General features: G+C 40.3%; 72 protein-coding genes and 2 other annotated features (1 of these 74 running past the window's edge). Of the genes, 3 read left to right on the forward strand and 69 right to left on the reverse strand.

The features are described from left to right. Positions 1-316: 316 nt before the first annotated feature. Positions 317-553 (reverse strand): hypothetical protein, encoded by a 237-nt coding sequence (locus tag K9B36_RS15095; protein ID WP_223703173.1) that lies wholly within the window; start codon positions 551-553, stop codon positions 317-319. 141 nt (positions 554-694) lie between these two features. Here K9B36_RS15095 and pdaB point away from each other — a divergent pair, with 141 nt between their 5' ends. After that, positions 695-1,459, forward strand: a complete 765-nt coding sequence (gene pdaB, locus K9B36_RS15100) for a polysaccharide deacetylase family sporulation protein PdaB (protein ID WP_223703175.1) — start codon at positions 695-697, stop codon at positions 1,457-1,459. A 263-nt stretch (positions 1,460-1,722) separates the two neighbouring features. Here the strand turns inward: pdaB and K9B36_RS15105 are convergent, their stop codons facing one another. After that, positions 1,723-2,334, reverse strand: a complete 612-nt coding sequence (locus K9B36_RS15105) for a KinB-signaling pathway activation protein (protein WP_223703177.1) — start codon at positions 2,332-2,334, stop codon at positions 1,723-1,725. 158 nt (positions 2,335-2,492) lie between these two features. Here K9B36_RS15105 and gerD point away from each other — a divergent pair, with 158 nt between their 5' ends. Beyond that, positions 2,493-3,131, forward strand: coding sequence for a spore germination lipoprotein GerD (gerD, locus tag K9B36_RS15110; protein ID WP_223703179.1), 639 nt, complete (start codon positions 2,493-2,495; stop codon positions 3,129-3,131). 95 nt (positions 3,132-3,226) lie between these two features. Here gerD and K9B36_RS15115 read toward each other — a convergent pair whose 3' ends face one another. The 5 genes from K9B36_RS15115 to K9B36_RS15135 all read right to left on the reverse strand — a co-directional run bounded on the left by K9B36_RS15115 (position 3,227) and on the right by K9B36_RS15135 (position 7,724). Then, a complete protein-coding gene (locus K9B36_RS15115) occupies positions 3,227-4,276 on the reverse strand; it encodes an Mrp/NBP35 family ATP-binding protein (RefSeq protein ID WP_223703181.1) in 1,050 nt (349 codons plus the stop codon). A 105-nt stretch (positions 4,277-4,381) separates the two neighbouring features. Then, complete coding sequence (cwlD, locus tag K9B36_RS15120) at positions 4,382-5,095, reverse strand: N-acetylmuramoyl-L-alanine amidase CwlD (RefSeq protein ID WP_223703182.1); 714 nt, start codon at positions 5,093-5,095, stop codon at positions 4,382-4,384. A gap of 61 nt (positions 5,096-5,156) precedes the next feature. After that, positions 5,157-5,600: a YbaK family protein gene (locus K9B36_RS15125; protein WP_223703185.1), complete on the reverse strand. Its 444-nt coding sequence runs from the start codon at positions 5,598-5,600 to the stop codon at positions 5,157-5,159. 269 nt (positions 5,601-5,869) lie between these two features. Then, entirely contained in the window at positions 5,870-6,490 is a 621-nt protein-coding gene (locus tag K9B36_RS15130; RefSeq protein ID WP_223703187.1) for a TetR/AcrR family transcriptional regulator, read from the reverse strand. Beyond that, positions 6,450-7,724, reverse strand: a complete 1,275-nt coding sequence (locus K9B36_RS15135; protein ID WP_223703189.1) for an MFS transporter — start codon at positions 7,722-7,724, stop codon at positions 6,450-6,452. The genes K9B36_RS15130 and K9B36_RS15135 overlap by 41 nt, the downstream gene beginning before the upstream one ends. 310 nt (positions 7,725-8,034) lie before the next feature. On the opposite strand from K9B36_RS15135, the gene K9B36_RS15140 reads away from it, so the two are divergent. Next, positions 8,035-8,355: a hypothetical protein gene (locus K9B36_RS15140; protein WP_223703191.1), complete on the forward strand. Its 321-nt coding sequence runs from the start codon at positions 8,035-8,037 to the stop codon at positions 8,353-8,355. A gap of 419 nt (positions 8,356-8,774) precedes the next feature. On the opposite strand, the gene rpsI is transcribed toward K9B36_RS15140, so the two are convergent. The 62 genes from rpsI to K9B36_RS15450 form a co-directional block, all read right to left on the reverse strand. After that, the gene (gene rpsI / locus K9B36_RS15145) at positions 8,775-9,167 is read right to left on the reverse strand and encodes a 30S ribosomal protein S9 (RefSeq protein WP_223703193.1); all 393 of its coding nucleotides are present in this window, start codon (positions 9,165-9,167) and stop codon (positions 8,775-8,777) included. 20 nt (positions 9,168-9,187) lie between these two features. Continuing rightward, a complete protein-coding gene (rplM, locus tag K9B36_RS15150) occupies positions 9,188-9,625 on the reverse strand; it encodes a 50S ribosomal protein L13 (RefSeq protein WP_223703196.1) in 438 nt (145 codons plus the stop codon). Positions 9,626-9,784: 159 nt separating this feature from the next. Further along, positions 9,785-10,531, reverse strand: coding sequence for a tRNA pseudouridine(38-40) synthase TruA (truA, locus tag K9B36_RS15155; RefSeq protein WP_223703198.1), 747 nt, complete (start codon positions 10,529-10,531; stop codon positions 9,785-9,787). Positions 10,532-10,546: 15 nt separating this feature from the next. Further along, on the reverse strand, positions 10,547-11,341 hold the full coding sequence (locus K9B36_RS15160; protein ID WP_223703199.1) for an energy-coupling factor transporter transmembrane component T family protein: 795 nt from the start codon (positions 11,339-11,341) through the stop codon (positions 10,547-10,549). Further along, a complete protein-coding gene (locus tag K9B36_RS15165) occupies positions 11,334-12,209 on the reverse strand; it encodes an energy-coupling factor ABC transporter ATP-binding protein (protein WP_223703201.1) in 876 nt (291 codons plus the stop codon). Before K9B36_RS15165 ends, K9B36_RS15160 begins: the two co-directional genes overlap by 8 nt. Continuing rightward, on the reverse strand, positions 12,185-13,024 hold the full coding sequence (locus K9B36_RS15170; RefSeq protein WP_223703202.1) for an energy-coupling factor ABC transporter ATP-binding protein: 840 nt from the start codon (positions 13,022-13,024) through the stop codon (positions 12,185-12,187). The genes K9B36_RS15165 and K9B36_RS15170 overlap by 25 nt, the downstream gene beginning before the upstream one ends. Before the next feature lie 141 nt (positions 13,025-13,165). Further along, positions 13,166-13,528, reverse strand: a complete 363-nt coding sequence (rplQ, locus tag K9B36_RS15175; RefSeq protein WP_223703203.1) for a 50S ribosomal protein L17 — start codon at positions 13,526-13,528, stop codon at positions 13,166-13,168. 75 nt (positions 13,529-13,603) lie between these two features. Further along, positions 13,604-14,548, reverse strand: a complete 945-nt coding sequence (locus K9B36_RS15180) for a DNA-directed RNA polymerase subunit alpha (RefSeq protein WP_223703204.1) — start codon at positions 14,546-14,548, stop codon at positions 13,604-13,606. Positions 14,549-14,719: 171 nt separating this feature from the next. Then, complete coding sequence (gene rpsK / locus K9B36_RS15185; RefSeq protein WP_078382536.1) at positions 14,720-15,109, reverse strand: 30S ribosomal protein S11; 390 nt, start codon at positions 15,107-15,109, stop codon at positions 14,720-14,722. A gap of 29 nt (positions 15,110-15,138) precedes the next feature. Then, entirely contained in the window at positions 15,139-15,504 is a 366-nt protein-coding gene (gene rpsM / locus K9B36_RS15190; protein WP_223703205.1) for a 30S ribosomal protein S13, read from the reverse strand. A 21-nt stretch (positions 15,505-15,525) separates the two neighbouring features. Next, positions 15,526-15,639 carry a 50S ribosomal protein L36 gene (rpmJ, locus tag K9B36_RS15195; RefSeq protein ID WP_003156543.1) on the reverse strand — a complete coding sequence of 38 codons (114 nt, stop codon included), beginning with the start codon at positions 15,637-15,639 and terminating at the stop codon, positions 15,526-15,528. A 41-nt stretch (positions 15,640-15,680) separates the two neighbouring features. Continuing rightward, positions 15,681-15,899, reverse strand: coding sequence for a translation initiation factor IF-1 (gene infA, locus K9B36_RS15200; protein ID WP_028390440.1), 219 nt, complete (start codon positions 15,897-15,899; stop codon positions 15,681-15,683). Next, positions 15,899-16,213, reverse strand: coding sequence for a KOW domain-containing RNA-binding protein (locus K9B36_RS15205; protein ID WP_317889884.1), 315 nt, complete (start codon positions 16,211-16,213; stop codon positions 15,899-15,901). The genes infA and K9B36_RS15205 overlap by 1 nt, the downstream gene beginning before the upstream one ends. A gap of 13 nt (positions 16,214-16,226) precedes the next feature. Beyond that, positions 16,227-16,973, reverse strand: a complete 747-nt coding sequence (gene map / locus K9B36_RS15210; protein WP_223703206.1) for a type I methionyl aminopeptidase — start codon at positions 16,971-16,973, stop codon at positions 16,227-16,229. Further along, a complete protein-coding gene (locus K9B36_RS15215) occupies positions 16,973-17,623 on the reverse strand; it encodes an adenylate kinase (RefSeq protein WP_223703208.1) in 651 nt (216 codons plus the stop codon). The genes map and K9B36_RS15215 overlap by 1 nt, the downstream gene beginning before the upstream one ends. A 61-nt stretch (positions 17,624-17,684) precedes the next feature. Further along, positions 17,685-18,977, reverse strand: a complete 1,293-nt coding sequence (gene secY / locus K9B36_RS15220) for a preprotein translocase subunit SecY (RefSeq protein WP_223703210.1) — start codon at positions 18,975-18,977, stop codon at positions 17,685-17,687. Further along, on the reverse strand, positions 18,977-19,417 hold the full coding sequence (rplO, locus tag K9B36_RS15225; protein ID WP_223703211.1) for a 50S ribosomal protein L15: 441 nt from the start codon (positions 19,415-19,417) through the stop codon (positions 18,977-18,979). The genes secY and rplO overlap by 1 nt, the downstream gene beginning before the upstream one ends. Positions 19,418-19,454: 37 nt before the next feature. Beyond that, complete coding sequence (gene rpmD / locus K9B36_RS15230) at positions 19,455-19,637, reverse strand: 50S ribosomal protein L30 (protein WP_078382542.1); 183 nt, start codon at positions 19,635-19,637, stop codon at positions 19,455-19,457. A gap of 13 nt (positions 19,638-19,650) precedes the next feature. Further along, a complete protein-coding gene (rpsE, locus tag K9B36_RS15235; RefSeq protein WP_223703213.1) occupies positions 19,651-20,151 on the reverse strand; it encodes a 30S ribosomal protein S5 in 501 nt (166 codons plus the stop codon). A gap of 17 nt (positions 20,152-20,168) precedes the next feature. Then, entirely contained in the window at positions 20,169-20,531 is a 363-nt protein-coding gene (rplR, locus tag K9B36_RS15240; RefSeq protein WP_223703215.1) for a 50S ribosomal protein L18, read from the reverse strand. A gap of 34 nt (positions 20,532-20,565) precedes the next feature. Continuing rightward, positions 20,566-21,102 (reverse strand): 50S ribosomal protein L6, encoded by a 537-nt coding sequence (gene rplF / locus K9B36_RS15245; protein ID WP_223703217.1) that lies wholly within the window; start codon positions 21,100-21,102, stop codon positions 20,566-20,568. A 31-nt stretch (positions 21,103-21,133) separates the two neighbouring features. After that, positions 21,134-21,532, reverse strand: a complete 399-nt coding sequence (rpsH, locus tag K9B36_RS15250; protein ID WP_010191507.1) for a 30S ribosomal protein S8 — start codon at positions 21,530-21,532, stop codon at positions 21,134-21,136. 31 nt (positions 21,533-21,563) lie between these two features. Then, positions 21,564-21,749 (reverse strand): type Z 30S ribosomal protein S14, encoded by a 186-nt coding sequence (locus tag K9B36_RS15255; RefSeq protein WP_016429895.1) that lies wholly within the window; start codon positions 21,747-21,749, stop codon positions 21,564-21,566. Positions 21,750-21,781: 32 nt separating this feature from the next. After that, positions 21,782-22,321, reverse strand: coding sequence for a 50S ribosomal protein L5 (gene rplE, locus K9B36_RS15260; RefSeq protein ID WP_223703219.1), 540 nt, complete (start codon positions 22,319-22,321; stop codon positions 21,782-21,784). 26 nt (positions 22,322-22,347) lie between these two features. Next, positions 22,348-22,659: a 50S ribosomal protein L24 gene (rplX, locus tag K9B36_RS15265; RefSeq protein WP_223703221.1), complete on the reverse strand. Its 312-nt coding sequence runs from the start codon at positions 22,657-22,659 to the stop codon at positions 22,348-22,350. A 34-nt stretch (positions 22,660-22,693) separates the two neighbouring features. Then, positions 22,694-23,062: a 50S ribosomal protein L14 gene (gene rplN, locus K9B36_RS15270; RefSeq protein WP_223703222.1), complete on the reverse strand. Its 369-nt coding sequence runs from the start codon at positions 23,060-23,062 to the stop codon at positions 22,694-22,696. 42 nt (positions 23,063-23,104) lie between these two features. Beyond that, complete coding sequence (rpsQ, locus tag K9B36_RS15275) at positions 23,105-23,368, reverse strand: 30S ribosomal protein S17 (protein ID WP_223703223.1); 264 nt, start codon at positions 23,366-23,368, stop codon at positions 23,105-23,107. A 19-nt stretch (positions 23,369-23,387) separates the two neighbouring features. Continuing rightward, positions 23,388-23,588: a 50S ribosomal protein L29 gene (gene rpmC, locus K9B36_RS15280; protein ID WP_010191499.1), complete on the reverse strand. Its 201-nt coding sequence runs from the start codon at positions 23,586-23,588 to the stop codon at positions 23,388-23,390. After that, a complete protein-coding gene (rplP, locus tag K9B36_RS15285; protein ID WP_223703224.1) occupies positions 23,578-24,012 on the reverse strand; it encodes a 50S ribosomal protein L16 in 435 nt (144 codons plus the stop codon). Before rplP ends, rpmC begins: the two co-directional genes overlap by 11 nt. A gap of 1 nt (position 24,013) precedes the next feature. Next, positions 24,014-24,670 (reverse strand): 30S ribosomal protein S3, encoded by a 657-nt coding sequence (gene rpsC / locus K9B36_RS15290; protein ID WP_223703225.1) that lies wholly within the window; start codon positions 24,668-24,670, stop codon positions 24,014-24,016. A 3-nt stretch (positions 24,671-24,673) separates the two neighbouring features. Next, positions 24,674-25,015, reverse strand: coding sequence for a 50S ribosomal protein L22 (gene rplV, locus K9B36_RS15295; RefSeq protein WP_223703226.1), 342 nt, complete (start codon positions 25,013-25,015; stop codon positions 24,674-24,676). Positions 25,016-25,034: 19 nt separating this feature from the next. After that, positions 25,035-25,313, reverse strand: coding sequence for a 30S ribosomal protein S19 (gene rpsS, locus K9B36_RS15300; protein WP_223703227.1), 279 nt, complete (start codon positions 25,311-25,313; stop codon positions 25,035-25,037). A gap of 57 nt (positions 25,314-25,370) precedes the next feature. Beyond that, positions 25,371-26,201, reverse strand: coding sequence for a 50S ribosomal protein L2 (rplB, locus tag K9B36_RS15305; protein WP_223703228.1), 831 nt, complete (start codon positions 26,199-26,201; stop codon positions 25,371-25,373). 35 nt (positions 26,202-26,236) lie between these two features. Further along, the gene (gene rplW / locus K9B36_RS15310) at positions 26,237-26,524 is read right to left on the reverse strand and encodes a 50S ribosomal protein L23 (RefSeq protein WP_223703230.1); all 288 of its coding nucleotides are present in this window, start codon (positions 26,522-26,524) and stop codon (positions 26,237-26,239) included. Beyond that, the gene (gene rplD, locus K9B36_RS15315) at positions 26,524-27,147 is read right to left on the reverse strand and encodes a 50S ribosomal protein L4 (RefSeq protein ID WP_223703232.1); all 624 of its coding nucleotides are present in this window, start codon (positions 27,145-27,147) and stop codon (positions 26,524-26,526) included. The genes rplW and rplD overlap by 1 nt, the downstream gene beginning before the upstream one ends. Positions 27,148-27,172: 25 nt before the next feature. Beyond that, positions 27,173-27,802, reverse strand: coding sequence for a 50S ribosomal protein L3 (gene rplC, locus K9B36_RS15320; RefSeq protein WP_223703234.1), 630 nt, complete (start codon positions 27,800-27,802; stop codon positions 27,173-27,175). A gap of 35 nt (positions 27,803-27,837) precedes the next feature. Further along, entirely contained in the window at positions 27,838-28,146 is a 309-nt protein-coding gene (gene rpsJ / locus K9B36_RS15325) for a 30S ribosomal protein S10 (protein WP_010191483.1), read from the reverse strand. Between the two features lie 1,550 nt (positions 28,147-29,696). Further along, positions 29,697-30,887: an elongation factor Tu gene (gene tuf, locus K9B36_RS15330; RefSeq protein WP_223703235.1), complete on the reverse strand. Its 1,191-nt coding sequence runs from the start codon at positions 30,885-30,887 to the stop codon at positions 29,697-29,699. A 118-nt stretch (positions 30,888-31,005) separates the two neighbouring features. Continuing rightward, positions 31,006-33,084, reverse strand: a complete 2,079-nt coding sequence (gene fusA / locus K9B36_RS15335; RefSeq protein ID WP_223703236.1) for an elongation factor G — start codon at positions 33,082-33,084, stop codon at positions 31,006-31,008. A gap of 92 nt (positions 33,085-33,176) precedes the next feature. Continuing rightward, the gene (gene rpsG, locus K9B36_RS15340) at positions 33,177-33,647 is read right to left on the reverse strand and encodes a 30S ribosomal protein S7 (protein ID WP_223703237.1); all 471 of its coding nucleotides are present in this window, start codon (positions 33,645-33,647) and stop codon (positions 33,177-33,179) included. Positions 33,648-33,696: 49 nt separating this feature from the next. Beyond that, a complete protein-coding gene (rpsL, locus tag K9B36_RS15345; RefSeq protein WP_223703238.1) occupies positions 33,697-34,119 on the reverse strand; it encodes a 30S ribosomal protein S12 in 423 nt (140 codons plus the stop codon). A gap of 102 nt (positions 34,120-34,221) precedes the next feature. Continuing rightward, entirely contained in the window at positions 34,222-34,470 is a 249-nt protein-coding gene (locus K9B36_RS15350) for a 50S ribosomal protein L7ae-like protein (RefSeq protein WP_223703239.1), read from the reverse strand. Positions 34,471-34,596: 126 nt separating this feature from the next. Further along, on the reverse strand, positions 34,597-38,193 hold the full coding sequence (rpoC, locus tag K9B36_RS15355) for a DNA-directed RNA polymerase subunit beta' (protein WP_223703240.1): 3,597 nt from the start codon (positions 38,191-38,193) through the stop codon (positions 34,597-34,599). A gap of 66 nt (positions 38,194-38,259) precedes the next feature. Then, positions 38,260-41,814 (reverse strand): DNA-directed RNA polymerase subunit beta, encoded by a 3,555-nt coding sequence (rpoB, locus tag K9B36_RS15360; protein ID WP_223703241.1) that lies wholly within the window; start codon positions 41,812-41,814, stop codon positions 38,260-38,262. Between the two features lie 243 nt (positions 41,815-42,057). Beyond that, on the reverse strand, positions 42,058-42,660 hold the full coding sequence (locus tag K9B36_RS15365; RefSeq protein ID WP_223703243.1) for a class I SAM-dependent methyltransferase: 603 nt from the start codon (positions 42,658-42,660) through the stop codon (positions 42,058-42,060). A gap of 195 nt (positions 42,661-42,855) precedes the next feature. After that, on the reverse strand, positions 42,856-43,215 hold the full coding sequence (gene rplL, locus K9B36_RS15370) for a 50S ribosomal protein L7/L12 (RefSeq protein WP_223703244.1): 360 nt from the start codon (positions 43,213-43,215) through the stop codon (positions 42,856-42,858). A 64-nt stretch (positions 43,216-43,279) separates the two neighbouring features. Further along, entirely contained in the window at positions 43,280-43,780 is a 501-nt protein-coding gene (gene rplJ, locus K9B36_RS15375; protein WP_223703245.1) for a 50S ribosomal protein L10, read from the reverse strand. A 42-nt stretch (positions 43,781-43,822) separates the two neighbouring features. Continuing rightward, positions 43,823-43,972: a sequence feature (ribosomal protein L10 leader region), on the reverse strand. Positions 43,973-44,021: 49 nt separating this feature from the next. After that, positions 44,022-44,726, reverse strand: coding sequence for a 50S ribosomal protein L1 (rplA, locus tag K9B36_RS15380; protein WP_223703246.1), 705 nt, complete (start codon positions 44,724-44,726; stop codon positions 44,022-44,024). Positions 44,727-44,842: 116 nt separating this feature from the next. Next, a complete protein-coding gene (gene rplK / locus K9B36_RS15385) occupies positions 44,843-45,268 on the reverse strand; it encodes a 50S ribosomal protein L11 (RefSeq protein WP_156515538.1) in 426 nt (141 codons plus the stop codon). 171 nt (positions 45,269-45,439) lie between these two features. Further along, positions 45,440-45,973, reverse strand: coding sequence for a transcription termination/antitermination protein NusG (gene nusG, locus K9B36_RS15390; RefSeq protein ID WP_223703247.1), 534 nt, complete (start codon positions 45,971-45,973; stop codon positions 45,440-45,442). Positions 45,974-46,234: 261 nt separating this feature from the next. Further along, positions 46,235-46,417, reverse strand: a complete 183-nt coding sequence (gene secE / locus K9B36_RS15395; protein ID WP_223703248.1) for a preprotein translocase subunit SecE — start codon at positions 46,415-46,417, stop codon at positions 46,235-46,237. 31 nt (positions 46,418-46,448) lie between these two features. Beyond that, positions 46,449-46,598, reverse strand: coding sequence for a 50S ribosomal protein L33 (gene rpmG, locus K9B36_RS15400; RefSeq protein ID WP_223703249.1), 150 nt, complete (start codon positions 46,596-46,598; stop codon positions 46,449-46,451). 119 nt (positions 46,599-46,717) lie between these two features. Beyond that, on the reverse strand, positions 46,718-47,323 hold the full coding sequence (gene sigH, locus K9B36_RS15405; RefSeq protein ID WP_263399398.1) for an RNA polymerase sporulation sigma factor SigH: 606 nt from the start codon (positions 47,321-47,323) through the stop codon (positions 46,718-46,720). A gap of 113 nt (positions 47,324-47,436) precedes the next feature. Next, on the reverse strand, positions 47,437-47,946 hold the full coding sequence (locus K9B36_RS15410; protein WP_223703253.1) for an NYN domain-containing protein: 510 nt from the start codon (positions 47,944-47,946) through the stop codon (positions 47,437-47,439). 6 nt (positions 47,947-47,952) lie between these two features. Further along, complete coding sequence (rlmB, locus tag K9B36_RS15415) at positions 47,953-48,696, reverse strand: 23S rRNA (guanosine(2251)-2'-O)-methyltransferase RlmB (protein ID WP_223703254.1); 744 nt, start codon at positions 48,694-48,696, stop codon at positions 47,953-47,955. Between the two features lie 2 nt (positions 48,697-48,698). Then, complete coding sequence (locus tag K9B36_RS15420) at positions 48,699-49,109, reverse strand: Mini-ribonuclease 3 (protein WP_223703255.1); 411 nt, start codon at positions 49,107-49,109, stop codon at positions 48,699-48,701. 10 nt (positions 49,110-49,119) lie between these two features. After that, positions 49,120-50,523 (reverse strand): cysteine--tRNA ligase, encoded by a 1,404-nt coding sequence (gene cysS, locus K9B36_RS15425; protein WP_223703256.1) that lies wholly within the window; start codon positions 50,521-50,523, stop codon positions 49,120-49,122. Next, on the reverse strand, positions 50,504-51,166 hold the full coding sequence (gene cysE / locus K9B36_RS15430; protein WP_223703257.1) for a serine O-acetyltransferase: 663 nt from the start codon (positions 51,164-51,166) through the stop codon (positions 50,504-50,506). The genes cysS and cysE overlap by 20 nt, the downstream gene beginning before the upstream one ends. Before the next feature lie 170 nt (positions 51,167-51,336). Then, positions 51,337-51,571 (reverse strand) — a binding site (T-box leader). Positions 51,572-51,646: 75 nt separating this feature from the next. Further along, positions 51,647-53,098 (reverse strand): glutamate--tRNA ligase, encoded by a 1,452-nt coding sequence (gene gltX / locus K9B36_RS15435; RefSeq protein ID WP_223703258.1) that lies wholly within the window; start codon positions 53,096-53,098, stop codon positions 51,647-51,649. 183 nt (positions 53,099-53,281) lie between these two features. Then, on the reverse strand, positions 53,282-53,761 hold the full coding sequence (gene ispF, locus K9B36_RS15440; RefSeq protein WP_223703259.1) for a 2-C-methyl-D-erythritol 2,4-cyclodiphosphate synthase: 480 nt from the start codon (positions 53,759-53,761) through the stop codon (positions 53,282-53,284). 20 nt (positions 53,762-53,781) lie between these two features. After that, entirely contained in the window at positions 53,782-54,456 is a 675-nt protein-coding gene (gene ispD, locus K9B36_RS15445) for a 2-C-methyl-D-erythritol 4-phosphate cytidylyltransferase (protein ID WP_223703260.1), read from the reverse strand. Positions 54,457-54,572: 116 nt separating this feature from the next. Further along, positions 54,573-55,541, reverse strand: partial view of a PIN/TRAM domain-containing protein gene (locus K9B36_RS15450; protein ID WP_223703261.1) — the 3' portion only. The gene runs 123 nt beyond the window's last position; only the last 969 of its 1,092 coding nucleotides appear in the window; its start codon lies off the right edge, out of view — the gene reads right to left on this strand; its stop codon occupies positions 54,573-54,575.

The raw sequence follows: 55,541 nt of genomic DNA on the forward strand, positions 1-55,541 counted from the left end.
TAGACGCTGTTGTTTTGTTTAGTTTTCAAAGATCATTTTCATCAGTTATTCGCTCTGAAGCAACTTTACTAATATAACACATTGGAATTGTTTAAGTCAATATGTTTTTTGTTTTTTTATCGTGCGAACAATTTTGTCTGCCGCAGCGACGAATAATAATATACCACGAATCTCAAGAAAACGTCAACTGTTTTTACAAATAAACTTTACCTTCGCTTAAAGTGAGACAGATTAGTGTTTAGACGCCATCCACCATTAAAGAATATAAGCGTTAAAAAACTCCCACATACTGTCTATATGCAGGAGCCGCTCTTAGTTATAGTGTTCCTCTTTCCCTATAAAGTGCTTTTGATCGAATGTATGGCATGTACTCTGTTTGAGGCGCTACTCTTTTTAACATTTTAAAAAGGATTTGGTAGCGTTCTTCCATAGCGTGTTTTACCACGTAATCTATTCGATTATCTTCAAAATCATGAAGCATTTCTTCTAACTCTCTTTTTAATAGGTATTCCATTTCTTTTACTTCTTTATTATTGAACAACATCCCTAACATTTTTTCACCTCTAAAAAGTATTTATATTGTATTTTTTTCCACAAATCCTGTTTTTATTAAACATTTTTCTAATTTTTTATATCATAAGTTCTGTCCAACTGAATATTTATGAAGTAGATACTTTGGACAAGGGGGAAAGCTATGAATTTTTTCTATGTAATTAACGGGAGAAAGCTGAAGCAATTATCTATCGTTATTTTGGCATCTTTCTTTACAGCAGGGATTTTATATATAGAGAACTTTTCAAGTATGACCGTTTTTTCAACAAAGGATGGTCCAAGAGCAATCTATAAAGGAGAAGGGACAACCAAGGAGGTTGCTTTGAGTTTTGATATAAGCTGGGGAGATGAAAAGGCTCTTCCCATTTTAGATACCTTAAAAGAACATAATGTTACCGGCACTACTTTTTTTCTATCTGCCGCTTGGGCAGAACGACACCCTGATATCGTGAAGCGAATTGTTGAAGATGGACATGAAATCGGAAGCATGGGGTATGCCTATCAGAACTATACAGATTTAGAAGATTTAAAATTAAAACGGGACATTTTAAAATCAGTAGAGGTTTTTGAAAAGCTCGGTTTAAAGGAGGTATCCCTTCTGCGTCCTCCTAAAGGTGCATTTGATAAAAGGGAGTTGGATATCGCGCACTCCTTAGGCTTTACGATTGTTCACTGGAGTGTTGATTCACACGATTTAATTAACCCAGGAAAAGATATTATTATTGAAAACGTAACGAAAAATTTAAGCAGCGGGGATATTGTGCTGCTCCATGCCTCTGATTCTGCCGTACAAACGAAAGAAGCTTTACCAGAGATTATTGATCAGATTAAAGCTAAAGGCTATGAAATCAGTACGGTTACTGAATTGATCAATAATACAAAAGCAAAAAGCAAGGAGATTCAATAGCAACGACTACATTCATGCTTCGAAAACAACCATCAATACAAAGCAAGGCGCCCCTTGGAAAGGGACGCCTTCTTTTAATTAGCCATTTTCGCATTGGTTGTTGCTGTTACGTAAGCGGGTACCACCCGTTACAATCGTTGCTGTCGTGCTCTTTTCTAGCTAAATTAACAATTTACTCTTAATCTTGAGTGAACAGGACAGTAAAAAATCCAAATACCGATTTTTTACGGACTTATAACAACAACCTTTACGAAAAGAGCCTTTTATTTTACAGTAGTTGCAGCTCTTGGTGGATTTAACTTATGCAAGATCAACATTTGATAGGAATTACAAGCTAACAAAGGAAATAGCATCAGCAATAACCAGCTTGGTTCATTTTCACGCAGAACCGGGAACCATTCGACTGTCGTAACGACAATCATAAAGAATAGCGCCGGTATGAAAGCATGTTTATTGGTTTGGCTTCTTTTTACATATGCTACAAGCAATCCATATAAAAGCAAAAATGCTGGAAATGCAAAGTAAGGAAGCAATGAATCTCCTTCATTTGCGAATGCGATATATCGGAAATATACCAAATCGAATAGTACAAAGACGATTAAAACTACTTGTACCGCACTCCAATATGATTTGAAAATACCTAATCCAAATCGATGAATGGTTAAATAGGCAAAGAAGCCCATTTGACTGATGATACTAAAGATCAAGCCCACACCGATATACCAAAACGTAACAGATAAGAGCTGCATTACATCTCCTGAAGCGAATAATTCACTATGTTGATGCCAATTCACTACGAAAGCTACAATTACCGTACTAATTCCACCAACAAATAACGTGGAAAGAAATAATCGAACCCAATTTCGACTGTTCACTTTTTCTTTTCCTCCATTAAAAACAGAATAAAGACACCATGTATGATTGTACCAATTGAAGCTGCAAAAATCTATAATGCAGGACATGCAAATTTGTATATTTCATTAAATTTGTCACATATTAAACATATGCAAATGCTGATGAGAGGGGTTTTCTTATGAAAAACTACCTTTTGCCGTTCCTCCTTATTTGTTTTCTTCTTTCTGGCTGTGCGCAAGGAGAAGAAGGTGGCGGCCAAATGGATTATGAAGAAACCAAAAAAATGGTTGTGGATATATTAAAAACAGACGATGGCAAAAAAGCGATTGAAGAAATCATGACAGATGAAAAAATGAAACAAAACTTTGTGCTGGACCAGGAGATTGTAACAAGCTCAATTCAACAAACCCTTGATAGTGAAAAAGGTGCAGAGTTTTGGACGAAAGCATTTGAAGACCCTAAATTTGCTGAAACTTTTGCAAAAAGCATGCAAAAGGAGCATGAAGCATTGTTAAAAGACTTGATGAAAGACCCCGAATACCAAGGTTTAATGATTCAGGTTTTACAGGACCCAGAGATGGAAAAGCAGCTGGTTACTGTATTAAGTGGCAAGGAATTTAAGACTCATCTACAAAAGGTGATTACCGAAACTTTTGAAAGTCCCCTATTTAAAGCAAAGCTGCAAGATCTACTCTTACAAGGTGCTTCTGAAATGCAAGGTGGCCAAGGTGGAGAAGGTGGTGGTGGCGGCTCGGAAGAAAGTAGCGGTGGCTCTGGAGAGGGGCAAGATTCCGGTAGTGGCGGGGGAGAAGAATAGATCTTCAAGATTGTTGCTATAAAGCCCGTAAAAGCAGCAACCTATGCACAACACATATAAAAAGGCAGACCATCAACCATGGTCTGCCTTTCGCTTTACGTTAATTCAATGACTTTTGAGGCAATATCTTGATAGATCTTACCAAGGTCATGGTCCACTTGATAAACTGATGGTGCAAAATCTTCTTCATTCCAATCAGGCTGTTGAAGTGGTAGCTGTCCTAATAATGGAGTTTGCAGCTCTTCTGATAGCTTCTTCCCTCCACCTTGACCAAATACATATTCTTTTTCGCCGGTTTTTTTACTTTCAAAGTATGCCATGTTTTCAATAACACCAATAACTTCATGATTCGTTTTTAATGCCATTGCCCCCGCTCTTGCAGCTACAAATGCAGCAGTCGGATGTGGTGTTGTAACAATTAATTCTTTACAGGAAGGAAGCATTGAATGGACATCAAGTGCAACATCGCCTGTTCCTGGCGGTAAATCAAGCAATAAGTAATCCAATTCGCCCCATTCTACTTCATTGAAGAAGCTGTTCAGCATTTTCCCGAGCATCGGGCCTCTCCAAATAACAGGTGAATTATCTTCTACAAAGAATCCCATGGAGATAACCTGTACACCAAAGCGTTCTACAGGAATGATCCTTTCCCCACGTACAACTGGCCGTTTTGTGATACCCATCATATCAGGCACACTGAAGCCATAGATATCTGCATCAATGAGCCCTACTTTTTTCCCTAAACGAGCTAAAGAAACTGCCAGGTTTACAGATACCGTTGACTTTCCAACTCCACCTTTTCCGCTGGCAATAGCCAAAAAAGTTGTTTTATTATTTGTAAGCAAGCTGTCTTCCTTTTGACTCTCTGTGTGTGCTCCATACTGATCTACTACGTCTTTAGGTAGCTCTGTAAAGCGAAGGCCAACCGTTGCCGCTCCGGCCTCTTTTAAAATGTTAACAATCGTACCTTGAAGCTGCATCTGTTCAGCCGTACCTGTTTTGGCTAAAGCAACCTTCACACTCACATGGTTTTTTTCTTCTTTAATGGAAATTTCCTCAATCGCATTTGTTTCTTCAAACGTTTTATGTAAAATTGGATCCTGAAGACCTTTAAGTAATTGGATAACTCTTGTTTCTGTTAACATTTTAAACCCCACCTTAATCCATTATCGTCTTTAAAAAGAATGAATTCGTTTACAATCCTAGTATAACATAACCACGGATGATTGAAGATACAAAAGAACCTCCTACTATTCAGGAGGATTCTCTTCTAATGTATAGTGTCTCATTATCCCGTTATAGATGGCGGCAGCTACTTTTTTTTGGTAGTCTACTGTGCTAAGTTGAGCTCGTTCCGCCGGATTAGACAGGAACCCCACTTCCACTAGCGCTCCTGGGATTTTCGCCTGCTTTAATATATAAATGCCATTTATTGATTTAGCCTGCCGCTCTGTGTTTTCTAAATTTATTCGCAATTCGTCTTGAACAAATTTAGCCAGCCGCTCATTTTCTTTTGTTTCCGATTGCTGATAAAAGGTCTGGGCCCCTTTCCATCTTGGAGAGGGAATGGCGTTTAAGTGGACACTTATGAACATATCCCCTTCAGATTCATTTACCATCTCTACGCGTTTCCGCAAATCCTCTACCTTTCGCCGGCTATAGCCTTTTGTTTTCGGATCAGCGAGATCTACATCTTCCTCACGGGTCATCAATACTAATGCACCTTGTTCTTGCAAATAATCTTTTAAATATAAGGAAACTTGAAGAGCGACATCTTTTTCTAAAATTTCCCCTCCAACTGCCCCACCGTCTGGGCCACCATGACCAGGATCTAAAATAATGATTTTTCCACTAAGTGGGAGATTCCATTGTTCCCACGTATCTTGGTTAAGGTATTGAAATTGAAAAAACAATAAAAGTGTTAGGACGCCTGTTGCTATCGCCCAAAATTTCCACTTTCTCATATGTATCCCTCCCGCATGTCCACTAATAAACTATATGGGACAAGACGGAAGTTTATGATAATTAGTGCAGCCTCATTCGGTACCTTTTTTCGCCCTTAAAGAACCCTTCCCGCCACCAGTAATCAATAAAGGCCTCACAGGTAACATAAAAGGACTCATGCACATGGTCGCTATCACCGATAGACCCCCAATATAAAAAATAATCATATAACGTATCAATCAAGTACTTTTCCTCCACAGGACAACGCGTTTTCACTTTTTCGGCACTTTCACCATAATATCCAAACTTACTATAGGAAGCCCCAAGAAGATAGGCCTCAATTGCCACATCTAAACAGCCCTCTTCAATCGCACCGATTTGCTGCCTGTTCTTCTTTAAGTATGGAGAGAAAAAATCCTTCACTTTTGTTTTTAATATATCTAAAGAAATTTCGCGAAGCATCTTGCGTTCGTATTTCATCTGCTTTTCTCTTCGCTTTTCTTTTAAGGTTGTTAATACAGTCATGCTTATCACACCCCTTCCACCATTAGTTTCCTAAAGGCGATGTGCTTATATGCGTGAAAAGAATGAGTACGTTTTTCCAAGTAAGATATTGGTTAGCATGGGCGAGCTTACTATGTGCTTTTCCATATAACAAAAGAAAATAAATGGTAAGGGAATGATACTTGCCACTCAGTAACAACTAAAAGGGCTTGATTGCTAATCACTTGACACACAAAAAAATGGCGGACTCCAATGTCCACCATTTTTTTAATCTTATCTTTTATGTTGTTTTACAAACTTACGTTTAAAACCTTTTTTAAGTATACAACGAAAAGAGTGGACTGTTCTTTTAATCTGATGGTCTCTTGCGGAAGAATCGAGTGACCTAAAGCAAGACCATCTGTAAAAGTAAGGATCGTTCTGGCAATAATTTCACTATCATAATCTATACTAAATTCCCCGCTCTTTTGGCCTTGTTCAATCACTTTCTTATAAAGGGTTAAACCATTATTATAGCGCATTGCCCCGTATTCTCTTCTTCGCGGGTCATGTTTTCCTGTGATAAAAAACTCCAGATTTGATGGTGCCATCGGATCCATTTTATCATCCGGCTGCTGCTCACTACCAAACATGCATAAGAGCAGTAACTCCCAGTATGACGGTACCTCTCCTTCAAGCAAATCTTTCGTTTCTTTTGAAAAACGGTTCAGTGCCTCTTGTAAAATGGTTTCATATACTACCTCTTTGTTAGAAAAGTACTGGTATAATCCACCCCTGCTTACCTTTGCTGCATCCATAATAAGTTTCATTGTTGTCCGTTCATAACCATGTTCAATAAAGACAGCTTTTGCCGCTTCTAAGATCGTTGCTTTACGTAGTTCCATGTGTTCTTTGCTGACTTTCGGAGACATTGCTCTTATTCCCCCGCTCTATTCTAGTTTTAAAAATAAACCCTACTATTGAAATGACGACTAAAAGAGATGCCGTAATGATAAATGCCGGTATCACCCCTATTATCGTAGCTAGCCACCCACCCACCAAAGGGCCGATGATGGTCGCCGTGGTTGTTATACTATTTATAACGCCAAAGACTCTCCCTGTCATGTGAACAGGTGTAGTTGTTTGCACAGCAGCCTGAAACGGAATGAAGACCAGCCCTGCTGAAAACCCGGCAAGGAGTCCTAACGCTGGCGCCCACAGAATAGATAATGCTAAATCAAGTCCTGTCAATATAGCCATCATACCAAAACCTAATCCCAAGCCAGATACACCGAGAAACATCAGACTGAGCGCATGATAGTCAGTTTTCTTGGCCAACAGCATACCGGAGAATAGCATGCCGGCACCTGCTGCCGTTACAATAAAGCCAAAAAGGTCTGGTGACGCCTGTGACAGTTCCCTTACTAATATAATAATTTGAGAATCGGAAAGCTGTAATATTAAAAGACTGATGCCAAGCACTGTCATTCCAACAAGAAGATATCGGCTTCCTTTAATAAAATTTATTCCTTCGATGAATTCCTCTTTAAAAGAAGCCCTTTTCTGTTCAGTAGAATTTTCGTTAGGACCTTCGTTCGCACTCACTGTACGTGGCAATGCCAATAACAGCAGCGCAGAAAGAATAAAGGTAACCGCATCAATATAAAATACAATTTGAGTACTAAACGCCGTAACCAATAATCCACTCAGCAATGGACCAAGGACCTTTGTAGCTGCATCAATCGTGGAGGTGATGGACATGGCGCTTTTCATTTGTTCTTGTGGTACAAGTTCTTTCAGTTTACCATTCTTTGCGGGAACAAAGACAGCCGATAGCATCCCAATGACAAACAAACAGATATACACTGCCCAAAGCGTACTTGCCAATGCGAGTATTACTATCAGAACCGCTCTTCCTAGGTCCGAAATCACCATCAGCGTTCTTCGGTTTAAGCGGTCCGCAACCGTCCCAGCTATTGGTCCCAAAAGCGCCATTGGTAAAGCAAGACTTAAGATAACAAAGGATACTTCCATTGGTGATGCTTCCCACTTTAACCCCACAAGCGTAATAATTGCAACAATGCTCAACCAATCCCCAAGACTAGAAATCAACTGAGCCGACATTAGGGTAAGAAACCCTCTATTCTTGTTTAATTTTACGTCCATCCCTCTACCTCCATTAATAACGACATTTGTGTCTATTTATTTTTATTATAACGATACTGGTGTCGTTTTGCAACTGTTTTTTAAAACTTTGTTATACTCTCTTCTATAAAAGAATGATGTCTCCCCCAGAGTGCTAATTTTGAAAAAAAAAGACAATAAAAACCTTCCCTTCACTTTTCTCTAGGGACCCCTGCTGAAACACCTATTCTTATTTCTCTTTGCTAATTGTGGACAAACATCCATGCATTTTTTAAAAGTTCTAATATATATAGCTATATAGGATCGCATTTTAGAGGAGGTGAGAATTTCAATGAAGAAACATAAAACTAGCTGTGGATGTTTTTGTGACTTCTACGATGATTTGAGGGGAAGATCGCTTAATTTCGAATTTATTCTAGTGGAAGGAAATCCTGTACCAATTGAAGTAGGTGTAGTCCCTGAGACTGCTGGAACTCTAACAGTCCATAGTATTACACTTACCAAAATTGACCGGGAAACCTGTTGTGCCCATTTTGTTGTAGTAACCTCATTTATTGCGCCAGGCATTGAGGGGTTTCCCCCTGGAATTTATACCACTGAAACGGTTATTGATTGCAAACGGATTGTATCCTTTGCACCATTAAGTAATTAGAAAAGGAGGTCATAAATCAAATGAAACTGAACAAAAAAGAAAAAACTAACTCGTGTAAGTGTAAGGGTTGTTTTTGTGAAACATTTCAATGCAGCACAGCGGCTGTTTCTTTAGGAGCTTTGCAGATTGGATCAACGGTATACACATTGGGATTACAGGTCCCTCCTATTCCTACCGGGACTAGACGAATCACTTCCATTACTTTTTTATGCCTAGATCCTGAAACTTGTACTGCCACTTTCTCTTTTGGATTTAACGAGGCTCCTTTAAGCGAGTTGCTGTATGCTGATTGTCGAGATATTTATGCATTTAGCTTTGCTCCTGCATATTCGCCCTTCCCATTCCCTTTCCCACCTGTCGCCCCTTAAAGTACAAAAACCCCCAGCCAATAGTGGCTGGGGGTTTTCCATATCCGAAGATTAACGTTTTGAGAACTGAGGTGCTTTACGAGCGCCTTTAAGTCCGTATTTTTTACGCTCTTTCATACGTGCGTCACGAGTTAATAGACCTGCACGCTTTAAAGAAGCACGGAATTCAGGATCAGCTTGTAATAATGCACGCGCGATTCCGTGACGGATCGCACCAGCTTGACCAGTGTATCCACCACCGTCAACATTTACTAATACATTATAGTTACCTTCTGTTTCAGTAAGTGCCAATGGTTGTTTAACAACATTACGTAGAGCTTCGAATGGAATATAGTTTTCGATATCACGATCGTTGATCACGATTTGTCCGTTACCAGGAACTAGACGTACACGTGCAACGGAGCTTTTACGACGACCTGTGCCGTAGTATTCTACTTGTGCCAAAGTTATACCCTCCTTATTAATTAACCGCGAAGTTCGTAAACTTCAGGTTGTTGTGCTTGGTGCGGATGCTCGCTACCAGCATAGACATTTAGTTTTTTGCTCATTTGACGACCAAGGCTACCTTTTGGAAGCATTCCTTTAATCGCTAGTTCTAACATCTTTGTAGGATAGTTAGTACGCATTTCTAAAGCAGTTCTTTGTTTCAATCCACCTGGGTGCATTGTGTGACGGTAGTAGATCTTTCCGTTTAACTTGTTACCTGTTAAGTGGATTTTTTCAGCATTGATAATGATAACATGATCTCCAGTGTCTACGTTTGGAGTAAATGTTGGTTTATGTTTACCACGTAAAATGGATGCAACTTCACTTGCAAGTCGACCTAAAGTTTTACCTTCAGCATCTACCACGTACCATTTACGATTGATTTCGCTAGCTTTCGCCATAAACGTTGTACGCATTGAATTCCCTCCTAAAAAATTACAGCTTTTATTTTTCGAATCATATATTTTATTCTACACGATGAAACTCTTCCGGGGCTTAATCGTGGGGTTAAAATACATACCATGTGATATCTTATAACTTTTATTCCATATTGTCAAGAAAATGTTACACCAGGATTAGTTGTCATTATACATGACGTTCCACAAATACAAACCATGTGCCGGAGCCGTTTTACTTGCAGCGTTTCGATCTCTTGCCTCGAGGATAGATAGAATCTCCTTTGGCTTTTTTCTTTCTTGTCCAATATCAAGCAGTGTTCCAATAATAATCCGAACCATATTATATAAAAATCCATTTCCAACAACACGAAACACTAACTCGTCTCCCGTTGCTATGACTTCTAGCTCGTATATGGTTCGAATCCTATTGGTTGTCGCTGTTTTGATGGAGCAGAAGCTTGTAAAATCGTGTGTGCCAACCAAATATCCCGCTGCTTCCTTCACAGCCTCCAGATTTATTTTATAAGGATAGTGGAAAATTTGATTTCGCGTAAACACATTAAATTCCTTGCTTAAGGATACCTTATAGCGATATTCCTTTTTCACCACATCAAATTGCGCATGAAAAGCTGGAGAAGCCATCGTCACCTTACTCACCCAAATGTCTTTGGGTAAATAAGCGTTTAGCGCATTTTTCCATGATTCAGGCTGAATTGTCAGCGGTGTTTCAAAGTGAATGACTTGTCCAATGGCATGTACCCCTGAATCCGTGCGGCCTGAAGCAGATACTCTCATCTCAAACCCTTTATGAATTCGCGTCAGGGCACGGTGCAGCTCCAACTGGACCGTCCGTTTTTCTTTTTGAATTTGGTACCCCTCAAATCGGGATCCATCATATGAAATAACACATTTTAATTTATTCATTGTATCTAAGCTCCATTATGTTCGAATCATAAACAAAATAAACGTCATACAAGCAAGCAGCACCATCAGCATGGTGTCCTTCGTTCGCCATTCAAGGAGCCGGAATTTTGTTCTCCCTTCTCCTCCTCTGTACCCGCGTGCCTCCATGGCCGTAGCAAGGTCTTCTGCGCGTTTAAAGGCGCTGATAAATAACGGGACAAGCAACGGGACAAGGGCTTTTACACGCTCTTTTAACGGCCCTGTGGTGAAATCTACTCCTCGAGCACTTTGCGCCTTCATAATCTTGTCTGTTTCCTGCATAAGGGTCGGAATAAAGCGCAAAGAAATGGACATCATCAAGGCAAGCTCATGGACAGGAACGCCTATTTTTTTAAAAGGACCAAATAAAGTTTCCATCCCATCTGTAACTTCAATAGGTGTGGTCGTCAATGTTAAGATTGTCGTAATTGTAATTAAAAATAGAAAGCGTAAGGAAATAAAAATCGCTTGAATGATTCCTTCCTCATATACCTCTATAAAGCCAAATTGAAAAAGCAAGGTACCTTCCTTGGTTAAAAATACGTGAAAGAACATTGTAAAAAGAATAATCCAAATGATGGGCTTCAAACCTTTTAATATAAAAGGAATCGATATTCTTGTTAAAATCACAACTGAGAGCGTAAACACCCCTAACAGTAAGTATCCCCACAAATTGTTGGCAAGAAAGACAATAATAACAAAGATGAATACTAATAATAGTTTTGCCCTTGGATCCATTCGATGAACGAGGGAGGTCCCAGGTACATATCTTCCGATAATCAAGTTATTCATGAAGCCCCTCCTCCTTGTTAAGTTGGAAGGCGATTGCATTGGCTAACTCGTCTACGGTTAAACAAACTTCACCATATGTTGTCTTTGTTCGCTCTTCCAACTTTTCCATGAACAGAACGGTTTCTGGGACATCTAAACCAAGCTCCTTTAAAGTTGGAGCATTAGAAAATATTTCTCTTGGAGTACCCTTTAATCCTAAAGTGCCTTTATTCATTACCATGATCATATCTGCATATCGAGCAGCATCTTCCATGCTATGTGTTACTAGAATTGTCGTTAACTTTTTTTCCTTATGCAAGGAGTAGAATAAATCCATAATCTCCTTACGTCCTCTAGGGTCCAAGCCTGCAGTTGGCTCATCTAAAACCAAAACCTCTGGCTCCATTGCAAGCACACCAGCAATGGCTACCCGCCTCATCTGTCCGCCGCTTAGGTCGAAGGGAGATGATTCCAGATACTTCTCAGGCAAGCCTACAAGTTTTATGGCAGCACGCGCCCTCTTTTTCGCCTCTTCTTCTGAGACACCGAAATTTATCGGTCCAAAACAGATATCCTTTTCCACTGTTTCTTCAAAAAGCTGATGCTCGGGAAATTGAAATACTACTCCTACTTTTTTCCGAAGTGCCTTAATATTTTTCTCTTTAACCTCTGGCTTTAATGTGAAATTGTCCAATTCGATGGTCCCTTTGGAAGGTCGCAGCAGGCCGTTTAGATGTTGAAGTAAGGTAGACTTCCCAGAACCCGTGTGCCCAATAATAGCTGTATACGCCCCCGCCTGTATCTCCATATTTACATCATAAAGAGCTACTCTTTCAAATGGCGTTTTTTCTTGATAGCGATGCTCTAAATCTTTAATTGTAATTTGCATAGCTCTTCAATCAGCCTTTCACTAGTTGTAGGGTCGGTCTCAAAGGAGATTCCTAATGCTTTAAGCTTGTTTACTAGAGTAATGGTAAAAGGCAAATCCAATCCAATCTTCACAAGCTTTTCCCCGAGGCGAAAGATATCATCCGGTTTTCCTTCTGCATACACTTCCCCTTTATTCAGAACAATGATCTTATCTGCTCTAGCGGCCTCCTCCAAGTCATGGGTGATGGACAGGACTGTAACCCCCATCTCTGTACGCAGTTCTTCGATTGTCTCTAGGACCTCTTTACGTCCAATAGGATCGAGCATGCTAGTGGCCTCATCTAGTATGATAATCGCCGGACGAAGTGCAATTACTCCGGCTATTGCCACTCTCTGCTTCTGGCCACCTGAGAGTTGATGTGGCTCTTGGGTTAAAAAAGATTTCATCCCCACTCTATCTATTCCTTCTTCGACTCGTTGGACCATCTCTTCGCGTGGGACCCCAATATTTTCTAAACCAAACGCAACATCATCCTCGACCGTTGATCCTACAAACTGATTGTCAGGATTTTGAAATACCATCCCCACTTGGCGCCGAATATCCCATAGATTATCCTCTGAAAGAACCATGCCGTTTACCGTAACACTACCTTGAGTTGGAAGCTGCAAACCATTTAAAATACGGGCAAGGGTAGACTTACCTGAACCATTGTGACCGACGATAGCAGTCCACTCCCCTTGATTTACTTCTATATTTATATCTCTTAATACGTTTTCCTCTTGATTTTCATAGCGAAAAAACAAGTTTCTAACTTCTAAGATTGGCATAGTCATAAATCTTACTCCTCTCTTCTCACCTTGACTTGTCTCATCTAATCTCATTCTGCTGTTATGCATAAATATCCTTAAACAAAAAAATAAAGGGCATAGATCAGTCATTACAACTGTCCGCCCTTATTTATGACTGACTAATAATTATACTAGTTCAATGATAACCATTGGTGCGCCGTCTCCACGACGAGGTCCAAGTTTCATGATACGAGTGTATCCACCTTGACGCTCATCATAACGTGGAGCAATATCAGCGAATAACTTTTGAACTGCATCTTGACCAGTTTCTTGGTTCGCAACTTCATGACGAACATATGAAGAAGCTTGACGACGTGCATGTAAATCTCCACGCTTACCAAGAGTAATCATTTTTTCTACAACAGAACGTAATTCTTTCGCACGTGCTTCTGTAGTTTCAATGCGCTCACTGATGATTAAGTCCGTTGTTAAGTCACGTAGCATCGCTTTACGTTGCGCGCTAGTACGTCCTAATTTTCTGTATCCCATGTTGATGTTCCCTCCTTCTGTAGAAAGTAATGAAACGTCCAAACACATAAAGATGCCTAGTTTTACGAATAAAAACTAGTCATCTTTACGCAGGCCTAGACCAAGCTCTTCTAGTTTATGCTTGACTTCTTCTAGAGATTTTCGGCCTAAGTTACGAACTTTCATCATATCTTCTTCTGTTTTATTCGCAAGCTCTTGTACAGTATTGATTCCAGCACGCTTTAGGCAGTTGTAAGAACGAACAGACAAATCAAGCTCTTCGATAGTCATCTCAAGAACTTTTTCTTTCTGGTCTTCCTCTTTTTCTACCATAATTTCAGCATTTTGAGCCTCATCTGTTAGGCCAACAAATATATTTAAGTGTTCAGTTAAAATCTTTGCACCAAGAGCTACCGCTTCTTGTGGAGCGTTGCTACCATCTGTCCATACATCTAATGTGAGCTTGTCATAGTTTGAGACTTGCCCTACACGTGTATTTTCAACATAATAAGAAACACGAGAAACTGGAGTAAAGATAGAATCAATTGGAATAACACCGATTGGCTGATCTTCACGCTTGTTTCCGTTCGCCGTTACATATCCGCGACCGCGCTTTGCAGTGAAACGAATGCGTAGGTGAGCGTCCTTCGCTAACGTAGCGAGATGAAGATCAGGGTTAAGAATCTCTACATCGCTATCATGGGTAATGTCAGCGGCTGTAACAGCTCCTTCTCCTTGCACATCAATCTCTAACGTCTTCTCATCATCTGAATAGATTTTTAATGCTAGCTTCTTAACGTTCAAAATAACTGTTGTAACATCTTCAACGACGCCTTCAATTGTTGAGAACTCATGCAGTACACCATCTATTTGGATAGATGTTACAGCGGCACCAGGAAGTGAGGATAAAAGAATACGACGTAAGGAGTTACCCAAAGTTGTTCCATATCCACGCTCAAGTGGCTCGACGACGAATTTACCATAGTTGGCGTCATCGCTGATTTCAACCGTTTCGATTTTTGGTTTTTCAATTTCTAACATTCATAACCCTCCTTCAAAACGTCGAAACCCCGGAAAGACATCAGATGTCTAACCGAAATTCCCCATAGGTATGTCCCGATTGTGCACAACAACAACATTTAATTTATCTGTATGTTTTTAAACTGTATCATAAGCCATTATTGACATGTATACAAAATCTATACAGACAAATTAAACACGGCGACGTTTTGGTGGACGGCAACCGTTATGAGGTACTGGGGTTACGTCTCTGATAGCAGTTACTTCAAGTCCAGCTGCTTGTAAAGCACGGATTGCTGCTTCACGGCCAGCGCCAGGGCCTTTAACTGTAACTTCTAAAGTTTTCAAACCATGTTCCATGCAAGACTTTGCAGCAGTTTCAGCTGCCATTTGAGCTGCGAATGGAGTAGATTTACGAGAACCTCTGAAGCCAAGAGCACCTGCACTAGACCACCCAATAGCATTTCCGTGAGAGTCAGTAATCGTTACGATCGTATTATTGAATGTTGAACGGATATGAGCGATACCAGTGTCAATATTCTTTTTCACACGGCGTTTACGTGTATTAGTTTTGCGTGCCATATTTAACTTACCTCCTTACTTACTTAAAATTATTTCTTTTTATTCGCTACTGTACGACGAGGTCCTTTACGTGTACGAGCATTGTTTTTAGTGTTTTGACCACGAACTGGTAAACCACGACGGTGACGAAGACCACGGTAGCAACCAATCTCGATTAGACGTTTAATGTTTAGAGATACTTCACGACGAAGGTCACCCTCAACTTTAATTTTGTCTACGATATCACGAATTTTTCCTAATTCTTCTTCCGTTAAGTCGCGTACACGAGTTTCCTCAGAAACACCTGCTTCAGCTAGAATTTTTTCAGCTGTTGAACGACCAATACCGAAAACGTATGTTAATGAAATTACAACGCGCTTGTCGCGAGGAACATCAACACCAGCAATACGTGCCATATATGCGCACCTCCTTCAAGTTTATCCTTGTTTTTGTTTATGTTTCGGGTTTTCACAAATAACCATAACTTTTCCTTTTCTACGAATAACTTTACATTTTTCGCAGATCGGTTTAACTGATGGTCTGACTTTCATCTTATATTACCTCCCTAGTAGTACGGAGTGCTAAAATAGGTTTATTTAAAACGATACGTAATTCTACCGCGTGTTAAATCGTATGGAGAAAGCTCCACCGTTACTTTATCTCCTGGCAGGATTCGAATAAAGTGCATACGTATTTTCCCTGATACGTGAGCTAATACTGTATGACCATTTTCTAATTCTACTTTAAACATAGCGTTTGGTAAAGTCTCTTGGACCGTACCTTCTACTTCAATTACATCGTCTTTCGCCATTAATTAAGTTCTCCCTTCTTCAAATCAGCAACAAGCTCCGCAACAAACTTAGTTAGCGCAAAACGCAATTTTCCATTTGTCACACGACCTGTTTCGATCATACTGTTCTGAACTTCTGGAGACACGTAATCAAAAAATTCAAGATGATGAATGTTCTTCTTCTTAGGGCGGTCATACTTCCTCTTGTCTCCATCCGCTAGGACGACAAAACGCTCATCAAGAATTTTAATAATTACGGCATACTGTCCGGCATCTCTGCCTTGAGTAATCAAAACAATTTGCCCTACTTGCAAAGTCGAATCAGCTTCGATCAAGCAATATCACCTCTTAGGCCTTTGTTAAGATCTCGTAGCCTGTTTCTGTAATCGCGATCGTATGTTCAAAATGAGCACACATTTTACCGTCAACAGTAACAACAGTCCAGTCATCTGCTAGCGTTTTAACGTAGCGAGTTCCTGCATTGACCATTGGTTCAATTGCTAGGACCATACCAGGTTTTAACCGTGGACCTTTGTTAGGAGGTCCATAATGTGGAATTTGGGGATCTTCATGTAAGTCTTGACCAATTCCATGGCCTACATACTCTCTCACGATTGAAAAATCATGCGCTTCAGCATACGTTTGAATCGCATGTGAAACGTCAGAAAGACGAGCGCCCGGTTTTATTTCCTTGATGCCTTCATACAATGATTGTTCCGTGACTTCAAGTAATCGCTTAGTTTCATCGGATATGTTACCAACAGCATATGTCCAAGCGGAATCTCCGTGGTAACCATTATACTTAGCACCAATATCTATACTAATGATATCGCCGTCTTTAAGTACTCTTTCTCCAGGGATACCATGAACAAGTTCTTCGTTGACAGAAGCACATATACTTCCGCGAAACCCATTATACCCTTTGAACGATGGAATTGCATCATGTTTGCGTATGAATCTTTCAGCAATATCATCCAATTGTTTCGTCGTTACGCCAGGTACTATATGTTTTTTTAACTCTTGGTGCGTGAGTGCAACGATCTTACCTGCTTCTCTCATGATTTCAAGTTCACGAGGAGTTTTACAGATAATCATTACACACGCCCTCCAAGAAGCTTATCTATATCATTGAACACATTTCCAATTGGCTGTTGTCCATCGATGTTTTGAAGATATCCTTTTGACTTATAGAAGTCTAATAAAGGCTTGGATTGTTTCACATTTACCTCTAGACGGTTCCCAACAGTTTCTTCGTTGTCATCAGCACGCTGATATAGTTCCCCGCCGCATTTATCGCATTTTCCTTCTTCACTAGGAGGATTGAAAACTAGGTGATAAGTGGCTCCGCAATCTTTACAAATGCGTCTTCCAGTTAAACGTTCCATCAGAATGCTCTGGTCTACTTTGACGTTGATTACATAATCAATTTTTCGACCTAGATCCTCTAGGATTTGCTCAAGAGCATCAGCTTGAGGGACAGTTCTTGGGAAGCCATCTAATAGAAAGCCGTTTTTGCAATCTTCTTTTTCGAGTCTTTCACGAACGATACCAATCGTTACTTCATCAGGAACAAGCTGCCCTTGGTCCATAAAAGATTTTGCTTTTAGGCCTAGTTCAGTTCCTTCCTTCATTGCAGCACGAAACATATCTCCGGTTGAGATATGAGGGATATTGTACTTTTCGACAATTCGTTCTGCTTGAGTACCTTTACCGGCACCCGGAAGTCCCATTAGAACTAAATTCATCTTAATGCCCCCTCAGTACCTTGTGAAGTACATTGGGATTTTGCGGATCCCAATTACTTCATTACTTGATAAACCCTTTATAATGACGCTTTACTAACTGGCTTTCTAGTTGCTTCATCGTTTCCAGTGCAACACCGACAACGATTAGGAGACTAGTTCCACCGATTTGAACTGCTGGTGGAAGTCCAGCTATTTGCATAAAGATAACAGGGAGAATAGAGATACCAGCTAAGAATATCGCCCCTACAAAAGTAAGTCGATACATAATCTTAGTTAGATATTCTTGTGTATTAACTCCAGGACGAATCCCAGGGATATACCCGCCTTGTTTCTTTAAGTTCTCTGCCATTTGCTCAGGATTAGACTGAACAAATGTATAGAAATACGTAAAGGCAATTATAAGAGCTACATACACTACCATACCAATTGGCTTCGTATAATCAAATACCGTCGTGATCCATTCTGTAACATCGTTTGGACCAAAGAAAGACGCAATTGTCGGTGGAGTGATGATGAAAGATACGGCGAAGATAACAGGTATTACTCCTGCAGCATTCACCTTTAACGGTAAGTGTGAAGAATGTCCTCCAACTGGACTACGCCCGGATACTTTTTTAGCATACTGGATCGGGATTTTACGTAATGCTTGTTGGATAAAGATAACACCTACAATAACAGCTAAAAGTGCAAGAATGATTAAAGCAACGATAACTAGATTTAAGAACAACTGATCTCCAGCATCCTCAATTTGTTGTGCATAAATCTGGTTTGCTCCATTTGGAATAGCTGCAACAATCCCAGCGAAGATAAGAATAGAAATACCATTCCCAACTCCATTTGCTGTGATCTGCTCACCAAGCCACATCAAGAATGCAGTTCCAGCAGTTAACACTACCGCGATTAAAAGATAAGTAGTAGGACTCGGGTTATTAATCAATTGACCATCAGCCAAATTATTAAAACCTATAGACATACCAATTGCCTGGATAAATCCAAGCACGATTGTAAAGTATCTAGTGAATTGAGCTAATTTGCGACGTCCAACTTCTCCTTGTTTTGACCACTCCGTAAACTTAGGAACAACATCCATTTGTAAAAGCTGCACAATGATGGACGCTGTGATGTATGGCATTACACCCATGGCTAAAATCGAGAAGTTTTCAAGAGCTCCACCACCAAAGGTATTCATGATACCGAACACACTAAACTCATCTTGGAATTTCAATATGTCAGAGTTTACCCCTGGTACTGGGATAAACGTACCGATACGGAATATGACTAGCATTAATAGGGTGAAAACTATTTTCTTTCTTATATCACCCACGCGCATAAAATTGGAGAATGTCTGGAACATTAAATCACCTCAACTGATCCGCCAGCTGCTTCGATAGCTTCTTTAGCGGCTGAAGAGAATTTATGAGCACGAACTGTAAGCTTTTTCTCGATAGAACCGTTACCTAATACTTTTAATCCAGCGTTTAATTTGCTAACTAAACCTGTTTCAATCAGTAATTCAGGTGTTACTTCTGTTCCGTCTTCGAAGCGGTTAAGCGTATCAAGGTTGATAATAGCAAACTCTTTACGATGGATGTTCGTGAATCCGCGCTTAGGTAAGCGTTGGAATAGAGGTGTTTGACCACCTTCAAATCCAGGACGAACGCCACCGCCTGAGCGTGCATTTTGACCCTTATGACCTTTACCAGAAGTTTTTCCGTTACCAGATCCTGTTCCGCGTCCAACACGATTGCGTTCTTTGCGGGATCCTTCTGTTGGTTTTAACTCATGAAGTTTCATTGTGGCACCTCCTTATTTAATAAAGCCTCTATCTATCTTATTGCTCGTTCACAGTAACAAGGTGAGATACCTTGTTAATCATTCCACGGATAGCTGCGTTATCCTCATGGATAACTGTTTGGTTCATTTTTTTCAAACCAAGCGTTTGAACAGTCACACGTTGGTCCTGTGGACGACCGATTACACTGCGAGTGAGGGTGATTGCTAATTTGTTTGCCATTTTGTTTCCCTCCTTATCCTAACAGTTCTTCTACCGTTTTACCACGCAATTTAGCAACGTCTTCTGCTGTCTTCAATTGCTTTAATCCGTTAAGAGTAGCGCGGATCATGTTAATTGGTGTGTTAGATCCTAAAGATTTAGAAAGGATGTCTTGAACACCAGCTAATTCTAGTACTGCACGAACTGGTCCTCCAGCGATAACCCCAGTACCTTCAGAAGCAGGCTTTAATAGGATTTCTCCAGAACCAAATTCTCCAAGTACTAAGTGAGGAATTGTTGTACCAACAATAGGTACAGCAACTAAGTTCTTTTTCGCATCTTCAATTGCTTTACGGATAGCTTCTGGTACTTCTTGAGCTTTACCAGTACCAAAACCAACATTACCGTTTTTGTCACCTACTACTACAAGAGCAGCAAAGCGGAAGCGACGTCCACCTTTTACTACTTTTGCAACACGGTTAACCGTAACAACGCGTTCTTCAAGTTCTAATTTGTTTGGGTCAATACTACGCATTAGTGTCCCTCCTTTGTTTAAAATTCTAAGCCAGCCTCACGTGCAGCATCTGCTAATGCCTTTACACGGCCATGATATAAGTATCCTCCGCGGTCGAATACTACGGATTTGATACCTTTTTCAATTGCACGCTTTGCAACTAATTCACCAACTTGTTTTGCTGAGTCTACGTTGCTTCCGTTATCAGAACCTAACTCTTTATCAAGTGTTGAAGCACTTGCGATTGTTACAGAGTTTAAATCGTCGATAACTTGTGCGTAAATGTGTTGGTTTGAACGGAACACATTTAGACGAGGACGAGTTGCAGTTCCTGATAACTTAGCACGAACACGAGTGTGTCTTTTCTTACGAGTAGAGTTTTTATCAGGTTTTGTAATCATCTTGCAGTCACTCCTTTCTATCGGCTATGCGCTATTACTTCGCAGTTTTACCTTCTTTACGGCGTACATGTTCTCCTTCATAACGAATCCCTTTACCTTTGTAAGGTTCTGGTGGACGTACGTCACGAATGTTTGCTGCTAGAGCACCTACGCGTTCTTTATCGATACCTTTAATAAGGATCTTTGTATTTGTTGGTACATCCACTTCAACACCTTGTTCAGGTGTGATTTCTACTGGATGAGAGTAACCTACGTTCAGGACTAATTTGTTACCTTGCTTAGAAGCACGGTAACCAACCCCGATAAGTTCTAATCCTCTTTCGAAACCAGCTGTTACACCTTGAACCATGTTGTTCAATAGGGCGCGAGTTGTTCCGTGGATTGTACGATGTTCTTTGCTATCAGTTGGACGAACGATTGTTAGAACGTTCTCTTCAATAGTGATAGCCATATCTTGGTTAAAAGTACGAGTCAATTCGCCTTTAGGACCTTTTACCGTTACTGTATTGTTGTCGTTTGTAATTGTAACCCCAGTTGGGATTTCAATAGGTTTTTTACCTACACGTGACATGAGTTACACCTCCGTTCATTTAAAGAAATTATTACCAAACGTATGCTAATACTTCTCCACCAGCTTGTTTTTGACGAGCTTCTTTATCAGTGATAACACCTTGAGAAGTAGAGATGATCGCAATACCTAAACCGTTTAATACACGTGGTACTTCGTTTGCTTTAGCATAAACACGAAGACCTGGCTTACTGATACGCTTAAGACCAGTGATTACACGCTCATTGTTAGCTCCGTATTTTAGGAAAATACGAATGATACCTTGTTTGTTGTCTTCGATAAATTCTACATCACGAACGAAACCTTCACGCTTTAAGATTTCAGCTACTTCTTTTTTGATTTTAGAAGCAGGAAGTTCAAGCTTCTCGTGACGTACCATATTCGCATTACGGATGCGAGTAAGCATATCTGCAATAGGATCTGTCATAACCATTTAAATTTACCTCCTTCCCAATTATCGGGTTTTACCAACTTGCTTTTTTAACGCCAGGAATTTGGCCTTTATAAGCTAATTCACGGAAACAAATACGGCAAAGCTTAAACTTACGTAACACAGAATGTGGACGACCACAACGTTCACAACGAGTATAAGCTTGCACGTTATGTTTAGGTGTACGCTTTTGTTTCGCAATCATTGATTTTTTAGCCACAATTTCGCCTCCCTCTACTAATAGCGTCGGTATTATTTTTGGAATGGCATACCGAATGAGGATAAAAGCTCACGAGCTTCTTCGTCTGTGTTAGCTGTTGTAACAATAACGATATCCATGCCACGTACTTTGCTTACTTTATCATAATCGATCTCAGGGAAGATAAGCTGTTCTTTTACACCAAGAGTGTAGTTCCCACGGCCATCAAATGACTTCTTAGAGATTCCACGGAAGTCACGAACACGAGGTAAAGATACAGATACTAACTTATCTAGGAATTCATACATACGCTCACCGCGTAATGTAACTTTCGCACCAATTGGCATACCTTCACGAAGACGGAAACCAGCGATAGATTTTTTAGCTTTAGTTACGATAGGTCTTTGTCCAGTGATTGACGTTAACTCTTCTACAGCGCTATCTAACGCTTTTGAATTTGATACTGCATCACCAACACCCATGTTAATAACAATCTTTTCAAGCTTTGGAGCTTGCATAACTGATTTATATTCAAACTTGCCCATTAGAGCAGGAATAATTTCGCTTTGATACTTTTCTTTTAGGCGGTTCATCAAAAGTACCTCCTTTCTTCAACGTTCTATTTACTAAAAGTTTCACCTGATTTTTTCGCAACACGTACTTTTGTACCGTCAACTACCTTGTATCCAACTCTAGTCGGTTCACCGGACTTCGGATCTAAAGGCATAACGTTTGATACATGAATAGGTGCCTCGCGGTTGATAATTCCACCTTGAGGATTTTCTTGTGACGGTTTAGCATGTTTTTTCACGATGTTTACACCTTCTACAAGAACACGGTCTTTCTTAGGAAAAGATTCAAGGATTACGCCTTGTTTACCTTTATCCTTACCAGAGATAACTTGAACTTTATCACCTTTTTTTACATGCATCCTTTCGCACCTCCTTGACACATCAATTCTTATATTAGATAACTTCTGGAGCTAATGATACGATCTTCATGTAGTTGTTATCACGTAATTCACGTGCAACTGGTCCGAAGATACGAGTTCCACGAGGGCTCTTATCGTCCTTGATAATTACGCATGCGTTCTCATCAAAACGGATATAGGATCCGTCATTACGACGAGCTCCGCGTTTTGTGCGCACTACTACAGCTTTCACTACGTCACCTTTTTTAACAACGCCTCCTGGTGTTGCTTGTTTTACTGTACAAACAATAACATCACCAATGTTCGCGTAACGACGACCAGATCCACCTAATACTTTAATTGCTAGTACTTCACGAGCACCTGAGTTATCAGCAACTTTCAAACGAGATTCTTGTTGAATCATGCATGGTACCTCCCTTCGGAATTTATCATCCGAACATAAATATTAGATAATTACAGCTTTTTCTACTACTTCTACTAAACGGAAACGCTTTGTTGATGATAATGGACGAGTCTCCATGATTTTAACGATATCGCCAGTTTTTGCTTCACTATTTTCATCATGCGCCTTGTACTTTTTAGAGTACCTAACACGTTTGCCGTAGAGTGCGTGAGTTTTGTAAGTTTCTACAAGAACCGTGATTGTTTTGTCCATTTTATCAGACACAACACGACCAGTGTAAACTTTACGTTGGTTACGTTCACTCATTTCGCGAACCTCCTCTTATTTATTTGTTAGAAGCGATCTCTCTCTCGCGAACTACTGTTTTCATACGAGCGATTGACTTGCGTACTTCGCGAATACGAGCAGTGTTTTCTAATTGACCAGTCGCTAATTGAAAGCGTAAGTTAAATAACTCTTCTTTTAAAGATTTCACTTTTTGCTCTATCTCGGCAGTGGTTAGATCACGTAGTTCATTAGCTTTCATTAGTTTCACCACCAATTTCTTCACGTTTTACAAATTTACATTTAACAGGCAACTTGTGTGCAGCTAAACGTAATGCTTCACGAGCTATTTCTTCAGATACACCTGAAATTTCAAACATAACCTTTCCAGGTTTAACAACTGCTACCCATCCTTCTGGTGCACCTTTACCGGAACCCATTCGGACCTCTAGAGGTTTTGCAGTGTATGGTTTTGAAGGGAAAATTTTAATCCAAACTTTACCGCCACGTTTCATATGACGAGTCATCGCACGACGTGCTGATTCGATTTGACGGTTAGTGATCCAAGAAGCTTCAGTGGATTGTAATCCGAACTCCCCGAAATGCACTTCAGTGCCGCCTTTCGCTTTACCACGCATTTTTCCACGATGTTCGCGGCGATATTTTACGCGTTTTGGTAATAACATATTATTTTCCTCCTTCCTCTGATTTCTTCTTTGTCGGAAGGACCTCTCCACGGTAGATCCAAACTTTCACACCTAATTTACCGTAAGTTGTATCAGCTTCTGCTGTACCATAGTCAATATCAGCGCGAAGAGTATGAAGTGGAACTGTTCCTTCACTATAATGTTCAGAACGAGCGATATCTGCGCCACCAAGACGACCAGAAACCATCGTTTTAATACCTTTCGCACCAGCACGCATAGCGCGTTGAATTGCTTGCTTTTGAGCACGACGGAAAGATACACGGTTTTCTAATTGACGAGCGATGTTTTCAGCTACTAGTAAAGCGTCTAAATCAGCTCTTTTGATTTCAAGGATGTTGATGTGTACACGTTTACCAGTTAACTGGTTAAGTGCTTTACGAAGTGCTTCAACTTCAGAACCACCTTTACCGATAACCATTCCTGGCTTAGCAGTGTGAACAGTTACGTTCAGGCGATTAGCAGCACGTTCGATTTCTACTTTAGATACAGAAGCGTCACTTAGACGTTTTGTAATATATTCGCGAACTTTGATATCTTCATGAAGCAGGTTTGCATAATCTTTTCCTGCGTACCATTTAGATTCCCAATCACGAATTATACCTACACGAAGTCCAATTGGATTTACCTTTTGACCCACTGATTATCCCTCCTTCTTTTCTGATACCACGATTGTAATGTGGCTAGTACGTTTGTTGATTTGACTAGCACGACCCATTGCACGAGGGCGGAAACGTTTTAAAGTTGGACCTTCATTTACGTATGCCTCAGTGATGATTAGTGCGTTAGCATCCATTTCATAATTATGCTCTGCGTTAGCAATAGCGGATTTTAGAACCTTTTCGATTACTGGGGAAGCAGCCTTTGGTGTTAAAGTCAAAATAGCTACTGCCTCGCCTACTTGCTTGCCTCGAATTAAATCCATAACTAGACGAGCTTTACGAGGAGCAATACGAACTGTTCTTGCAACAGCTTTAGCTTGCATGTAAAAGCCTCCTCTCTAATTAGCGTTTTGTTTTCTTATCATCATTTGCATGACCTTTGTAAGTACGAGATGGAGCGAATTCTCCAAGCTTGTGACCTACCATGTCTTCTGTCACATACACTGGTACGTGTTTGCGGCCATCATATACTGCGATTGTATGTCCGATAAATTGTGGGAATATAGTAGAACGTCGAGACCAAGTTTTAACAACTTGTTTACCCTCAGTTTCATTTAACTTTTCAATCTTGCTGATTAAATGATCATCTACAAAAGGCCCTTTCTTCAAGCTGCGACCCATGTGGAAACCTCCCTTCGTGATTGATCTACGGCTCCTGTGAACCGTAGTGCAACCCCGTTATTTTTTACGACGACGAACGATAAACTTGTCAGACTTGTTTTTCTTCTTACGAGTTTTGAATCCAAGAGTTGGTTTGCCCCATGGAGTCATAGGTGATTTACGTCCGATTGGTGAACGTCCTTCACCACCACCGTGTGGGTGATCGTTAGGGTTCATTACAGAACCACGTACAGTTGGGCGAATACCCATCCAACGAGAACGTCCTGCTTTACCAATGTTGATAAGTTCGTGTTGTTCGTTACCAACTTGACCTACAGTAGCACGACAAGTAGATAAGATCATACGAGTTTCACCAGAAGTTAAACGTACAAGTACATATTTACCTTCTTTACCAAGTACTTGAGCAGATGTACCTGCTGAGCGAACTAATTGTCCACCTTTACCTGGTTTTAATTCGATATTGTGAATAACTGTACCTACTGGGATGTTGATTAGAGGTAGAGCATTACCCACTTTAATATCTGCTTCCGGTCCAGCCATTACTTGCATTCCTACTTCTAAATTCTTAGGAGCCAGGATGTAACGCTTTTCCCCGTCTGCATAGTTGATTAACGCGATATTGGAAGAACGGTTTGGATCATACTCGATTGTAGCAACGCGTCCTGGTATACCATCTTTATCACGTTTGAAGTCGATGACGCGGTATTGACGCTTATGTCCACCACCTTGGTGACGAACTGTCAGTTTACCTTGATTATTACGACCACCTTTTCTGTGGATCGGAGCTAGCAAGCTTTTTTCTGGTTTGTCAGTAGTAATCTCTGCAAAGTCAGATACTGTCATGCCGCGACGTCCGTTAGAGGTTGGTTTGTATTTTTTAATCGCCATCTTTTTCCCTCCTTTTCAATGATGATGTTATTTTATTAAACTTCGAAGAATTCGATTTCTTTGCTATCAGCTTTTAATGTAACAATCGCTTTTCTGCGACGGTTAGTTAGTCCGCTATGACGACCTACACGACGGAATTTACCTTTGTAGTTCATGATGTTTACCTTTTCAACTGTTACGCCAAAGATTGCTTCTACAGCATCTTTCACTTCAGTTTTGTTTGATCTAACATCAACTTCAAAAGTGTATTTCTTTTCTGTCATTAAATCAGTAGAACGCTCAGTAATCACGGGGCGCTTAAGAACATCACGATGATCTCTCATTATGCAAGCACCTCCTCTAATTTTTGAACAGCGTCTTTCGTAAAGATTACTTTATCGTGGTTAACAACGTCTAATACGTTCACACCAGTTACAGTAACAACAGTTACTCCAGGGATATTACGAGCAGATAACGCAACGTTTTCGCTGTCATCAGCTGTTACGATCAATGCTTTACGGTTGATTTCCAACCCTTTTAATACAGAAGTCATTTCTTTTGTCTTTGGTGCATCAAAAGCCAATCCTTCTAATACTAGTAATTCGTTTTCTAGAACTTTAGATGATAATGCAGATTTGATAGCTAGACGACGTACCTTTTTAGGTAGTTTATAGCTATAGCTTCTTGGTGTAGGACCGAATACGATACCACCACCACGCCATTGTGGCGAACGAATTGAACCTTGACGTGCACGTCCTGTACCTTTTTGGCGCCATGGCTTACGGCCACCACCAGCTACTTCAGAACGCCCTTTAACTTTTGCGTTACCTTGACGTTGAGATGCTCTTTGCATAATGATTGCATCGAACAATACGCTGTTATTTGGCTCAATACCGAACACAGCATCTGCTAATTCAATTTCACCAACATTTGAGCCGGTTTGATTGTATAATGCTACTTTAGGCATTTGTAGTTCCTCCTTTCCTAAACAATTAGTTTGCTTTTACCGCACTTTTAATTGTGATTAATGCTTTTTTAGGGCCTGGTACGTTACCTTTTACTAATAATAGGTTACGTTCCGTATCTACTTTCACGATTTCAAGGTTCTGGATTGTAACGCGTTCTCCACCCATACGACCAGGTAATAATTTACCTTTAAATACGCGGTTTGGAGCAACAGGTCCCATAGAACCAGGACGACGGTGATAACGGGAACCGTGAGTCATAGGGCCGCGAGATTGTCCATGACGCTTAATGGAGCCTTGGAACCCTTTACCTTTTGAAATTCCTGTAACATCTATTGCATCGCCTTCTGCGAAAATATCAACTTTGACTTCTTGACCAACTTCGTATGTTTCTAAGTTAACTCCACTGATTTCACGAATGAAGCGCTTAGGTGTTGTAGAAGCTTTTGAAGCATGCCCTTTTTCAGGCTTGTTTGCTAATTTGTCTCTTTTGTCAGCAAATCCAATTTGAACTGCTTCGTAACCGTCTGTTTCGACAGTTTTAACTTGAAGAACAACGTTTGGAGTAGCTTCAATTACTGTAACAGGGATAAGATCTCCGTTTGCAGCAAAAACTTGAGTCATACCAATTTTTCTTCCTAAGATTCCTTTGGTCATCAGTCACACCTCCTGGGTAATAAGTAATTTATTGATTAAAGCTTGATTTCAATGTCCACACCTGATGGAAGATCTAAACGCATTAAGCTGTCAACCGTTTGTGGTGTTGGGTTAATGATATCGATTAAACGCTTATGAGTGCGCATTTCGAATTGCTCACGAGAATCTTTATATTTGTGTACCGCACGTAGAATCGTGTATACAGATCTTTCCGTTGGTAACGGGATCGGTCCAGAAACAGTTGCACCTGAACGTTTTGCAGTTTCAACAATTTTCTCTGAGGATTGATCTAGAATTCTGTGATCGTAAGCTTTCAAACGAATGCGAATCTTTTCTTTTGCCATTATTTTTCCCTCCTTTTTTCGCCTATATTATTGATAGACATTCTCCGTGAAAAAACCTGTCACACTCGCCATGGCAAAGCGGCCGGGTGTGTCAGCAACCTTTCACATCATCGCAGTCAAAGACCAACATTAACTATTATACATTTAATTAATAGACAATGCAACTATATTTGAAATATATTCTCTGAGCACTTTTCCTATTATAACGAGAAGTTGTTTGTATTGCAACATGCACTGCTGGAATTATGTGTATCAGTTTTTTCCAGTGGGTTTGTGTTCTGTAGTAGGGTCGGTTTGGTTGGCTGCGAAGTTACATTATTATAGAAGAAAGTAGGATTAGGATGATGGATTGCTAGGTTTAGTTTTAACTTTGTTATACAGCTCTGGAGATTTCCGCAAAGTTCTGCGCGTGCGAGGGGATGGGACTGTAGACTCTGCGGCTGGCCGGTGGGTCTCCTGCCTACCGCGACCAGATATCAGAGTCTCAGACTTTTGCTGCAATCATAAGTTGGAATAGCACAATCAACAGCACTCATCGTTTTATATGGAGACCAGTTGCTTAGCTTTTGCCTAATGTGATTAATACTGATAGGGTACAGGCGTTTGCTTCATTGGGGATATTAGTCGAGAGCTCGTTCGGCTTTTGTTAAGATTCGTCTAACACATTTCAAAATTTATCTAACAACCTGAAATTCATCTACCTTTCAAAGTTAACTTAAAAACTCTCCAGGCTAAAACAAACTACACAATATCAAAAATCAATGCGAAAACAGCCAAGTAAACTAATGCTACATTAGTTTGCCATCCCCACTCCAAGTGCTCATCTATTTTAACACGATCACTAGCTAGTATAAGTTTTATAACAAAGGGACTTACACTACTCCCCAGCAAGTTGATAACCAAGAAAAAAATGTGTTAAACGAATCACGAAAGTTTCTAAATGATAGACAAATAAGTGTTAAATGAAACCACCAATCATCTCAGATTGACCAAAAAATTGGCCCAGCTATCGAATTTCGACCCAAAATAAGCCTCTAACGGAGTTAGTGGGGAAAATTTCGAGGTGCCTTGCATGCGGTATTCTGGTGTTGCGTACCACTTCTAGGGACTTGTGCACGGAATTCGTGTTTTTCGTAACACTTCTCGGGACTTGCGCACGGAACTCGGTTTTTCCGCACCACTTCTCGAGATTTGCGCACGGAACGCTTTTTTCATACCTCATGACGATTTGCGCAAAGCACCAGGATATGAGCCGCATCTTTAGGGGATGCACGGCTGTTTTCGCATCGATTGTTGCTGTTACGTAAGCGGGTCCCACTCGTTACAATCCTTGCTTTTGTACTCTTTTTCTTTTAAATTTAGAAATTACTCTTTATCATGAGTGAATCGCACAGTAAAAACCAAAGGAATTTTTTTTGGGCTTATAGCAACAATCCTTAAGAAAGAGGCTTTTACTTAGATGTACTTGCTTCTCGGTTTCTGGTACACCTTAAAACATCACAAAAAAACCGGCACCCCTCAAAGAGGAGTACCGGTTTTATTTATCAAGATTACTCTTGGATTGTAGCAACTACGCCAGCGCCTACAGTACGGCCACCTTCACGAATAGAGAACTTAGTTCCTTCTTCGATTGCGATTGCAGAGATCAGTTCAACAGTCATCTCAACGTTGTCACCAGGCATTACCATTTCTACTCCCTCAGGAAGTTGGCAGATACCAGTTACGTCAGTTGTACGGAAGTAGAACTGAGGACGGTAGTTAGTGAAGAATGGAGTGTGACGTCCACCCTCTTCTTTAGATAGTACATAAACTTCAGCTTTGAACTTTGTGTGTGGAGTGATTGTACCAGGCTTAGCTAGTACTTGTCCACGTTGGATGTCGTCACGAGCTACTCCACGAAGAAGTGCACCGATGTTGTCTCCAGCTTCAGCATAGTCAAGAAGCTTACGGAACATTTCTACTCCAGTTACTGTAGTAGATTTAGGCTCTTCAGTTAAACCGATGATGTCGATAGTGTCTCCAACTTTAACTTGTCCACGCTCAACACGTCCTGTAGCAACAGTTCCACGACCAGTGATAGAGAAAACGTCCTCAACTGGCATCATGAATGGCTTTTCAGTGTCACGTGGTGGTGTTGGGATGTACTCATCAACAGCAGCCATAAGTTCTACGATTCTTTCTTCCCACTCAGCGTCTCCTTCAAGAGCTTTAAGTGCAGAACCTTTAATTACAGGAATATCGTCTCCAGGGAAATCGTACTCAGTTAGTAAGTCACGAACTTCCATTTCAACTAATTCTAGTAATTCTTCGTCGTCTACCATGTCACATTTGTTTAAGAATACAACAAGGTAAGGTACACCTACTTGACGAGATAAAAGAATGTGCTCACGAGTTTGTGGCATTGGGCCATCAGCAGCAGATACTACTAGGATTCCGCCGTCCATTTGTGCAGCACCAGTGATCATGTTTTTAACATAGTCAGCATGTCCTGGGCAGTCAACGTGTGCGTAGTGACGAGAGTCAGTTTCGTACTCAACGTGAGCTGTAGAAATAGTGATTCCACGCTCTCTTTCTTCTGGAGCCGCGTCGATCATGTCATAAGCCATTGCAGCACCTTTACCACTGCGCTTTGCAAGAACAGTAGTGATTGCAGCTGTTAAAGTTGTTTTACCATGGTCAACGTGTCCGATTGTACCGATATTAGCATGAGTCTTGGATCTATCGAATTTCTCTTTACCCATTAGTATATCCTCCTTAGAATTTCAATAATTTTATTATATATGAGATATTAACAAGCGAATATAAATTCCACTTATTAGCCTACATACTATTTATAAATCAATGTAAGATGAAAATCAATTATTCACCTTTATTTTTTTTGATGATTTCTTCAGAAATTGATTTTGGTACTTCTTCGTAGTGGTCAAAGTGCATCGTAAATACACCACGTCCTTGTGTGTTAGAACGTAATGACGTTGCATAACCGAACATTTCAGAAAGTGGAACCATTGAGCGAACAACTTGAGCGTTACCGCGTGCTTCCATTCCTTCTACGCGTCCACGACGAGATGTAATACCACCCATGATATCTCCCATGTATTCTTCAGGAGTTACAACTTCTACTCTCATAACAGGCTCAAGAATAACAGGGTTACACTTAGATACTGCGTTTTTAAGAGCTAAAGAAGCAGCTACTTTAAATGCCATCTCAGAGGAGTCAACATCATGGTAAGAACCATCAACTAATGCAGCTTTAACATCAATTAGTTGGTAACCAGCAAGTACACCGTTTTTCATAGAATCTTCTAGACCAGCTTGTACAGCAGGTACGTATTCACGTGGTACTACTCCACCAACGATTTTGTTTTCAAATTCAAAGCCTTTTCCTTCTTCATTTGGTTCGAATTCGATCCAAACGTGTCCGAATTGACCACGACCACCTGATTGACGAGCAAATTTACCCTCAACTTTTGCGGAGCCGCGGAACGTTTCACGGTATGCTACCTGAGGAGCACCAACGTTTGCTTCTACTTTGAATTCACGCTTCATACGATCAACAAGGATATCAAGGTGAAGTTCACCCATACCAGCGATGATTGTTTGACCCGTTTCAGGATCAGTATGTGCACGGAATGTTGGATCTTCTTCTTGAAGCTTTTGCAATGCAGTAGTCATTTTATCTTGGTCAGCCTTGGATTTAGGCTCAACAGATAATTGGATAACTGGTTCTGGGAATTCCATGGACTCTAAGATAACTTGGCTTTTATCATCACATAGTGTATCACCAGTTGTAGTATCTTTTAGACCAACTGCAGCTGCGATATCTCCAGCATATACAACTGGAATTTCTTCACGGCTGTTAGCATGCATTTGCAGAATACGTCCTACACGCTCACGCTTACCTTTTGTAGAGTTGATTACGTAAGATCCGGAGTTCAGTGAACCTGAGTACACACGGAAGAACGTTAATTTACCTACATAAGGATCAGTCATTACTTTGAATGCTAATGCTGCGAATGGACCATCATCAGTAGCTTCAAGAGCAACTTCTTCATCAGTGTCTGGAAGAGTACCTTTAATAGCTGGAACATCTGTTGGTGCTGGTAAGTAATCAACAACAGCATCAAGCATTAATTGTACACCTTTGTTTTTGAATGCAGAACCACAGATTACTGGGTAGAATTCAACGTCACATGTACCTTTACGGATAGTAGCCTTCAACTCTTCTGTTGTAAGCTCTTCTCCTTCAAGATACTTCATCATTAATTCTTCGTCCAGTTCTGCAACTGCTTCTACTAAGCGTTGACGATACTCAGCAGCTTGTTCTTTGTACTCTTCAGGAATCTCTTTTGCTTCAGAACGAGTTCCTAAGTCATCTGCATAGAAGTAAGCTTCCATTTCTACTAAGTCGATGATACCTTCAAAGTCATCTTCAGCTCCGATAGGAAGTTGAATAGGATGAGCATTTGCTTGTAGACGGTCATGGATTGTACCAACAGAATATAAGAAGTCTGCACCGATCTTGTCCATTTTGTTAACGAACACGATACGTGGTACACCATAAGTTGTTGCTTGACGCCAAACTGTTTCTGTTTGAGGTTCAACACCTGATTGAGCATCAAGAACAGCTACCGCACCATCAAGTACACGAAGGGAACGTTCAACTTCAACTGTGAAGTCTACGTGTCCAGGTGTATCGATGATATTTACGCGGTGACCTTTCCATGAAGCTGTTGTTGCAGCAGATGTGATCGTGATTCCACGCTCTTGCTCCTGCGCCATCCAGTCCATTTGAGATGCACCTTCATGCGTTTCGCCGATTTTATGAATACGTCCTGTGTAAAACAAAACACGCTCAGTTGTAGTTGTTTTACCAGCATCGATGTGAGCCATGATACCGATATTACGTGTCTTATCTAAGGAGAACTCTCTAGCCATATGGTATATCTCCTTCCTAAGTATCGAGTTTTATTGTTTTAATACCTAAAGCTGTTAAAGATATTCTTAACAGCTTTAGATAATATGTGATCTTACCAGCGGTAGTGAGCAAACGCTTTGTTTGCTTCTGCCATTTTGTGCATATCTTCACGCTTTTTAACGGATGCACCAGTGTTGTTAGCTGCGTCTAAAATCTCGTTAGCTAAACGCTCTTCCATCGTTTTTTCTCCACGAAGACGAGAGTAGTTAACTACATAACGAAGTCCTAGAGTTGTACGACGCTCAGGGCGCACCTCAACTGGTACTTGGTAGTTAGCTCCACCTACACGGCGTGCTCTAACTTCAAGAACAGGCATGATGTTTTTCATTGCTTGTTCGAACACTTCCATAGGTTCTTGTCCGGAACGCTCACCAACTAGTTTAAATGCATTATAGATGATAGCTTGAGATTTTCCTCTTTTACCATCAACCATTAATTTATTAATAAGGCGAGTTACCAGCTTAGAGTTATATAACGGATCTGGTAAAACGTCTCTTTTTGCAACAGGGCCTTTACGTGGCATATTCTTTTCCTCCTTTCGTATTACTTAAGTTTAAGCAATTCGAATTCTATTATTTCTTAGGTGCTTTTGGTCTTTTAGTTCCGTATTTAGAACGGCTTTGCATACGGTTTGTAACTCCCGCAGTATCAAGCGCTCCACGTACGATGTGATAACGTACTCCCGGTAAATCCTTTACACGACCTCCGCGGATTAAAACCACGCTATGCTCTTGTAAGTTATGACCGATACCTGGGATATAAGCAGTTACCTCAATTTGGTTAGTTAAACGAACACGAGCATATTTACGTAATGCGGAGTTCGGTTTTTTCGGTGTCATTGTACCAACACGAGTACAAACACCACGCTTTTGAGGTGAAGACACATCAGTTTGCGCTTTTTTGAAGCTGTTATACCCTTTATTTAAAGCTGGAGATTTTGAATTTACAACTTTACTTGTACGACCTTTACGTACTAACTGGTTAATAGTAGGCATTTAGAATTCCTCCTTCCTCACTTTTTAAGACCACATATCCAGGTGGTTCATTTTAAGGTAAAAAACAAAGCCTTTGTGAATCCACACTCACAAAAACAGTTTTTATTGAATGATCGCAACAGCTGAGGCACCAACTTCAATCCCGCAAGCTTTCCCGAGTTTTTTCATCGAGTCTACTTTTACAATTGGTATGTTGTTCTCTTTTGCAGTATGGATAACTTTCTGTGTGACAATCACATCGGCATCCTCTGCAATAACAACCTCTTTTACTGTTCCGGATTTCAGCGCCTTCACTGTTTGTTTTGTACCAACAATGAAGGTGTTTGCCTGCATCACTTTTTCATAAGACATTAATATATCCTCCAAAGCAACAGGTTATATAAGCACCTTTGCTATATTACCATCTCTATTTTTGAATGTCAACCTTATTTAAAATAACAAGGAAAAGATTGTCGGGATACCCCGACAATCTTTCTGTTATTCTACCGTTACAGGTGCTTCTTTTCCTACACTTTTTGTAAGATCGAACTTACGGTAACGGTTCATACCTGTACCAGCCGGAACTAGCTTACCGATAATAACATTCTCTTTTAAGCCTAGTAACTCATCGCGTTTTCCTTTAATTGCAGCGTCTGTTAAGACTCTTGTTGTTTCTTGGAAGGAAGCGGCAGATAAGAACGAATCTGTTTCAAGAGATGCTTTTGTAATACCTAGTAAGACCGGACGACCGGTTGCAGGCGTTTTGCCTCCAAATAGCACTCGCTCGTTTGCATCGGTGAACTGGTGGATATCAAGAAGGCTGCCTGGTAACACATCTGTGTCTCCTGCATCAATAACGCGTACTTTACGTAGCATCTGACGCACCATAACCTCTACGTGCTTATCTCCAATTTCTACCCCTTGCATACGGTATACTTTTTGAACTTCAAGTAATAGATACTCTTGTACAGCATTCATATCTTTCACTTTAAGAAGTTCTTTCGGATCAATCGAACCATCTGTAAGCTCTTGACCACGAACCACTTCTGTGTTCACGCCAACTTTCAAGCGTGCAGTGTAAGGTACTGTATAGGTTCTCGTTTCCACTTCACCTTGTACAGTGATTTCTTGCTGACGGTCTTTCACTTCGTTGATGGCAGTAACAACACCTTCAATTTCAGAAATTACCGCTTGACCCTTCGGATTACGCGCTTCAAATATTTCTTGAATACGAGGTAAACCTTGCGTGATATCGTCTCCTGCTACCCCACCTGTATGGAATGTACGCATCGTTAACTGTGTTCCTGGTTCACCGATAGATTGTGCAGCAATGATACCTACTGCTTCTCCTACCTCTACTTCTAAACCAGTCGCCAAGTTACGTCCGTAACACTTATTACATACTCCGTGACGTGTATTACATGTAAACACAGAGCGGATCCAAACATCCTCAATGCCTGCTTCAGTGATATTTGTTGCGATATCTTCTGTAATCAGATCATTCTCAGCAACTAGAACTTCCCCTGTTTCTGGGTGTTTAATCGCTTTTCTAGCATAGCGTCCTATTAGACGTTCTTCTAGTTTTTCGATTATCTCTGTGCCATCTTTTAAAGCAGTGATGTGTAATCCACGGTCTGTTCCGCAATCTTTTTCCCGGACGATAACATCTTGCGCTACATCTACTAGACGACGAGTCAGGTAACCTGAATCGGCAGTCTTAAGTGCTGTATCTGCAAGACCTTTACGTGCACCATGGGTAGAGATAAAGTATTCGAGAACCGTTAAACCTTCGCGGAAACTAGATTTAATCGGAAGTTCAATAATACGTCCAGATGGATTGGCCATCAGTCCACGCATACCAGCTAACTGTGTAAAGTTAGATGCGTTACCACGGGCTCCGGAATCACTCATCATAAAGATGTGATTCAAGCGTGGTAAGGACTGCATAAGCTTGTTCTGAATATTATCCTTCGCAGCACTCCAGATAGAAATAACACGATCATAGCGCTCTTCCTCTGTAATTAGACCACGGCGGAACTGTTTGAGAACTGTATCTACTTTAGTTTGAGCTTCAACTAAGATTTCTTCTTTTTCTTTAAGAACCACGATATCTGCTACACCAACTGTAATACCAGCTTTTGTAGAATAACGGAATCCAAGGTTTTTCATGCGATCAAGCATTTTAGACGTTTCGGTAATCTTGAAGCGTTTGAATACTTCCGCAATAACATTTCCAAGGATCTTCTTCTTAAACGGATCAATAATCTCTTGTTGTTGTATTGCTTCCTTCACATTTGCTCCCTTTTCAACAAAGTACCTCTCAGGGGTATTAACCTCAAGATTGTATTTTGTTGGTTCATTGATATAAGGGAAAGACGGCGGAAGAATCTCGTTAAAGATTAACTTACCGACAGTTGTAATAAGAAGCTTTTGTTTTTGTTCAGGAGTAAAGGTTTCGTTATCCAAAGATCCTGCATAAACCGCTACACGAGTGTGCAAGTGAACATAGCCATTTGCATAGGCGATCAACGCTTCGTTCGTATCTTTAAATACCATTCCTTCTCCAACTGCGGCTTCACGTTCTAAAGTTAAGTAGTAGTTACCAAGTACCATATCCTGTGAAGGAGTAACTACAGGCTTTCCATCTTTCGGGTTCAAGATGTTCTGTGCAGCAAGCATTAAAATACGTGCTTCAGCCTGAGCTTCTGCGGACAGTGGTACGTGAACCGCCATTTGGTCGCCATCAAAGTCGGCATTGTATGCAGTACATACAAGCGGGTGAAGACGGATTGCACGGCCTTCTACAAGTGTAGGTTCAAACGCTTGAATACCTAGTCTGTGAAGGGTTGGTGCACGGTTAAGTAGTACTGGATGTTCTCTGATTACAGATTCCAATACATCCCAAACCTCTGGCTGCACGCGTTCAATCTTACGCTTAGCACTCTTAATGTTATGCGCTAGACCACGTTCCACAAGCTCTTTCATTACGAAAGGTTTGAAAAGCTCTAACGCCATTTCTTTTGGCAAACCACATTGGTACATTTTTAAGTTAGGACCTACAACGATAACGGAACGACCTGAATAGTCAACACGTTTACCTAATAGGTTCTGACGGAAACGTCCTTGCTTCCCTTTTAGCATGTGAGAAAGAGATTTTAATGGTCTGTTACCTGGTCCTGTTACAGGACGGCCACGACGACCATTATCTATTAATGCATCAACAGCTTCTTGTAGCATACGCTTTTCGTTTTGAACAATGATACTCGGAGCACCAAGGTCCAGTAAACGTTTTAAACGGTTGTTACGGTTGATAACACGGCGGTACAAATCATTTAAATCGGAAGTGGCGAAACGGCCACCATCTAATTGAACCATCGGACGTAATTCAGGAGGAATGACAGGAAGAACGTCAAGAACCATCCAGGACGGCTCGTTTCCAGATCCTCTGAAGGACTCTAACACTTCTAAACGCTTAATTGCTCTTGTACGACGTTGCCCTTGAGCAGTTTTAAGTTCCTCTTTTAATGAGTCAGCTTCTTTTTCCAAATCGATATCAAAAAGAAGTTTTCTGATCGCTTCCGCACCCATCCCAGCTTGGAAGGTTTGACCATATTTTTCACGGTATGCACGGAATTCCTTTTCGGAAAGCAATTGCTTTTTCTCTAAAGGTGTATCCCCTGTTTCCGTAACTACGTATGATGCAAAATATATTACTTCTTCCAATGCACGCGGGGACATGTCAAGAACAAGTCCCATGCGACTTGGAATACCTTTGAAATACCAGATGTGAGATACAGGAGCAGCAAGCTCGATGTGACCCATGCGTTCACGTCGGACTTTTGCTCTTGTTACTTCTACTCCACAGCGGTCACAAACGACGCCCTTATAACGGACGCGCTTGTATTTACCACAGTGACACTCCCAGTCCTTTGTAGGACCGAAGATTCGTTCACAGAATAACCCATCTTTTTCTGGTTTTAATGTACGATAATTTATTGTCTCAGGCTTCTTCACTTCTCCGAAAGACCATGATCTGATCTTATCTGGTGAAGCAAGACCTATCTTCATATACTCAAAATTGTTAACATCTAGCAAGGGGCCTACCTCCCTTATAATCTACAGGATCTACCCAAATGCTTATCTTTAAAGTCCTATAGGTCATTAGTCTTTAGCTACAGTTTCTTTTACTACTTCCGGCTGCTCTGAATCTAATGAAATACCTTCCGAGGCTTGTTCTTCATCCTCTTCCAAGTCTCTCATTTCAATTTCTTTTTCATCACCTGAAAGGATTTTTACATCCATTCCTAAGCTTTGAAGCTCTTTGATTAATACTTTGAACGATTCAGGAACACCTGGTTCAGGAACGTTTTCACCTTTAACGATGGCTTCGTACGTTTTCACACGTCCTACCACATCATCTGATTTAACAGTTAAAATCTCTTGAAGTGTATAAGCAGCACCATATGCTTCAAGTGCCCATACTTCCATCTCTCCGAAACGCTGTCCACCGAATTGAGCTTTACCACCCAATGGTTGTTGTGTAACAAGAGAATATGGTCCAGTTGAACGAGCATGCAACTTATCGTCAACCATGTGGGCAAGCTTGATCATGTACATGATCCCTACTGACACTCGGCTATCAAATGGTTCGCCTGTTCTTCCATCATATAGAACAGTTTTTGCATCCCTTGCCATGCCTGCCTCTTCTAAAGTGCTCCAAACATCTTCCTCACGTGCACCGTCAAATACAGCGGAAGCAACATGAATCCCGAGCGTTCTGGCAGCCATACCTAAGTGAAGCTCTAATACCTGTCCGATATTCATACGGGAAGGTACTCCTAGAGGATTTAACATAATGTCAATCGGTGTGCCATCCGGTAGATACGGCATATCTTCTTCCGGTAAGATACGAGAGATTACCCCTTTGTTACCATGTCGTCCAGCCATTTTATCTCCTTCAGAAATTTTACGCTTCTGAACGATATACGCTCGAACTAATTGGTTCACACCAGGTGGCAGTTCATCTCCGTCTTCACGATTAAATACTTTTACGTCTAGCACGATACCGCCACCACCATGAGGAACTCTTAGTGATGTATCACGTACTTCTCTTGCTTTTTCTCCAAATATTGCATGTAAAAGACGCTCTTCTGCAGTAAGCTCCGTTACACCTTTAGGCGTAACCTTACCTACAAGAAGGTCTCCATCTTTCACTTCTGCACCGACTCTGATAATCCCGCGATCATCCAGATTCTTTAGCGCATCTTCTCCTACGTTTGGAATATCGCGAGTGATTTCTTCTGGTCCAAGCTTCGTATCACGGGCTTCTGACTCATATTCTTCAATATGGATAGAAGTGTATACATCATCTTTTACCAGGCGCTCACTCATGATAATTGCATCCTCGTAGTTGTAACCATCCCATGTCATGAAACCAACCATTACGTTGCGTCCAAGAGCTAGTTCTCCTTTTTCCATAGAAGGTCCATCTGCCAGGATTTCTCCTTTAGTAACTTGATCTCCTACAGAAACGATTGGTCGTTGATTATAGCAGGTACCTTGGTTAGAACGAATAAATTTCTGCATTCTATATTTATCAAGGTTTCCTTTTACAAGTTGACCATCGACTTCTTCCATGCGACGAACTAGAACTTCACGTGCTTCCACGCGTTCAACAACACCAGGGTGGCGACAGATAACAGCCGCACCGGAGTCTTTAGCTGAAACATGCTCCATACCTGTTCCAACAATCGGTGATTCCGGTTGCAATAATGGAACAGCTTGACGTTGCATGTTCGCACCCATAAGAGCACGGTTGGAGTCATCATTTTCCAAGAAAGGAATACATGCTGTTGCAGCAGATACTACCTGTTTTGGGGATACATCCATATAGTCGATTCTTTCGCTTATAACAACCGTGTTCTCTCCACGGAAACGAGCAACCACATTTTCATCAAGGAATGTACCATCTTCGCCTAGGCGAGCATTCGCTTGGGCTACTACATAGTTATCCTCTTCGTCAGCAGTCAAGTAATCAAATTGGTTTGTTACTTTACCTGATTCAGGGTCTACCCTGCGGTAAGGCGTTTCAATAAAACCAAATTTATTTACTTTAGCAAAAGAAGAAAGGGAGTTGATAAGTCCGATGTTTGGTCCCTCTGGTGTCTCAATCGGGCACATACGTCCGTAGTGAGAGTAGTGAACGTCACGAACTTCAAACCCTGCACGTTCACGTGTTAAACCACCAGGTCCAAGTGCAGATAATCTACGTTTATGTGTTAGCTCTGCTAATGGATTGGTTTGATCCATAAATTGAGATAGCTGGGAGCTTCCAAAAAACTCTTTAATAGATGCAATAACCGGACGAATATTGATTAATTGTTGAGGAGTAATCGTGTTCGTGTCCTGAATAGACATTCTTTCACGAACGACACGCTCCATTCTGGATAAACCGATACGGAACTGATTTTGAAGAAGTTCACCAACAGAACGTAAACGGCGGTTACCTAGGTGGTCAATATCATCGGTATCTCCTACACCATGTAAAAGGTTGAAGAAATAACTGATTGAAGCAATAATATCTGATGGAGCAATATGCTTCACTTTTTCATCTATAAACCCATTACCAAGGACCAGAATTTCCTTCTCGCCTTCTGAGTCGTTTGGAGAATAGATTTTAATCGATTGCATCGGCACTTCTTTATCTATCACACCACGTGGATGGAAGGAAGTTAGACCAATACCGTCCTCTATGTTAGGTAAAATCCGGTCTAATGTTCTACGATCTAGTAGAGTACCTTTTTCAACAATAATCTCCCCTGTTTCAGGGTCTACTAAAGTTTCAGCAATGCGCTGGTTGAAAAGTCTATTTTTGATATGAAGCTTTTTATTAATCTTGTATCTTCCAACACTTGCTAAGTCATAACGCTTCGGGTCGAAGAATCTGGATTCTAATAAGCTTTTAGCGTTTTCAACCGTTGGTGGTTCACCAGGGCGTAGACGCTCATATATTTCTAGTAATGCCTTCTCGGAACTTTCTGTGTTATCCTTATCTAAGGTATTTCGCAGGTACTCGTTTTCCCCAAGAAGATCAATAATCTCTTGATCAGATCCAAATCCAAGGGCACGCAAAAGAACCGTTACTGGTAGTTTACGAGTACGATCTATACGAACATATACAACATCTTTTGCATCCGTTTCGTATTCTAACCATGCACCACGGTTTGGAATAACAGTAGCAGAAAAGCCCTTTTTACCATTTTTATCTAATTTCCCGTTATAATACACACTTGGAGAACGAACTAACTGAGAAACGATAACACGTTCTGCACCATTAATAACGAACGTACCAGTATCCGTCATCAATGGGAAATCACCCATAAATACATCCTGGTCTTTTACTTCACCAGTTTCTTTGTTAATGAGACGAACCTTCACACGTAAAGGAGCTGAGTATGTAACATCTCTTTCCTTTGATTCTTCAACGGAATATTTAGGTTCCCCTAAGCTATAGTCGATAAATTCCAACGATAGATTTCCAGTGAAGTCCTCAATAGGAGAAATATCATGAAACATTTCTCTCAAACCTTCATCAAGGAACCATTGGTTAGAAGAGGTTTGAATTTCTATTAGATTTGGTAATTCTAATACTTCACTAATGCGAGCATAACTTCTGCGTTGGCGGTGTCGTCCGTATTGAACTAGTTGACCTGTCAACTGATTCACCCCTCGTATCAAGCATTTATTAAAGCCAAACATAAAAATTTTTCAACATGAAATTCACGTTAAAAAAGAAAAATGGTTCCAATACAGAAAACCACATTTTTTTACAATCGCTCTATTGATTTTACTATCTTTTCCAAGCAAGCTAATTTTATACATAATAAATGCATAAAATTATTATAGCTTAAAAAAATACATATTGGCATTAAACAATGCTACCACAACTCAAATACATCGTCAACCCTTTTTTGATCTAATAATATAGTAGCCTTTTTTCTTCAAAACTACTTCTACTTCCTCGTATAATGTTTCTAACTTCTCTATTGCCGAAGGCGCACCTTGCTTTTTTTGAATGACGATCCATAATTCTCCACCTGGCGCTAAATGGTTCCACGACTTCTCCAAAATTTCATGCACAACTTTTTTACCTGCGCGAATTGGAGGGTTGGAGAGGATTGCAACATAATCAACCTGTTCTACTTTTTCGTAAATATTGCTAGGAAAGATAGTAGTATTAAAAATTTCATTTTTTCTAGCATTTTCTCTAGCAAGCTCAATGGCTCTTTCATTAACATCAATTAAATCTATGTGACGATCTGGAAAAGCCTTAGCAAGAGAAAGGCCGATTGGACCATACCCACATCCGACATCTAATATATTGCCGGCTACATGAGGCACTTTAAACTCTTCTATTAGAAGTCTAGATCCAAAGTCTACTTCCTTTTTCGAAAAAACCCCTGCGTCTGTAGTAAAAGAAATGGCGTTACCTTTTAACTCAAAGACCCAATGTTGACGATTACTTTCTACAGAAGGTTTGTTTGTATAATAATGATCTGCCATACTAATTCTCCTTATTAGAAAAGTGTATAGCGTAAGGGAATGATAGCAGCCCCTTCGCATAAAGCTTACTTAACTAAAACTTCCTATTCTAATAGCTCCGTTAGCAAGCTTAGAAAAAACAGTAAACAATCAATAGACGATTAAATAGTTGAAAAAAGCTCGCTATTCAATAGCGAGCTTTCCATATTGCATGTATTACTTAACAGTTACAGATGCGCCAACTTCTTCAAGTTTGCCTTTGATCTCTTCTGCTTCTTCTTTAGCAACGCCTTCTTTAACAGCTTTAGGAGCGTTATCTACTACTTCTTTAGCTTCTTTCAATCCAAGACCAGTGATTTCGCGAACCACTTTGATTACCTTGATTTTTTGTCCGCCAGCGGAATCAAGTACTACGTCAAATTCAGTTTGCTCAGCTTCAGCTTCAGCAGCTACAGCACCTGCAGCTACAGGAGCAGCAGCAGTTACACCAAATTCTTCTTCAATTGCTTTTACTAGGTCGTTTAATTCTAAAACAGTCATGTTTTTTACTGCATCAATGATTTGTTCGTGTGTCATTGTTATTTTCCTCCTTAATAATGTGTAAGTTTATTTTGTTCATACTTAACTTGCTAAATTGAAATTAAGCGCCTTGCTCTTCTTTTTGTTCTGCAACTGCTTTTGTAACAAGAGCGAAGTTGCGGATTGGAGCTTGAAGTACACTAAGCAACATGGAAAGTAAACCTTCGCGTGATGGAAGTTCAGCAAGAGCTTTCACTTGTTCAACTGAAGCTACATTTCCTTCGATGACACCAGCTTTGATTTCTAATGCTTCATGCTTTTTAGCGAAGTCATTTAAAATTTTAGCAGGAGCTACAACATCTTCAGTAGAGAATGCGATAGCGTTAGGTCCTGTTAGTGCATCGTTTAATCCGTTTAGCTCTGCTGCTTCTGCAGCACGGCGAGTTAGAGAGTTTTTGTAAACTTTAAACTCAACACCAGCTTCACGTAGTTGCTTACGAAGTTCTGTTACCTCCGCTACATTAAGTCCACGGTAGTCTACTACGATAGTAGAAACCGATCCGCGGAATTTCTCAGCGATTTCTCCAACAACTTCTTTCTTTAATTCAACTGCTTTGCTCATCGTTACACCTCCTATAAAGTTAGTTACTACTTATACCGACCGGTGTACATAAAGAATGCCTCCATGTTAGATGGAGGCAGAAATTTTTCGTTTAAAAGCCCGGAAGCCTTTTATCGTAAAATTTACACCTCGGTAGGAAATTAAGCTCAAGTCTTGAGCACCTACTGTCTACGGTACAAACAATATTTATTTTATAAACACAACGATTATTGTAACCGTTTAGTTATCTTATGTCAATATGTTAGTTTTTTACAGCAGCGAAAGTAGAAGCATCCACTTTTACTCCAGGTCCCATTGTAGAAGTAACCGCTAGGTTCTTCATGAATGTTCCTTTAGCAGCAGCTGGTTTAGCTTTTAATAACGTTTCGTAGATTGTACCGAAGTTTTCTGCAAGCTTTGCGTCATCAAAAGAAACCTTACCGATTGGAACGTGAATGTTACCGGATTTATCAAGACGGTATTCAACTTTACCTGCTTTAATTTCGTTAACAGCTTTCGTTACATCAAACGTTACAGTTCCAGTTTTAGGGTTTGGCATTAAACCTTTAGGTCCTAATACACGACCAAGTTTACCAACTTCACCCATCATGTCTGGTGTAGCTACGATTACGTCGAAATCGAACCAACCTTGGCTGATTTTTTGAATCATATCTGCATCTCCAACATAGTCAGCTCCAGCAGCTTCCGCTTCTTTCGCTTTGTCGCCTTTAGCAAAAACTAAAACTTTTTGAGTTTTACCAGTACCATGCGGAAGCACTACTGCTCCACGGATTTGCTGGTCGTTTTTACGAGGGTCAACTCCAAGACGGAATGCAACTTCTACAGTAGCGTCGAACTTCGCTGTGTTTGTTTTCTTTACCAATTCGATTGCTTCTGTTACAGAGTAAGCCGTTGTACGGTCTACAATCTTAGAAGCTTCGATGTACTTTTTACCTCTTTTAGCCATTTTAAACGTCCTCCTTATGTGGTTTTAGCGGAATAACCTCCCACGAATAAAGGTTGCGAATTGGCAAGAAACCGAATCCGCAACCCTGAACAGCAGTTAAATCAAAAGCGATGGGATTAGTCTTCGATAGTGATACCCATGCTACGAGCAGTACCTTCAACCATGCGCATTGCAGCTTCTACACTAGCAGCGTTAAGGTCTGGCATTTTCGTCTCCGCAATTTCGCGTACTTTATCACGCTTAACTGTTGCAACTTTATTACGATTTGGTTCACCAGAACCAGACTCAATACCAGCTGCTTTTTTAAGTAAAACTGCAGCAGGTGGAGTTTTAGTAATAAATGTAAATGAACGGTCTTCAAAAACCGTAATTTCAACAGGGATTATTAATCCAGCTTGATCTGCTGTACGAGCATTAAACTCTTTACAGAAACCCATGATGTTAACACCTGCTTGACCTAATGCTGGTCCAACTGGTGGTGCTGGGTTAGCTTTCGCTGCTGGAATTTGTAGCTTTACCAATTTGATAACTTTTTTAGCCACGAGACACACCTCCTTAAGTCCGTGATGTGGTATCTGGGATTTCTCCCTCCCACTCAACTCATTCTTTATATGTGAAATAAAGAACATTTTTTTATTATTAGTCTCTTTTCAAAGACATACTGACCTTTGAAATAATATCACTTTTCCAAAACTATTTCAAGTTTTTTTACATTATAATTTTTCTATCTGTGTAAAATCGAGTTCCACCGGGGTTTCCCTGCCGAACATATTAACTAAAACTTTTACTTTTTGCTTGTCTTTATCAAGCTCATCAATATGTCCGGTAAAGTTTGCGAAAGGACCTTCTTTCACTTTTACCGTTTCTTTTAATTCGAACTCAAACTCTACTTGCTTCTCTTCCATACCCATTCTCTTTAAGATAAATTGAATCTCGTCATCTAATAGAGGAGTTGGCTTGGAGCCGGAACCACTGGACCCGACAAAACCGGTTACTCCAGGTGTGTTACGAACAACGTACCAAGAGTCATCTGTCATAACGATTTCTACAAGCACGTAACCTGGGAATACTTTTTTCTTTGTTACTTTCTTCTTGCCATTTTTAAAATCAGTTTCTTCTTCTTCTGGAACTACAACACGGAAAATCTTGTCCTGCATTCCCATCGATTCTACTCTTTTTTCTAAGTTCGCTTTAACTTTATTCTCGTATCCGGAATAAGTATGAACGACGTACCAGCTTTTCTCCATTTATATGGACTCCCTGTCCGTCCCTCCCCTAAATTGAATTATTTTTTAAGGCTTTTTTCTTAAAGATTGCATTGTATCCCGCAAAAAATCGGCCTTTGGATTTCCTACTGTTATCACTAACAGAGCTTACACTAAAGAAAACTCTTCTGATTTTCTCCAAATGAAAAAACCCGTTGAACGGGTTTTTGGTAAACTGTATTATTCACATTATACCATGATATATCGTGGCTTATTCAAGTATAAAAAGAATAAGTGCGAAATTTATCGTATTACAAAACGAATAAGCTCGGAAATACCAAGATCTATAACATAGAAGAACACTGCAACAAAAATAACTGTCGATACCACTGTAATTGTATAGCGAGTCAATTCTTTACGTTTTGGCCAGGTGACCTTTTTCATTTCGCGGTTTACACCACGAAAGAAGTTTATTAAACGTTGCATACAAGTAACCTCCAACCCTTGAAATACTAATCTATTTTGTCTCCCGATGAACGGTATGAGCATTACAAACCTTACAAAACTTCTTAATTTCCAACCGCTCGCTGCCTTGGTTTTTACTTTTCACAGTGGAATAGTTACGAGATCCACATTGCCCGCAAGCAAGCACTAATTTACTCTGCATAAGTACACCACCACTAAATAATCATAGATGTCCCTAAAAATGTAACATAGATGTAACAAAAATGTCAATGTCAAGTCATAAGCTCGGGACACTTGATTATGAACAGGCAAAAGATAGGGTTATAAAGTTATCTCGCGTAACTCTAGATATCTCTCTAACTTTCTTTTCACTCGTTGCAAGGCGTTATCGATGGATTTTACATGCCGGTTTAAATCTTCTGAAATTTCCTGATAGGAACGTCCATCCAGATAAAGAGCGAGAACCTTTCGTTCAAGATCGCTCAGCAATTCTGCCATCTTTAATTCAATATCATCAAATTCCTCTTGATTAATAATCAGCGCTTCTGGATCCATTACTTTTGCTCCAGATATGACGTCCATTAACGTACGATCTGATTCTTCATCATAAATAGGCTTGTCCAGTGAAACGTAGGAATTAAGTGGAATATGTTTCTGTCTCGTTGCTGTTTTAATCGCTGTAATGATTTGGCGTGTAATACATAACTCCGCAAACGCCTTAAAGGAGGTAAGCTTGTCCTCTTTAAAGTCACGGATGGCCTTATATAGCCCAATCATTCCTTCTTGCACAATATCCTCGCGATCTGCACCAATGAGAAAATAGGATCTAGCCTTCGCTCTTACGAAGTTTTTATACTTGTTGATTAGATAGTCTAGCGCTTCACTATCACCTAAATGTACTTGCTCAACTACTTGATCATCTTCCATTAACTCTAAAACCCTGCTAGTTTTTCTTGGGTCGCTCACTATCACACCTATCCCTCCGACCGAAACAGTAGATAGAAATATTATACAGTAGGCTTAAATTGAACGTCAACCACTCATCTTTCTCCTCGACGCCATTTTTCGAATATTGCAGTAACTTCCGTATCTAGTTCAATGCGTTTTGACGGCTTTTTATTGGTGAAATTTGTCACTCTTTTTTTTATTCTGAGTTCGATTGCAGTTGTTTCTTCAAGCAATTCTCTTGCTGACTTGCGAAGTGCCCCTTGCCCGAAAATAGCCCATTGTTCCGTATAATCTGATGTGGCGACATGAATTTGTGTTTTGATATTATTTAAACTGATTGCTAGTTTTTCAATTCGCTCATCTGCGGTTTCATTTTCTCTTGTATAAATTACTTCCACACGATGGTTTTTATATTTTGTTTCTATGCCTTGGGAAAGGTGGGCATCAAAGATTACTAGAACCTGAAAGCCTGTATACGCTTGGTATTCTGCCATTTTGGAAACAAGGATATCGCGTGCCAAAGCCAGGTCCTGATCCTTCAGCTTCCTTAACTCCGGCCACGCTCCTATAATGTTATACCCATCAACAAGCAAGATATCCATTTCTTCTTATTCTCCAGCCGGCTGTCTTTTACGGAGAACCTCATACATTAACAGGCTGGCAGCCACGGAAGCATTCAAAGAAGTAACTTTCCCAACCATCGGCAAGGAGACCAGAAAATCACATTTATCTTTTAAAAGTCTTGCCATCCCCTTGCCTTCACTACCTATAATTAGACCCGTTGGTAAGGTACCATCCATATTGCGGTAGTCAACCGTTCCTTTTGCATCTGTTCCAAATATCCAAAGACCCTTCTCTTTGAGCTCGTCCACTGTACGGGAAAGGTTTGTTACTCTTACTACCGGTATATGCTCGATTGCGCCGGTAGAGGCCTTAGCTACAGTAGCAGTCAGCCCTACTGCTCTCCGCTTTGGTATAATAATTCCATGCGCCCCTACTGCGTCTGCGGTTCGCATGATAGATCCAAGGTTATGAGGGTCCTCTATTTCATCAAGTATTAGGATAAACGGAGTTTCGTTTCTCTTTTCTGCAAGAAGAAAAAGATCTTCTAGCTCTGCATAGTCATATGCTGCTACAGAAGCAACTACTCCTTGATGATTTCCTTCTGCCATCTGATCGATTTTTTTCTTAGGCACAAACTGAACCAAAACATTTGCTTCTTTTGCAAGATTTATCAGCTGTTGCATCGAGCCTTTCTGTGACCCTTCAGCAATCCAAAGCTTATTAATTTCCCGCTTTGATTTTAATGCTTCTAGTACCGTGTTTCTTCCAATGATAAATTCCTTAGACACGACTACTCACCTCTCTCTTCATCCACAATTTTAATGCAATCTCTAATAATCTGTTCCATTCTATCCGTTGCATCACAAAGATATAAAAACCCTAGCAATGCTTCAAAAGCTGTTGAATAACGGTACGTTTGAACATCCGTGTTTTTTGGGACTGTTCCGGACTTTGCGTTACGGCCCCGTCTGATTACCGCTTCTTCCTCTTCTGAAAAATAGCCTTGTTCCGCTAACTGATGTAACAATTTTGCTTGGGATTTAGCAGAAACGTAATGAGTTGCGGAACGATGTAATTGATTTGGTCTTATTTTTCCAAGCTTTAATAGATGATGGCGAATATAGGTTTCATATACTGCATCCCCCATATAAGCAAGAGCCAAGCTATTTAATTGCTTTGCATCGATATTCTTCGTGCTCATCTCGCTTCAGTTAGCCTCTTTTCCATCTAGTACCTTGAGCTGTATCCTCTAAGATAATATTTTTTTCTTTAAGGTCATCACGGATTTGATCTGCTAAGGCAAAGTCGCGATTCTTTCTGGCATCAATACGCTTTTGAATAAGCTCTTCAATTTCTTCTTCCAGCAGATCTTCTTCTGTCAACGCCACACCTAGCACACCAAAAAGCTCTTCAAACTGAGTGAGAAACGCTTGAAGCACTTTTTCCGAAGTGTTCTTTTCGCTCACATAAAGATTTGCTTGTTTTGCCATATCAAACAAAACAGATATCCCATTTGCTGTATTAAAATCATCGTCCATCACGTTAATAAATTCAGTTTGAAACCCTTCTACCTCTTGCAGCCATTTAGCATCTTCTGTTTCAGAAGTCAGGTTAGCACTGCTCGCCAATCGGTGTTTCAAATTAGCATAGGACGTGCGGATTCTCTCTAAACCATTATTGGTATTTTCCAAAAGCTCATCATTATAATTGATAGGATGACGATAATGAACAGATAGCATAAAGAATCGTAGCAACTGTGGATCATGCTTCTTTATGATGTCATGAACCAAAATGAAGTTCCCTAAGGACTTAGACATTTTTTCATTATCAATATTAATATACCCGTTATGCAGCCAATATTTCGCAAACGTTTTACCTGTAAGCGCCTCAGACTGAGCAATCTCGTTTTCATGATGTGGAAACGATAGATCCTGACCACCAGCATGAATATCAATGGTATCTCCTAAATACTTGCGTGCCATGGCGGAGCACTCAATATGCCACCCTGGACGTCCTTTTCCCCAAGGGCTATCCCATGAGATCTCACCTTCTTTGGCTGCTTTCCACAAGACAAAATCTAAAGCGTCCTGCTTTTTCTCTCCTACCTCAATTCTTGTGCCTAACTTTAAGTCCTCAATGGGCTGATGCGAAAGCTTACCGTACTCTTTGAATTCACGCGTTCGATAATACACATCGCCACCAGACTCATATGCATACCCTTTTTCTATCAGTGCTTCAATAAATTCTAATATAATATCCATACTCTCTGTTACTCTCGGATGAACCGTTGCCTTCTTGCATCCTAGGGCAGTCACATCCTCATGGTACGCTGCAATAAAACGTTCCGCGATAGTTGGAACATCTTCCCCTAACTCTTTGGCCGCTTTAATAAGCTTATCATCTACATCTGTGAAGTTAGAAACATAGTTCACTTCATAGCCACGATATTCTAAATATCTTCTCACCGTATCAAATACGATAGGGGGTCTTGCGTTTCCTATATGAATATAATTGTAAACTGTCGGTCCACACACATACATTTTTACCTTGCCCTCTTCAAGCGGGACAAACTTTTCCTTCTTGCGCGTTAACGAATTATAAAGATGAATGGTCATCTGAGTTCTTCCTCCCTTTTAAAAGTAATAGCTCCTGTTGCAATACTGCTACCTGTTTTTCTAATTCTATAAAGCGGTCTCCTGTAGGATCAGGCATATTCTGGTGATTAAAATCCTTCACCTTTACTCCATTTTGAACAACAATCTTCCCTGGAATCCCAACAACAGTCGAGTTTTCAGGTACATCTTTTAACACAACTGAACCAGCACCAATCTTTGAGTTCTCTCCAACTGTAATTGAGCCTAGGACCTTAGCTCCTGTTGCAATTAATGCATTATCTAAAATGGTAGGATGTCGTTTTCCTTTTTCTTTTCCAGTACCACCTAAAGTGACTCCTTGAAAGACAGTAACATTATTCCCTATTTCACATGTTTCACCGATAACGACACCCATTCCATGATCGATAAAAAAACGACGACCAATTTTAGCTCCCGGGTGTATTTCAATGCCAGTGAAAAATCGACTAACTTGAGATATTATCCTAGCAATAAAAAATAATTTCATGTTAAAAAACGCGTGTGCTAACCGATGCGACCAGATGGCATGTAAGCCGGAATAGGTTAAAATGACTTCAATATAACTCCGGGCCGCAGGATCTTGCTCAAAAATGATATCTATATCTTCCTTTAATGTGCGAAACATCCACTTTCCTCCTTTCTTTTTTGAGCTTAACGAAAGGCTGTGTTAACCACCGTTGTCGCTTTCCGCGCAACGAATGCGGGGCCTATTCGAGTCTCCCTCTTCTCTCCTACCTTCAGCTGGTGAAGTACCTTTAACATAACCGAAATTAAAAAAGTCTCTGTGTCAAATGACACAGAGACGCTTATGGCGCGGTTCCACTCTGTTTAGAATACACTTAAAAAGTGATATCCCACTCTTCCTCATAACGGGAGGTTACCGCTATTACTTACTAAGCATTTACACGCCGTTTAGCAATAGACTCTGAGGTGCACTTCAAAGAATTTATCACATGAATCGTTTTCAGCCAGCCGACGATTCTCTCTAAAAAGGATAAACTTCTTCTACTCTCCTCTTCTACATTCAGTATTAACCTATAAAAGTTTTAAACGGGACATCCATGTACCGCATTTCTTACTATCATATTATGTTTTGATGAAAATGTTAATTAATTAGCTTCTCTAATCTTGCAATTACGGTTTCCTTACCTAACAAATGAATTGCTTGCGGCAAGTCTGGACCATGAGTTTGGCCTGTTGTCGCAACGCGGACTGGCATAAAGAGTTTCTTCCCTTTATGGCCCGTTGCTTTTTGAACAGCTTTGATAGAGCTTTTAATACTATCTGCTGAAAAATCCTCTAATGCCAGTAGTTCTTCTTTAAAAGCAACCATTACTTCTGGAACCTGCTCTTCGTTTAACACCTCTTGTGCTTCCTCTGTATACTCAATATGAGTTTTGAAGAATAGCTCCGTTAGCTCGACAATCTCCGCACCAAAGCTCAATTTCTCTTGGTAAAGCGCAATAAGTTCTGCCGCCCATTGCTTTTCTTCTTCCGTCATCGTTTCCGTAAATCTGCCTGCTTTAATTAGATGTGGCATGGCTAGCTCTACCACTGTTTCTACGTCCTGCTTCTTTATATACTGATTATTCATCCAGGTTAATTTTTGTGTATCAAAAACTGCTGGTGATTTGGAAAGGCGGTCTGCATCAAATATTTCAATAAATTCATCTTTAGAAAATATTTCTTCTTCCCCAACAGGTGACCAGCCCAGCAAGGTGATAAAATTGAATAAAGTTTGGGGCAGATACCCTAATTCTTTATATTGTTCAATAAATTGTATGATCGATTCATCGCGCTTACTTAGCTTTTTCTTGCTCTCATTTACAATCAATGTCATATGACCAAATGTAGGGATTTCCCAACCTAACGCATTAAAAATTAAAATTTGTTTAGGTGTGTTAGTGATATGATCGTCACCACGAAGCACGTGAGATATCTTCATCAAATGGTCGTCTACTGCAACAGCAAAGTTGTAGGTCGGAATGCCATCTTTTTTTACAATAACAAAATCACCAATTCCGTCCGACTCAAATGATACATCGCCTTTCACCATATCATGGAACTTAATTTCTTTTCCTTCAGGCACACGAAAGCGAATGCTAGGCTTTCTTCCATCATTTTCGAATGAAGCCTGTTCTTCAGCGGTAAGGTTTCGATGTTGACCAGAATAACGGGGCATTTCACCACGCGCAATCTGCCCTTCTCTTTCCGCTTCTAATTCCTCTTCCGTACAGTAGCATTTATAAGCAAGACCCTTTTCAAGAAGCTCGTTATAGTACTTACTGTAGATTTCATTACGATCTGATTGACGGTACGGGCCATATTCTCCGCCCACATCGACGCTTTCATCCCATTCTATACCTAGCCATTTTAAATATTTAAGCTGGCTTTCTTCGCCACCTTCGATATTACGTTTTTTGTCTGTATCTTCAATGCGAATAATAAATTTGCCATTATTGCTCCGGGCAAAAAGATAGTTAAATAATGCTGTCCGGGCATTTCCTATATGTAAGTGTCCTGTTGGACTAGGGGCATAACGTACGCGAACTGTCATTGTATGGTTACCTCCAAATTTTCCGTCATGCCTTCGAAATGATGACGGCGCATTTTCAAAATCCAAGCATTATTTTATCACAAAATAGACTAAAAGTACTTATATCTTAAATAATGCCTACTTTGAGAATAGGTTGGGTAGTGGTATAACTCTCTGCTTATTTCCGTTTTAGGTGTACGCTACCTAGCTAATTTTAATTAATAGAACAGCTGCTTGTGAAGCTATCCCCTCTTCTCTTCCAGTAAAGCCTAGCTTTTCTGTTGTGGTTGCTTTGACATTTACTTGATCCACATTTGCTTCTAGCAGTTCTGCAATTCTTTGTTGCATCGCTCCTATATGTGGTGCCATTTTGGGCCTTTGAGCAATAATCGTACAATCCACATTTCCTAGCTTATAGCCTTTTTGCTTTACAATTTCCCACACCCTCTTCATTAAAACGGCAGAATCTGCATTTTTAAAGGCTGGGTCGGTATCGGGGAAGTGTTTCCCAATGTCTCCTTCACCAATTGCACCTAAACAGGCATCAGATATGGTATGCAATAAAACGTCTGCATCCGAATGGCCTAATAAGCCCTTTTCATAAGGGATGGTAACGCCACCGAGAATTAATGGTCTACCTTCTGCAAATTGATGTACATCAAATCCTTGTCCTATTCGAAACATAGAGGTTCTCCTTTGTGGGCTTATTTTTCTAATATAGCATTTGCAATAAGCAAATCCTCAGGTGTTGTTAATTTGATATTCTCATAATCACCTTCTACAATATATACCGGAACATTGAGGCGCTCTACCAAACTTGCTTCGTCTGTTCCCATGTACTCTTCCTTTTTGGCCTGGTGGTGGGCCTGCATTAAAATATCATACTGGAAAGCTTGTGGTGTTTGAATAACCCAAAGACTAGCTCGTTCGACCGTTTCCTCCACCATATTATTGGATACTCGTTTAATTGTATCTTTGACAGGAACTCCTACAATCGCAGCTCCTTCCCGCTTGGCTCTGTCAACTAAACGATGAATCACACTTTGCGCTATGAATGGTCGTGCCCCGTCATGTACAAGGACAATCTCGGAATCTTTCACCGCTCTTAACCCATTATACACGCTATCTTGCCGTTCTTTTCCGCCTAGTATCATTTCTTCAATTTTAGAGATAGGATATTTCGCTAGTAGAGATTCAAATACCATTCTTTCTTTTTCATTGATCACTAATTTAATTTGTTCACATAAAGGATCGTTTTCGAAAACCGTTAAAGTATGAACAATAACCGGCTTTCCTGCTAGCTCGATAAATTGCTTATTCTTTCCGGCCTTCATTCGTTTCCCCTGTCCAGCTGCTAAGACAATTACTTGATACTTCATGTATAACTCTCCCATATGGAAATCTATGCTAAAATAACTTTTACCCTCTTAGCACATCGCTTGAGAGGGTAGTTTTTTTATAGTCGGAGTTGAGCAAGCCGATTACGTTGTTTCTCTTAAAGGGCGGCTCTTTCTAGTTGTTTGGGCTTGGCAAAAATCATTCGTCCGGCAGAGGTTTGGAGAACACTTGTTACTAGTACCTCTATATGCTTTCCGATATAATCGCGTCCTTCTTCCACAACGATCATTGTACCATCATCTAAATAAGCCACACCTTGATTATGCTCTTTTCCATCTTTGATTACTTGAACTGTCAGTTCTTCTCCCGGAAGAACGACAGGCTTTACGGCATTTGCCAGGTCATTAATATTTAGTACTTCCACACTTTGCAACTCACATACTTTATTTAAATTAAAGTCATTAGTAACGACAACACCCGAGGTTAACTTAGCCAACTTTACCAGTTTGCTGTCCACCTCCTGAATGTCTTCAAAATTACCTTCATAAATTTCCACTTTGATTGCCAGTTCTTTTTGGATACGGTTCAGAATATCTAACCCACGACGCCCTCTGTTCCGTTTCAAAACATCAGACGAGTCCGCTATATGTTGCAGCTCTTCTAGTACAAATCGCGGAATAACGATGGTCCCTTCAAGAAATCCAGTTTGACAAATATCTGCTACTCTACCATCAATAATAACACTTGTATCCAATATCTTTAACTTCTTAGAGGAGAGATCTAGATCCTCTTCATCTACTGCTTTTTTCTTCCCAAATTTTCCTGAGACAGAAAATAAGTTAACAAGCTCATCACGTTTTTTGAAGCCTACCTGAAAACCAAGATACCCTAATAATATCGTAATGAAAATAGGGAATATCGTGCTTACAAATGGAATCTTCTCTAAAGGAATGACCGCTAAATATGCTACAATTAAGCCGAAAATAAGACCCAGGCTGCCAAATAGCACATCTGTTACCGGCGCTTTTACGAGCGACTCTTCTGTCCATTTAATAAACCCGACCACATAATCCACTAACCAAAACGTAAGGATAAAAAATATGATTGCTCCTAGTATCGCAACAGT

Source organism: Sutcliffiella deserti (assembly GCF_020037475.1).
GTDB classification, from domain to species: Bacteria; Bacillota; Bacilli; order Bacillales; family Bacillaceae_I; genus Sutcliffiella_A; species Sutcliffiella_A deserti.

Bases quoted from the DNA above. Each gene is read 5' to 3' on its own strand.
- rplR (WP_223703215.1), bottom strand. From the start codon at position 20,531: ATGATTACAAAACCTGATAAAAACTCTACTCGTAAGAAAAGACACACT.
- K9B36_RS15180 (WP_223703204.1), bottom strand. From the start codon at position 14,548: ATGTTAGAAATTGAAAAACCAAAAATCGAAACGGTTGAAATCAGCGAT.
- rplX (WP_223703221.1), bottom strand. From the start codon at position 22,659: ATGCATGTAAAAAAAGGTGATAAAGTTCAAGTTATCTCTGGTAAGGAT.
- rplW (WP_223703230.1), bottom strand. From the start codon at position 26,524: ATGAGAGATCATCGTGATGTTCTTAAGCGCCCCGTGATTACTGAGCGT.
- rpsJ (WP_010191483.1), bottom strand. From the start codon at position 28,146: ATGGCAAAAGAAAAGATTCGCATTCGTTTGAAAGCTTACGATCACAGA.
- rpsQ (WP_223703223.1), bottom strand. From the start codon at position 23,368: ATGAGTGAACGTAACCAACGTAAAGTTTACACTGGTCGTGTTGTGTCT.
- rplV (WP_223703226.1), bottom strand. From the start codon at position 25,015: ATGCAAGCTAAAGCTGTTGCAAGAACAGTTCGTATTGCTCCTCGTAAA.
- fusA (WP_223703236.1), bottom strand. From the start codon at position 33,084: ATGGCTAGAGAGTTCTCCTTAGATAAGACACGTAATATCGGTATCATG.
- rpmJ (WP_003156543.1), bottom strand. From the start codon at position 15,639: ATGAAAGTCAGACCATCAGTTAAACCGATCTGCGAAAAATGTAAAGTT.
- rplL (WP_223703244.1), bottom strand. From the start codon at position 43,215: ATGACACACGAACAAATCATTGATGCAGTAAAAAACATGACTGTTTTA.
- nusG (WP_223703247.1), bottom strand. From the start codon at position 45,973: ATGGAGAAAAGCTGGTACGTCGTTCATACTTATTCCGGATACGAGAAT.
- K9B36_RS15095 (WP_223703173.1), bottom strand. From the start codon at position 553: ATGTTAGGGATGTTGTTCAATAATAAAGAAGTAAAAGAAATGGAATAC.
- infA (WP_028390440.1), bottom strand. From the start codon at position 15,899: ATGGCGAAAGACGATGTAATTGAAGTAGAAGGTACGGTCCAAGAGACT.
- rplO (WP_223703211.1), bottom strand. From the start codon at position 19,417: ATGAAACTTCATGAGTTAAAACCAACAGAAGGATCCCGCAAAGAACGC.
- secY (WP_223703210.1), bottom strand. From the start codon at position 18,977: ATGTTCCAGACATTCTCCAATTTTATGCGCGTGGGTGATATAAGAAAG.
- rpsK (WP_078382536.1), bottom strand. From the start codon at position 15,109: ATGGCACGCAAAACTAATACACGTAAACGCCGTGTGAAAAAGAATATT.
- pdaB (WP_223703175.1), top strand. From the start codon at position 695: ATGAATTTTTTCTATGTAATTAACGGGAGAAAGCTGAAGCAATTATCT.
- rpsL (WP_223703238.1), bottom strand. From the start codon at position 34,119: ATGCCTACTATTAACCAGTTAGTACGTAAAGGTCGTACAAGTAAAGTT.
- rplF (WP_223703217.1), bottom strand. From the start codon at position 21,102: ATGTCACGTGTAGGTAAAAAACCTATTGAAATCCCAACTGGGGTTACA.
- map (WP_223703206.1), bottom strand. From the start codon at position 16,973: ATGATTATCTGTAAAACTCCTCGTGAACTTGAAATCATGAGAGAAGCA.
- K9B36_RS15410 (WP_223703253.1), bottom strand. From the start codon at position 47,946: ATGGATATCTTGCTTGTTGATGGGTATAACATTATAGGAGCGTGGCCG.
- K9B36_RS15125 (WP_223703185.1), bottom strand. From the start codon at position 5,600: ATGACTGTATTAACAACCTTAAAAGAAAAGCGAAGAGAAAAGCAGATG.
- K9B36_RS15365 (WP_223703243.1), bottom strand. From the start codon at position 42,660: ATGGCAGATCATTATTATACAAACAAACCTTCTGTAGAAAGTAATCGT.
- K9B36_RS15130 (WP_223703187.1), bottom strand. From the start codon at position 6,490: ATGTCTCCGAAAGTCAGCAAAGAACACATGGAACTACGTAAAGCAACG.
- K9B36_RS15215 (WP_223703208.1), bottom strand. From the start codon at position 17,623: ATGAATTTAGTTCTAATGGGACTTCCGGGTGCCGGTAAAGGTACTCAA.
- K9B36_RS15115 (WP_223703181.1), bottom strand. From the start codon at position 4,276: ATGTTAACAGAAACAAGAGTTATCCAATTACTTAAAGGTCTTCAGGAT.
- K9B36_RS15140 (WP_223703191.1), top strand. From the start codon at position 8,035: ATGAAGAAACATAAAACTAGCTGTGGATGTTTTTGTGACTTCTACGAT.
- rpmC (WP_010191499.1), bottom strand. From the start codon at position 23,588: ATGAAAGCTAATGAACTACGTGATCTAACCACTGCCGAGATAGAGCAA.
- rplP (WP_223703224.1), bottom strand. From the start codon at position 24,012: ATGTTATTACCAAAACGCGTAAAATATCGCCGCGAACATCGTGGAAAA.
- rplQ (WP_223703203.1), bottom strand. From the start codon at position 13,528: ATGGGATACAGAAAATTAGGACGTACTAGCGCGCAACGTAAAGCGATG.
- cysS (WP_223703256.1), bottom strand. From the start codon at position 50,523: ATGACCATTCATCTTTATAATTCGTTAACGCGCAAGAAGGAAAAGTTT.
- rpmD (WP_078382542.1), bottom strand. From the start codon at position 19,637: ATGGCAAACAAATTAGCAATCACCCTCACTCGCAGTGTAATCGGTCGT.
- rpsG (WP_223703237.1), bottom strand. From the start codon at position 33,647: ATGCCACGTAAAGGCCCTGTTGCAAAAAGAGACGTTTTACCAGATCCG.
- rpsS (WP_223703227.1), bottom strand. From the start codon at position 25,313: ATGGGTCGCAGCTTGAAGAAAGGGCCTTTTGTAGATGATCATTTAATC.
- rplB (WP_223703228.1), bottom strand. From the start codon at position 26,201: ATGGCGATTAAAAAATACAAACCAACCTCTAACGGACGTCGCGGCATG.
- K9B36_RS15165 (WP_223703201.1), bottom strand. From the start codon at position 12,209: ATGCAAATTACAATTAAAGATTTAGAGCATCGCTATCAAGAAAAAACG.
- ispF (WP_223703259.1), bottom strand. From the start codon at position 53,761: ATGTTTCGAATAGGACAAGGATTTGATGTACATCAATTTGCAGAAGGT.
- secE (WP_223703248.1), bottom strand. From the start codon at position 46,417: ATGCAACGTTTAATAAACTTCTTTCGTGGTGTAAACCGCGAAATGAAA.
- K9B36_RS15135 (WP_223703189.1), bottom strand. From the start codon at position 7,724: ATGGACGTAAAATTAAACAAGAATAGAGGGTTTCTTACCCTAATGTCG.
- rpsE (WP_223703213.1), bottom strand. From the start codon at position 20,151: ATGCGTAGTATTGACCCAAACAAATTAGAACTTGAAGAACGCGTTGTT.
- cysE (WP_223703257.1), bottom strand. From the start codon at position 51,166: ATGTTTCGCACATTAAAGGAAGATATAGATATCATTTTTGAGCAAGAT.
- cwlD (WP_223703182.1), bottom strand. From the start codon at position 5,095: ATGAGAAAGTGGAAATTTTGGGCGATAGCAACAGGCGTCCTAACACTT.
- rplA (WP_223703246.1), bottom strand. From the start codon at position 44,726: ATGGCTAAAAGAGGTAAAAAGTACATCGAAGCTTCTAAGATTGTAGAC.
- rplC (WP_223703234.1), bottom strand. From the start codon at position 27,802: ATGACCAAAGGAATCTTAGGAAGAAAAATTGGTATGACTCAAGTTTTT.
- gerD (WP_223703179.1), top strand. From the start codon at position 2,493: ATGAAAAACTACCTTTTGCCGTTCCTCCTTATTTGTTTTCTTCTTTCT.
- rplE (WP_223703219.1), bottom strand. From the start codon at position 22,321: ATGAACCGCCTAAAAGAAAAGTATCAAAGCGAAATTATTCCTGCTCTA.
- rplJ (WP_223703245.1), bottom strand. From the start codon at position 43,780: ATGAGCAAAGCAGTTGAATTAAAGAAAGAAGTTGTTGGAGAAATCGCT.
- rpsH (WP_010191507.1), bottom strand. From the start codon at position 21,532: ATGGTTATGACAGATCCTATTGCAGATATGCTTACTCGCATCCGTAAT.
- rplM (WP_223703196.1), bottom strand. From the start codon at position 9,625: ATGCGTACAACGTTTATGGCGAAAGCTAGCGAAATCAATCGTAAATGG.
- gltX (WP_223703258.1), bottom strand. From the start codon at position 53,098: ATGACAGTTCGCGTACGTTATGCCCCTAGTCCAACAGGACACTTACAT.
- rplD (WP_223703232.1), bottom strand. From the start codon at position 27,147: ATGCCTAAAGTAGCATTATACAATCAAACCGGCTCAAATGTTGGTGAA.
- rpsM (WP_223703205.1), bottom strand. From the start codon at position 15,504: ATGGCACGTATTGCTGGTGTTGATGTTCCTCGCGACAAGCGCGTTGTA.
- tuf (WP_223703235.1), bottom strand. From the start codon at position 30,887: ATGGGTAAAGAGAAATTCGATAGATCCAAGACTCATGCTAATATCGGT.
- K9B36_RS15160 (WP_223703199.1), bottom strand. From the start codon at position 11,341: ATGAATAACTTGATTATCGGAAGATATGTACCTGGGACCTCCCTCGTT.
- ispD (WP_223703260.1), bottom strand. From the start codon at position 54,456: ATGAAGTATCAAGTAATTGTCTTAGCAGCTGGACAGGGGAAACGAATG.
- K9B36_RS15350 (WP_223703239.1), bottom strand. From the start codon at position 34,470: ATGTCTTATGAAAAAGTGATGCAGGCAAACACCTTCATTGTTGGTACA.
- truA (WP_223703198.1), bottom strand. From the start codon at position 10,531: ATGAATAAATTAAAATGTGTTATTTCATATGATGGATCCCGATTTGAG.
- rpmG (WP_223703249.1), bottom strand. From the start codon at position 46,598: ATGCAGAGTAAATTAGTGCTTGCTTGCGGGCAATGTGGATCTCGTAAC.
- sigH (WP_263399398.1), bottom strand. From the start codon at position 47,323: ATGGAAGATGATCAAGTAGTTGAGCAAGTACATTTAGGTGATAGTGAA.
- rplN (WP_223703222.1), bottom strand. From the start codon at position 23,062: ATGATTCAACAAGAATCTCGTTTGAAAGTTGCTGATAACTCAGGTGCT.
- K9B36_RS15170 (WP_223703202.1), bottom strand. From the start codon at position 13,024: ATGACTATGCCAATCTTAGAAGTTAGAAACTTGTTTTTTCGCTATGAA.
- K9B36_RS15420 (WP_223703255.1), bottom strand. From the start codon at position 49,109: ATGAGCACGAAGAATATCGATGCAAAGCAATTAAATAGCTTGGCTCTT.